Source organism: Exiguobacterium sp. SH5S4, assembly GCF_004337045.1.
GTDB lineage: Bacteria > Bacillota > Bacilli > Exiguobacteriales > Exiguobacteriaceae > Exiguobacterium > Exiguobacterium aurantiacum_A.
This window is the reverse complement of the sequence record NZ_SJUQ01000014.1, coordinates 1-57,671: the sequence shown is the minus strand read 5'-3', so window position 1 is coordinate 57,671 and position 57,671 is coordinate 1. Positions and strand designations below refer to the sequence as shown.

Sequence of the window (57,671 nt, the reverse complement as noted above, 5' to 3'; positions counted from 1 at the left end):
CGTCATCATCAGAAATCGTATAGATCCCGTCGACAAGTTCGCGATCTAAAAATGGAGGCCACTTCTCGACACCGATTCCTTCTGTTTTATGGGGACCTGGTTGCCCGCCATTCAAGATGGACCCTTCAGGCTCGACGACAACGTTGCGGGTGCCGTGATTTTTTAGAACCGCGGCGACCCCAGTGAATGTGCCACCCGAGCCCGCGCCGGCGATGAAGACGTCGATATTCGGTATATCTTGCAATAACTCTCGGGCGAGTGAATCGACGTACGTATCCGGGTTATCCGGATTCGAGAACTGTTCAGGTAAATAGGCGTTATGTTCAAGCGCCAACTCTTTGGCACGCTCGATCGCACCCTTCATCCCGAGCTCGGTTTCCGTGTTAATGACAGTCGCGCCGAGCAGTGACATGAGCGCTTGCTTTTCTTGACTAAACTTTTCAGGCGTAACCGTCATCAAGTTCACCCCGTACCGCTGACAGGCGAGGGCGAGTCCGATACCAGTATTTCCGGCCGTCGGCTCAACGACCGTACCACCTCGTTCGAGTTGGCCGCGTTCAAGCGCTTGTTCGATCAAATGAAGCCCGAGCCGGTCTTTCACACTCCCGCCTGGATTCATCATCTCGAGCTTGCCGTATATTTTAACGCCTTTCGGAACAGGCAACGTCCGTAACTCGAGCAGCGGCGTGTCCCCGATCAGTTCATAGACGTTATTGACGAGCATATTACGCTTCGTCCTTAAAGATGATGTGCCACTCGTCACGTTTCGCGAGCATGTCGGCCGCTAATTTTTTTGCGCCCTCAAAGTCGTGGTGGTTGGCACTTCCGCATTGGATCGGGTTTTGCGCCGGCAACTCTTCCGCAGCGACCGCATCACGCAACGTCGCTTCGACGAGGCTGAGCATCGCTTCGTAGTCTCCATCGTTCAACATCGTCCAGTAAAAACCAGTCTGGCAACCCATCGGCGAGACGTCGACGATTTGCTCCGAGTGACTGCGGCTATTTTCAGCGATCAAGTGTTCGAGCGAGTGGACGGCCCGCATCGGCATGAGTCCCTCGTTCGGTTGGATGAAACGAATGTCGTATTTATAGATCGTATCGGCCGTACCTTTTTTCACACCCGCTAAACGGACGTAAGGCGCTTGTACTTTTGTATGGTCCAAATTAAAACTTTCGACTTTATAACTTTTCATGATTGAGTTCCTCCAGATTGTTTCGTGGCCACGACGAGCCAGACGAATTTATTTTTTTGTGTCAGCGAGACCGTATAGCCGTTCGCTTCGAGCATCGCTTGGATCGTTTGCGTGTACGGATAAAACTCACGGTTCAAGTCTTCGATTAAATCGTCGTAACCGTTCACGCTCGCCCAGTCGAGAATGTCTCGCTTCGCCTTTTGTGAGGCGAACATCGTGTCGAGTAAGACGAATCGCGGTGAATCGAGCTGCTCGACGTAACCTTGAATCGCTGTCCGTTTCTCTTCATCCGTCAGATGGTGAAACGCGTATGACGACACGATCGTATCTATCTGCTCTGTCGTCGGATAGTTTAAAAAGTCACCGTCGATAATATCAATCTCAAGTTTTTCGGCGGCGACAGCCCGCATCTCCGGTGACGGTTCGACCGCAACCAGCTCGTGACGTTCTAAAATCTTCATACTTAAGTTCCCGGTCCCGACTCCGAACTCCATGACCTTCCCTTCGAGATGATCCACGACATCGCTCAACATCTCCTCATAACCTGCGAACACTTCTTTATATTGCTCGTCATGTCCGGCCACGGTCGTGTCGTATTGCGTTGCCCATTCCTTAAAAATGTCCATGAACTGTAATCCCATTGCTCCACCCCATCGCTTTATTCCGACTATGTCGATAAGTTTTATGTGTTTTATCTATTCAGACCATACCAATTTTCCAAAAAAATCTCAAGCGAATTGTTCGAATCATTTTATTCGAGGTCATATCACGCCCCAATTTTGAAACTTGAGTTGAACGCGTGAATTTAGACCTAGCTGTTTTAGTAAAAGATAGGCCGAAAGTAATTGTCAGAATTTTTAAACTTGTTCAAATTCATTACCCTTTATTTCGAAAAAACCAAGGATTATCAGTTCGAATTAGGCTATCATTTTCCACAAATACATATACTTTTCAATTAAATGATTGGAGGATTTTCAAATTGCCAAAACTTAAATTTTATGTAAACGTCTCCCTCGCGACATGCCTGGCGTTAACACCTGGGCTGCTCGGACTCGGAACAGATCCGGTACTTGCCAAACGATCCGTTACGCCGAACGCTGAGATTGCCGACAAGCAAGAAAAATTGCGTGTCGTCGTCGAACTCGTCGGTGCACCTGCCATCGAACAAGCAAAAAAGAAAGGGAAAAAATTCAATGAATTGACGAAGGCCGAGAAAGACAATGCTCACGGGCTCGTCAAAGCCGAACAGAAAAAAGCGAAAGCCGCCATCTCAAAAAAAGGTGTGAAAGCAGAAACGATTGAAGAGTTCACGACCGTCTTCAACGGATTCAGTACGTTGCTCTCGGCTACAGACGTCCAGAAAGTTGAAGCGTTGCCTGAAGTCGCTCACGTCCATGTCGTCAATGAATACGAGCGTCCCGAGGTCAAACCGGATATGGTAACGAGTAACGGCATGGTCCAATCGCAACAAACATGGGGCGACTATGGGTATACCGGCGAAGGAACGATCGTCGCCGTCATCGATACGGGTGTCGATGCAGACCATCGCGACTTCCGCTTAACCGATGATACAAAAGCAGAGCTCACGCAAGGTGAGGTCGAGTCGGCAGTCAGTGAGTTCGGTTTGCCGGGAGCCTACATAAACGAGAAAGTTCCTTATGCTTATAACTATTACGACGAGAACGATGATATTCGCGATGATTCCCCTGGCGCCTCGATGCACGGGATGCACGTATCGGGTACGGTCGCGGCCAACGGGGATGAGGCGACTGGAGGTTTGAAAGGTGTCGCTCCAGAATCGCAAGTACTCGGTCTCAAAGTATTCAGCAACGACCCGAACTACGCCTCGACGTACGGCGATATCTATATTAAAGCGATCGACGATGCCATCAAACTCGGCGCCGACGTCATCAATATGAGTCTCGGATCGACGGCCGGTTTCGTCGATGCCGACTCACCCGAGCAACAAGCGGTACAGCGTGCTGTCGATAACGGTGTCTTCATGTCGATCTCAGCTGGTAACTCGGCGTACTTCGGAAACGGATACGATCTCCCTTATGCGAACAATCCGGATACCGGCGTCGTCGGCGCTCCGAGCGTGAGCTCGGCCTCGACTTCAGTCGCCTCACTCGAGAACGACCAAATCCAATTGGACGCTTTCTCGATTCAATCCGGTGACAAGACAGATAAAATCGGATGGAAGAAACAAGATGGCCCAGCTTTCACGAACGGGGACTATGAACTCGTCCATGTCGGTGACGGACAGCCTGGTCAATACGTCGGGAAAGACGTGAAAGGGAAGATCGTCTTCGCGGTGCGTGACGGCGCCTATTTCTACTCGAACATTCAAAAGACAGCCGAAGCGAACGGGGCTGCCGGTGTCATCGTCCGCGGTGCCGTCGGTCATGGTGATTACGTCAGTATGGCGCTAGCGAACCCACAAATCCCGATGGCGTCACTCAGCATTAAAGACGGAAATGAGCTTCAACAGCGACTCGTTGCCGGTGAACAAATGAACATTAAATTCGCAGGTGACCGCATTAGCGTCGCTAACCGTGCAGCCGGTTCACTGTCTAACTTTACTTCGTGGGGCGTGACGCCAAACCTCGATTTCAAACCTGAAATCTCGGCGCCAGGCGGACAAATCTTCTCGACGTTGAATGACGATCAATACGGATTGATGAGCGGAACGTCGATGGCTGCACCACACGTCGCAGGAGGCGCCGCCCTCGTGCTCGAACGTGTCGATCGCGAGTTCGCTTTAAGCGGTACGGCTCGGGTAACGATGGCGAAGAATTTGTTGATCAACACATCGAAAGCCGTGACTGATATCGGTCCATACAACCAACAGTTGAATCAGAACCTCCCATACACGCCGCGTCGGGGAGGAGCCGGTTTGATGCAATTGCACGCGGCCGTCTCAACGCCAGCCGTCGCCTATGAAAAGACAACAAAAGAAGCAAAAGTTGCCTTAAAAGAACTCAACCGAAGCAAGGCGACGTTCACGCTTGTTGTCGAGAACTTATCCGACAAAGTCGTGTCATACGATGTTTCGTCTTCACTTCAGACCGACCTCGCCATCGAACGGACGGCCGGGACGATTCAAAATGCGATGGAGGCCCAACCACTCCAAAACGCCAGCGTGACGATCAACGGGAAGAAAGCAAATACGGTCAAACTGAAAGCGAAGCAAACAGTCGAACTCAAAATCGCGCTCGATGTCTCGAAAGCGCAGGTTCTCAATCCAAAGACGCTGAGCGGTCTCGTCTCGGCCAAAGACGTATTTGAAAACGGCTATTTCGTCGACGGTTTCGTGCGCTTGACCGATGTGAACGGGGCAGAAGGCAATCCAGGACTCGTCGTACCGTTCGTCGGTTTCGAAGGCGACTGGGGCAAAGCACCGATCTTCGACGCTTCCATCTATGAATCAGGATCGTTCTATCAGACGGCTGGAATGGTCGATCAGACAGGGAATTATTTGGGCATGAACCTAGATGAGTCGTTCACGTCCGACGCAATCGCGTTCTCTCCTGACGGGGACAACGTAAAAGATGTGGCGACACCGGTCTTCTCGCTCCTTCGTAACGCCAAAGACGTCAAATATCGCATCGTCGACGAGTCAGGCGATGTCGTCCGCACGCTCCGGCAAGATGACGAGTTGCGTAAAAACTACTTCGATGGCGGACGCAATACACCTTACTACTTCTCAGCCGACTACAAATGGGACGGACAATTGAACGGTAACCCGGCCCCGGCCGGCAAGTACTTCTATGAGATCGAAGCGAGCATCGATTACATGAAAAAAGAGGCACAGACGCTCCGCTTCCCGGTTAAAGTCGACTATACAGATCCGACGTTCTCGGCGAAGTGGCAAGATGACAGTTTGTCCGTAAAAGCGAACGACGACTTCTCTGGTATCCATTCTGTCGAATACTTCTTGAACGGTAAGTCTGTCGCCAAACTTGCAAACGGGTCGGCCAGTCATGCCTTCACGTCGCCACTTAGTGAGACCGATGAAGTCAGCGTCCGCGTCACCGACCATGCCGGAAATAGCACGACCAAAACAGTCGCCTATTCGACGGATTCAGAAAAACCTGGCGTCTTCTTGGACGCGCCGCTCGCTTTGTCACCTTACGCGACGTCAATCGTCCCCATCAAAGGATCGATTCAAGACGCATCAAACATCAACTCATTCCAAGTCGATGGGATTGATGTCCCGCTCACATGGAATGAAACAACGAAACGGTATGACTTCAGTACGAATCGGACATTTATAGATGGCGTGCACAAACTCCGCTTCGTCGCTGAGGATGCGGCTGGAAACGTCGCCAACTTCCAACGGACGATTTTCGTCGATGCGACACCAGCCGTCATCGAGATCGGGAAACTACCGAAACAAATCGGGAAAAAACAAACTGCGGTCAACGTCAACGTGACTGTCAAAGATAATTTTGATGAAGTGAAGCTCCTCGTGAACGGTGATTTGAAATTCAGCCAGGCACTAAAAGCACCTTACGAGATGCGCGCTTTCTCAAGAACTGAAAAAGTCACGCTTCCTGTGACGTCAGGAGAGAATACGTTCACGTTCGAAGCGGTCGACCTCGCCGGTAACGTGACGACGAAGACGATCACGTTGTTCAAAAAATAATCGGTCATGAAGAAGAGCCCTCGCCTAGATGAGGGCTCTTGTCATGTGGTCATTAAACATAAAATCAGCTCCCGCAGTTTGCGGGAGCTGATTTCGTGTTCAATTCAATTCAAGCGCATACGACAACGCCGCTAACGCATAGAGCGGAGCCGTCTCGGTGCGCAAAATCCGGGGACCGAACGCACACGGGCGCGCGCCTTGATTCGTCCAGGCGTCAATCTCCTGCTCGTCAAATCCGCCTTCAGGACCGACGATCAGCAGGAGACGCTGTCCGCGCTCAAGCGCTTTGAAGACAGCCGCGAGCGCCGCTTGTTCACCTTGCTTCGCCGACTCTTCATAAGCGATGACGACCGCATCGTAATTAGAAAAGTCGTCTAACAGGTCACGCGACGAGACGTACGCGCACGTCGGGACGACGGCCCGGTACGACTGTTCGGCCGCTTCTTGCATGATCTTCTGCAAGCGGTCGACTTTCTTCGGGGCTTTTTTAGCGTCCCATTTCGCGACCGATCGTTTCGACTCGAACAACTTCAAATGATGCAACCCGAGCTCGGTCGCTTTTTGAGCGACGAGCTCGACTTTATCACCTTTCGGCAGTGCGTAGGCGAGCGTCACATCAACGGGCAGTTCAGTCGTCGCCTGCCGCGCTTCGAGTACTTTTGCCGTCCCCGATTTTTTTTCGAGCGCAATCACCTCACAGACGTACTCGACACCTGTACCGTCTAACAACACCATCTGATAACCCGGTCCCGCCCGCAACACCGTCCCGATATGATGGACGACGTCTTGCGGCAATGCGACCGTGTCTGTTTTAAACGCATCACGTTGTAAGAAATAGCGTTGCATGGCTTACCCCTTCTTCGCGATGATGGCGACCCAGTCTTCCATGACTCGCGTCTCTTCGATCGAGAATCCAGCCGCCTTGAGCGCTGCCGTCACTTCATCTCGTTTTTGGCCGATGATGCCCGACGTGATGAAATAGCCGCCTGGTTTGACGCGCACGTAAGCATCGTCAACGAACAGCATGATGACGTCAGCTAAAATGTTGGCGACGATCAAGTCATACTCACCGCTCATCCCTTTCAACAAATCACCCGTCTTGACGTCGACGACGTCCAGAACGCCGTTCGTCTCGACGTTTTGGCGGGCCGATTCGACCGCGACCGCATCCAAATCGAGCGCCTCGACTCGTTCCGCGCCAAGCTTCGCCGCCGCGATGGCAAGTACGCCTGAGCCCGTCCCGACATCGATCAAGCGGTCACCCGGTTGGATATAGTTCTCGATCGCTTGAATGCACAGCATCGTCGTCGGGTGCGTCCCGGTCCCGAACGCCATACCCGGGTCGAGCAAGATCACGTTCTCTTCCGGTTGGGGCACGTATTCTTCCCACAGCGGCACGATCGTGAGATGTTGCGAGATCTTGACCGGTTTATAGTACTGCTTCCACGAGTGGGCCCAGTCCTCCTCATCCATCTCGAGCGCCGTCACGGTACCAGCGCCGACTTCAAAGATATTGCGCAGCCGTTCAATTTCTTTTTTCAGTGTCGAGAGCGTGTCCGGTAGGTCGCCTGAGACAGGAACGTACGCTTTCACGTGAACACCCGACGTTGGATACGTATCGCGGCCGGATTCGTCCCAAATCTCTCCGAAATGATCTTCTGCCATCATCCGGTCGTAGTCTTCGACATCCTCGATGACGACACCTTGTGCCCCCACTTCATGTAGTAAATTTGATACGGCTTCGACTGCCTGCTGTGTCGTGTGGACACAAATTTCAGACCATTTCATCGCTTGTACACGCTCCTTTTACTGGCTAAAAAACTTTTTCATCTTTTGGAAGAGGCCGTGCTGTTCTTCCACGCCCGCTTCTCCGCTGATCTCTTCAAACTCGCGGAGCAATTCTTTTTGACGATCTGTCATGTTCGTCGGTGTCATGATGACGATATTGACGTACTGGTCGCCGTTGCCGCCGCCGCGAACGCTCGGCATCCCTTTTCCACGCAAACGGAATTTCGATCCGGTCTGTGTTCCGGCTGGCACTTTCAAGCTGACCTTGCCGTGCACGGTCGGGACTTCGAGTTCGGCGCCGAGTGCTGCTTGCGCGAACGTGACCGGCATCTCCATCGAGATGTGCTGGTCGACACGCTCGAAGATTTCGTGCGCCCGAACGCGAACGACGATGTAAAGATCGCCGGCCGGACCACCGTTAGCGCCAGGACCACCTTTGCCGGACATGCGGATCTGTTGGCCGTTATCGATACCGGCAGGAATTTTGACTTCGACTTGCTGTGTCTTCTTGACGTGACCAGAGCCATGGCACGTCGTACATTTCTCTTTGATCGTCTTGCCTGTTCCATGACATTGGCTACACGTCCGCTGATTGACCATGCGACCGAGCACCGTGTTCTGTTCGACCGTTTCGACACCGCTACCGCCACAACGGCCGCACGTCTCTGGTTTCGTCCCCGGCTTGGCACCGCTACCCATACACGTGTCACATTCGACTTCGATCTCAAGGTCGATCGTTTCCGTCTTACCGGTCACGCTCTCCATGAAGTCGAGGTCGACGACGTATTGATAATCTTCTCCGCGTCGCGGTGCGTTCGGGTCTTGACGACGTCCGCCGCCGCCGAAGAACATGTCGAAGATGTCGCCGAATCCGCCTTGGAAGTCACCGCCGCCTCCGAATTGGCTCGCTCCTTCAAATCCGAAGCGGTCATATTGAGCCCGTTTCTGCTCATCTGACAGCACTTCATACGCCTCGCCGAGCTCTTTAAATTTATCCGCCGCATCCGGCTCTTGGTTGATGTCTGGATGATATTCCCGTGCCAATTTGCGATAGGCACGTTTGATGTCTTGCGCCGAGGCCGATTTGTCTAGGCCAAGCACTTCATAATAATCTCGTTTCGCCACGTTACTCTCTCCTCTTTACTGTTTCAAGTTCGATTTTACCGATTCTACCTTAACATGGAAAGAGCCAAAGCAGAAACCTGCTTTGGCGCCATCCAATCTATCGGTTGCCTTATTTACGATCGTCGAGATCTTCAAACTCCGCGTCGACGACGTTATCGTCTTTCGCTTCTGTTTGTGTCTCAGCGCCTTCAGCACCTTGCTGTTCAGCCATGTTCGCATATACTTTTTGCGTCAATTCTTGTACGACTTCAGATAGCTCATCTTTCGCCGTACGGATTGCTTCGAGGTCTGTACCTTCAAGTGCTGATTTTGCTTTTTCTTTCGCTGCTTCGGCTTTGTCTTTATCTGTTGCGTCGACTTTATCTCCAAGGTCTTTGATCGCCTTGTCCGTCGCGAAGACGAGTTGGTCCGTTTCGTTACGGAGCTCTGCTTCTTCTTTACGCTGTTTGTCTGCTTCCGCGTTCGCTTCCGCTTCTTTCACCATGCGCTCGATTTCAGCCTCGTCGATACCTGAAGACGACTGGATCGTGATCGACTGCTCTTTGTTCGTACCGAGGTCTTTCGCCGATACGTGAACGATTCCGTTCGCATCGATGTCGAACTTGACTTCGACTTGTGGTACACCGCGTGGTGCCGGCGGGATGTCCGTCAATTGGAAACGACCGAGCGTCTTGTTGTCAGGCGCCATCGGGCGTTCCCCTTGCAAGACGTGGATGTCAACGGCTGGCTGGTTGTCTGCCGCTGTCGAGAACACTTGTGATTTCGATGTCGGAATCGTCGTGTTGCGATCGATCAACTTCGTCATCACGCCACCCATCGTCTCGATACCGAGCGAAAGCGGAGTCACGTCGAGAAGGACGACGTCTTTCACGTCACCGGCAAGGACACCACCTTGGATCGCTGCGCCGAGGGCAACGACTTCGTCCGGGTTAACGCCTTTGAACGGCTCTTTCTTCGTGAAATCGTGAATCGCTTTTTGGACCGCAGGGATACGGGTCGAACCACCGACGAGAATGATCTTGTCGAGGTCAGACGGCGTGAGGCCTGAGTCTTTCAACGCGCGGCGAGTCGGTTCCATCGTGCGCTCGACGAGGTCTGCTGTCAATTCATCGAATTTCGCACGTGTGAGTGTTGTTTCGAGGTGAAGCGGGCCAGCTGCTCCTGCTGTGATGAACGGGAGGCTGATGTGCGCGCTTGTCACGCCTGAAAGGTCTTTCTTCGCTTTCTCGGCCGCATCTTTCAAGCGTTGGAGCGCCATCTTGTCTTGCGCGAGGTCGATACCGTTCTCTTTTTTGAATTCAGATACGAGGTAATCGATGACTTTTTGGTCAAAGTCGTCTCCACCGAGTCGGTTGTCCCCTGCTGTCGCGACGACTTCAAACACGCCGTCTCCAAGCTCGAGAATCGAGACGTCGAACGTACCGCCACCGAGGTCATAGATCAAGATCGTGTGGTCTTCACCTTTGTCGAGGCCGTAAGCGAGCGCCGCTGCCGTCGGCTCGTTGATGATCCGTTTGACATCGAGACCGGCAATTTTCCCGGCGTCTTTCGTCGCTTGACGCTCAGCGTCGTTAAAGTAGGCAGGAACGGTGATGACCGCTTCAGTTACTGACTCACCAAGATAGTCCTCTGCATCTTTTTTAAGTTTTTGCAAAATGATGGCCGAAATTTCTTGTGGCGTGAATTTCTTACCGTCGACTTCGACCGTATGTGACGTTCCCATATGACGCTTGATCGATTGGATCGTGTTCGGGTTCGTGATCGCTTGACGCTTCGCGACTTCACCGACTTGACGCTCTTCCCCTTTGAATGCGACGACAGACGGTGTCGTACGGTTCCCTTCTGCGTTTGAGATGACGACCGCTTCGCCACCTTCCATAACTGCTACACAAGAGTTCGTTGTTCCTAAGTCAATTCCGATAATTTTAGCCATTGTCTATTCCTCCATCTAGTTAAGTAATTTTATTCCGAAACTTTTACCATGCTTGGACGAATGACGCGTCCGTGCAACGTGTACCCTTTTTGAAGCTCCATCGTTACAATCCCAGAATCGAACTCATCGCTCGGTTCTTGCATGACCGCTTGGTGATAATTCGGGTCGAACGGCTGACCGACCGCTTCGATCACTTCAACGCTCTCGGCGTTTAACACGTCGAGCAATTGACGGTGGATCATATCGACGCCCGCTTGAATCTGTTTAGCGTCATCCGATGACGCTTCGACTTGAAGCGCACGCTCAAAGTTATCGATGAGCGGAATCAATTTCTCGATGACGGCTTGCGAAGCGAACTTGACGCGTTTCGCGTTCTCTTCGTTCGTTCGGCGGCGGAAGTTGTCAAAATCAGCACGAATCCGAAGCTCGCTCGCTTTGAGCGCTTCGATTTCTTGTTGCAAATCTGGTCCCTCAGAACTTTCTTCCACTATTTCAGCATTTGAAACCTCGTCAGCGTCCGCAGTCTCTGACTGCAACGCGTCGAAATCTTTCTCTTCGAGCACTTCTTCTTCTTGGTCTGGCCCGTTTTGATTTTCAGTAGTCATATTGAGGCTCCTTTCGTTCACTCTTCTAGTTTCGTTCGCCTTAACGCTTCAATGATTTGTCCCATCATCCGCACCCCGTGCCGATAATCCATCCGGGTCGGACCGATCATCGCGATCGTCCCGAACGTCTTGCCGTCGAGCGTATAGTCCGAGGTGATGACGCTACAATTTTGAAGCGCAAGGATCCCATTCTCGCTCCCAATGCTCACATAAATCTCGCGATTTGGCAACGATTCGAGCCAGTCGGTCAACCGTTCTTGCTCGTCGATCCACTCTAGGAACGGACGTAACGTATCGAGCGTTTGAAACTCGGGTTGGTTGAAGATGTTTTTCTTCCCACCAAGATACAGCGAGGTCGGATGATGTACCCCGACGGTCGCTTGAATGAGTTGCATCATCGACTCATATTGTTGTTGATGAGCGAGGCGAAGGTTTGACACTTCTTCTCCGATACGGAACTTCAGTTGACCGAGCGGAGTTCCTTTTAGACGATCGTTTAAAAATCGGATTGTTTGTTCGACCAGATCCGGCGCCATCGGCGATTCGAACACGACCGTTCGATGTTCGACGTGCCCTTGATCCGTTACGATCAAGACGACACCGCGCCGTTCATCGAGCGGCATCAAATCGATCCGTGCCAGCCGGTTCATCTGACTGCTCGGGCCGAGCGCTACCGTCGTATAATTGGTCAAATCAGAGAGTAGGTCAGCGGCTTGACGAATGAGGACTTCTGACTCTTGGGCGGACGCTCGCAAGCGTTCCCCGAGCCGATATGTTTCCCGCTCGTCGATGAGTTTCGTCTCGACAAGGTGATCGACGTAATAACGATACCCGACTTCAGACGGGATTCGTCCTGCTGAAGTGTGCGGTTTTTCGATCAAGCCCATGTCTTCTAAATCCGCCATGTCGTTTCGGATCGTCGCCGAACTGAACGACAAGTCATCCCGTTTCGAAAGCGTCCGTGAACCGACGGGCTGGGCTGTCTGAATGTAATCATCAATGATCGCTCGTAAAATAAGCAATTGTCTCTCTGTCAGCACAACATCACTCCTCTCTGAAGGATTGGCCTCACTTTTATTAGCACTCATATTTACTGAGTGCTAATCACACTTCAAATATTATCATGTTCTCCTTATTTGTCAATTCAAATGCATCATTTTTTCCATCGATTGAAAGTCATTCGAAATGCATCTTCCGCGCACTTTCGGTATGATACGAATTGAGGTGATCATATGTTTACAACTAAACAATTTAACGTGTTTACGCAAGACGGGCTCGACGCCCGCATGTCAGGTATTCGCGCGGACATTCAACCGCTGTTCCATCGCATCTATGACGAGGTCGGTCCGCAGCTTGAAGCCGACGTCGGCATCCCGCTCTATCTCCACGTCGCCAAGCACGCCCGTCGGACGGTCAATCCGCCGAAAGATACGTGGATGGCGATCTGTCACGATAAACGTGGCTATAAGAAACATCCGCATTTCCAAGTCGGTCTGTTCGACGACCGTGTCTTCGTCTGGCTTGCCTTCATCTATGAGATGCCGAACAAAGATGCAATCGGCAAACGACTCATGACAATCGATTTTAAACATGAATTTCCCGACTTCCATCTTGCCGGCGATCATATGAAAAAAGAGGCGTTCTTGATCGAAGAGACGTCCTCTGCGTCAATCGATGCCATCGTCGAGCGCTTCGCGACCGTCAAAAAAGCCGACTTCTTGATCGGTCGTCAACTTTCGGCCGATGCCTCGATCCTCCAAAACGAAGCGGCGTTCCTCGCCCTCGTCGAGGATACGTTCGGACGGCTCATGCCGATCTACCGCGAGCTCGTTCTCTAACTAAAACAGGCGAATCCGATGTCGGATTCGCCTGTTTTTACGTTGTCACATCATTTAATCGTGCCTCACCGATGAATGCCGCGAACGCCTCGTTGGCGAGCGGGAGTCCCGACTCGGTCAACCGGACGTGCGTGTCCGTCGTTTCAATCAACTGTTTCGCTTTCAGTTCGGTCAAGACGTGCCCGAACACCGACTCCATCGAGACACCGTACTTCGCTTCGAACGTCTCGAACGACACACCGCTGCGCATCCGGAGACCGAGAAACAACTCTTCTTCCATCCGCTCGAACGTCTCGAGTGTCGTCGTACTTCGAACCGGTAAACCTTCCGCCTTGATATAGTGCGGGATCGGCGCGACGTTCGCCCGGCGCTCGCCGTTCAAGTAACTGTGAGCCCCGGCTCCGAAGCCGTAATACTCCTCGTTCCGCCAATACACTTGGTTGTGACGGCTCTCCCGTCCCTCGACACTGTAGTTCGAGATCTCGTACTGCTTGAGCCCACGGCGTTCGAGCGTCTCCATGACTTTCAAGTACATGGCGACTTCGATGTCCTCACCCGGCAGACGCAGCTTGCCCTTGCGGTCTTGGATCGCGAAGACGGTGTGCGGTTCGAGGATCAAGGAATAGGACGAGACGTGTTGGATCGGCAGTTTGAATGCCAAGTCGAGGTCCCGTTCGATCTGTTCGAGCGTCTGCTCCGGTAGTCCGAACATGAGGTCGATCGAGATGTTGTCGAACCGTTTCGCCGCCTCCGTTACCGTCGCGAACACGTCATCCGCCCGATGCGTCCGCCCGATCCGTTCAAGCCCGCCGTCGTCGAACGTCTGGACGCCGAAACTGACGCGGTTGACACCGCCTCGTTTCATCGTATCGAGCTTTTCCGCGCTCACAAAGTTCGGATTCGCCTCGACCGAGTATTCTATATTCTTTGTAGCGAGCGGGAGCAAGTGCCGCTCGACCATGCCCATGAGACGTTTCATCTGCACCTCATCGAGCGCGGTCGGCGTTCCTCCGCCGATAAAGATCGTCTCGATCTCATCTGTCGGATATTGTTCAAGCGATAGGACGATCTCTCGTTCTAACGCATCTAAATAGTCATCAACTGGTTGGTTCTTTAAGAACACCTTGTTGAAATCGCAGTAATAACAAATATGTTCACAAAATGGAATGTGAAGATATACGGCTTTAGCCATGGCGGCCACCCCTTTCTTCTCCTTCCATTTATAACGCTTTTTACGTCTTCACGCCACTGTCTGCATTCAATCGAAACGATGGATGAACAATCCGCTCTTCAGTTTCGGCTCAAACCAGGTCGACTTCGGTGGCATCTGTCCGGATTCATCGGCGACCTGCATCAACTCTCCCATCGCCGTGGCGTGGCATGTCAACACGACGACATCCGGTCGTTCGGCCAACCGTTCTAGTTGTTCGACGGCGTCTGAGCCGCCGACGAAGTCAATCCGTTTATCGGTCCGGACATCGTCCACCCGGAAGTACGGTTCGAGAATATCCCGTTGTAGCGTGGCGACGTCGAGAGCCGTGGTCGACTGCCGTTTCGTCAGCTCATACTGTTTGCCGCGGTAAGACAATCCGAACGAACCGCGCGCTTGCGGAACGACGAGGCCGTCAGTCGACACCACTTCGTATGAGAACGAAATCCCGTCCAATAAAGCCGCGACTTCTTCAGGCGTAACATCGGTCAACAGGCGATGGTACGGCAAGATCGTCAACTCGTCGCTCGGGAAGAGCACACCTAAAAAGTGATCGCGCTCTAGTTTCGATTCACCTTCAGGCAGTTCTAGCGCCGCGACGACAGCCGCCGCTTTGGCCCGATGATGCCCGTCGGCGATATAGATGGACGGGATCGTCGCCCCAATCATAATGACACGCGCCTGGTCTTTCGACGGCACCGCATAGCCTTCGTGCAAGACACCTTGACTGTCCGTGAAGGAAAATAGAGGTCGTTCGTTCGTGGCGGCTTCAAGGATACGCCGTAACGCCTCGTCCGGCTCATGGCTCAGTAAAATCGGTCCGGTGTGCGCTTTCGTCGCCGCCACATGTTCGACGCGTTCCCGCTCTTTCACTTCTCGTGTATGTTCATGGATCTTGATTCGGCCCGCCTCATAATCCGCGACCGAAAACGTCGCTACGAGACCGGTTTGACGCCGCCCTTGATTCGTCAGCCGATACACGTAAAAGCCGTTTGCCTGTTCCGTCAGTTCAGTCGCGTACAACCGTTCCAACTCGGCCCTCGCACGTCGTCCCCACGCTTCGAGCGACAGATCAGCGGCAAACAGTTCCGGCTTATCGACCGAGAGAAATGAGTTCGGACGTCGCTCGACGTCTCCTCGTGCCTGTTCGACGTTCACGACGTCGTACGGGTCAGCCGCCACAGCTTCAGGATAGGTCGGCATATACGGTTTAAACGGTTTAAATATGACCATATTGATCCCTCCTTAAAATTCACGGACGCGCATGACGCCCTCGATGTCGTACAAAGCATGCACGGACAGTTCTTCTTGTTTATGGTTATCGATGTCGATCATCGTATAGGCCACATCGTTCCGGCTACGATTCACCATGTTATCGATGTTGATCCCGTTCTCGGCGAGCCGGCTCGCAATTTGACCGACCATGTTCGGGACGTTCAAGTGCAGCACCGCCAAGCGTCGCTTGCCGACATAAGGAAGTTCAGTGTCCGGGAAGTTAGCGGAATTCCGGATGTTTCCGGTCTCTAAATACAGTTTCAGCGTATCGACGGCTTGAATCGCGCAATTCACTTCGGATTCTCGTGTCGAAGCCCCAAGATGCGGAAAAGCGACGACTTGAGGATGGCCGAGTAACGCCTGTTGCGGGAAGTCTGTAATGTACGTCGCCACTTTATCTTGTAACGCCTCGATCAAATCAGCGTCGTTCACGAGCTCGCCACGGGCGAAGTTCAATAACGTCACTCCTGGCTTCATCCGTTTGAACCAACTAGCGTCGATCAAGTTGCGTGTGTCGTCCGTCAGCGGCATATGAATCGAGAGCAAATCGACGTCTCTAAGCAAGTCGTCCAAGTGCTTGGCTCGTTTTACTTGCTTCGATACGTTCCACGCCCCATCGACCGATAAATGCGGGTCGTACCCGACGACGTCGACACCGAGCTGGAGCAGGTCGTTCGCGAGCGACGCCCCGATCGCACCGAGGCCGACGATGCCGACCTTCTTGCCTCGTAATTCAGAGCCGACGAAACGGCGCTTCTCGTCTTCCATCGCTCGCTCAAGTAACGCTTGGCTTGGGAACGTTTGCTCGTTGACCCAACGCGCGCCTTCAAGGATCGGCCGGACCGATAAAAGCATGCTCGCGAGTACGAGTTCTTTGACCGCGTTCGCGTTCGCCCCTGGTGTATGGAACACGACGACGCCTTGACGCGCCAAGCGCTCAAGCGGGATGTTGTTCACCCCAGCCCCGGCCCGGGCGATCGCGAGCAAGTACGGGGGAATCTCGGCGTCGTGAACGTCATGGCTCCGAATGACCCAGGCATCGGCCTGCTCCACTGCGTTGACGGCGTATTCTCTCGGCTCAAAACGCTCTAGCCCGGCTGATGCGATTTGATTATATGTTTTGATGTGGAACATCGTATCCCTCCTGTTCAAATGCTTGCATCACTTCGACTAGACGAACGACTCCTTCGAGCGGCATCGCGTTGTAAAGACTGGCTCGCAGCCCTCCGACCGAACGGTGGCCACCAAGTTCGATCAATCCACGTTCCTCGGCGAACTGTTGAAACGCTCGATCCGTCTCGTCCCGTCCCGTCGTGAACGGAATATTCGTCAATGAACGGATATCTCCTGTGACGAGCGACCGGAACAACGTTGAGCCGTCTAAATAAGCATACAATCGCGCGCTCTTCTCACGGTTGCGCCGTTCCATCTCGGCGACGCCACCCGTCCGTTCGACCCAGGCGAGAACCCGTTCGGCGACATACATGCTAAACGTCGCCGGTGTGTTCAAAACGGTGTCGGTGTGACGGGCGTAGTTCAAATAACTTGGCAAATCGCGGTCGACAATCAAGTCGCGACGAATGATGACGACGCTTAACCCGGCCGGTCCGATATTTTTTTGGGCGCCTGCGTACAGCAGACCGTAGCGGCTCACGTCGATCGATTCTGCCAAAATATTGGAGGACACGTCCGCGACGAGCGGGATGCCTGTATCCGGAAGCATCGTATAACGTGTCCCTTCGATTGTATTGTTCAACGTCAAATGGAGATAATCGGCGGTCTCGCCATCCCCTTCATAGTCAGGCAGTTCCCGATAGTTCGAACTCGCCGAACTGCCGACGACGGCGACGTCCCCATAGTGGCGGGCATCAGCGATCGCTTTTTTCGACCACGTGCCGCTGTCGAGATAAGCGAAACGCCCTGTCGTACGCAAGTTCATCGGAATCATCGAGAACTGGAGCGTCGCCCCGCCTTGCAGCCAAAGGACGGCGTAATCGTCTGAGATGTCCATCAACCTCCGCAGCCTCGCTTCGAGCGCCTCGGTAATCGCAATGAAGCGCTCCGAGCGGTGGCTCATCTCGACGATCGAGACACCCGTTTTTTGATAAGACAGAAACTCGTCTTGCACTTCTTGTAGTACCGATTTTGGCAAAACGCTCGGCCCTGCCGAAAAATTATAGACGGTCACCGCTACTCCTCCTCTATTTTTCTGTAAGTGGGTACTATTCCGTACCGGACGTCACGAATCCTGCCAAATGAAAAAAATCGCCCTTATCAACGGATAAGGGCGACTACTCATTCTTCGTCCATCGATAAGACGGACATGAACGCTTCTTGCGGCACTTCGACGGATCCAACCATCTTCATGCGCTTTTTACCTTCTTTTTGTTTCTCGAGAAGTTTACGTTTCCGCGAGATGTCGCCGCCGTAACATTTGGCAAGGACGTTTTTACGCAACGCCTTGATCGTCGACCGGGCGACAATTTTCGTACTGACCGCTGCTTGGATCGGCACTTCGAACTGCATCCGTGGGATGAGCGCCTTTAACTTTTCAACGATGACTTTCCCACGTTCGTAGGCAAAGTCGCGGTGAACGATAAAGCTGAGCGCATCGACGAGCTCGTTGTTGAGGAGAATATCCATCTTGACGAGGCGTGACGGACGATACCCGATCAAATCATAGTCCAGTGAGGCATAGCCTTTCGTGCTTGATTTCAATTGATCAAAGAAGTCGTAGACGATTTCACTGAGCGGAATATCGTACGTGATTTTAACACGGGTCGTATCAATATATTCCATATCAATAAAACTGCCGCGTTTCTTCTGACAAAGTTCCATGATCGAGCCGACGTAATCGTTCGGTGTCATGATCGCCGCTTTGACGTATGGCTCTTCGATCAATTCAACTTTTTGTTGCTCAGGCATCTTCGACGGGTTATCGACGTGGATGACGTCTCCTGACGTCGTCGTGACGTGATAGATAACCGACGGTGCCGTCGTGATCAAGTCGATTCCAAACTCGCGCTCGATCCGCTCTTGAATGATTTCCATATGAAGCATACCGAGGAATCCGCTACGGAAACCAAATCCGAGCGCTTGTGACGTCTCGGGCTCGAACTCGAGTGCCGCATCAGACAACTGGAGCCGCTCAAGCGCTTCACGCAAATCATTATACTTGGCCGCATCAATCGGATAAAGACCGCAGTATACCATCGGGTTCATCTTACGGTAACCAGGAAGTTGCTCGGTCGATGGGTTTTTAGCGAGCGTGATCGTATCACCGACACGAACGTCGCCAACCGTTTTAATCGATGCCGAGAGCGTACCAACGTCTCCGACATTCAACTCTTTCACAGATAACGGTTTAGGTGTCGAGACACCGAGATCCGTCACTTCGAACGATTTACCGGTCGACATCATTTGGACTTTATCCCCGACTTTGACCGAACCGTTGACGACTCGTATCGAGGCGACGACGCCACGATACGCATCGTAGTACGAGTCGAAGATCAAAGCCTGAAGCGGTGCTGACGGATCTCCCGTCGGCGGCGGCACAAGCTCTACGATCTGTTCAAGAATTTCTTCAATCCCGATTCCTGCCTTGGCAGAAGCTGGCACCGCATCACTGGCGTCCAGTCCGATCACGTCCTCAATCTCTTGACGGACGCGTTCGACGTCAGCCGACGGTAAGTCGATCTTGTTGATGACCGGGATGATCTCGAGGTCGTTGTCGAGTGCGAGGTAGACGTTTGCGAGCGTCTGCGCCTCGATCCCTTGGGCGGCATCAACGACGAGGACCGCACCTTCACACGCCGCGAGTGAGCGCGAGACTTCATACGTGAAGTCGACGTGTCCAGGCGTGTCGATCAAATGAAGGATGTACTCAACTCCATCTTTTGCGGTATAGTTCAATTTAACAGCGTTCAATTTGATTGTGATGCCACGTTCCCGTTCGAGATCCATCGCGTCAAGCGTCTGTTCTTTCATTTCACGCGCCGTAAGCGCACCAGTTCTCTCGAGAATCCGATCAGCTAGCGTCGACTTACCATGATCGATGTGGGCGATGATGGAAAAGTTGCGAATCTTCTTCTGACGGTTCTCTAATTCTTGTTTATTCATATATGGGTTCACCTATCCTTCTCATGCATACCGTGTCATTATATCAAAATCCTAAGTTAATGTGTACGACCTACTACAACAATACCACATATAGTTTTCAGAATAATCATCAAGTGGTTGCTTTTCGAATAACCGTTTGCTACAATTGTGCTTGTTCTGTTGAATGATTACTTGAAGTAATGAGAACATACACTTTCTTGTTTCAGGAGGTGAAATAACATGGCAAATATCAAATCAGCAATCAAACGTGCAAAAACTTCTGAAAAACGTCGCGTCGCTAACTCGCAAGAGAAAGCAGCAATGCGTACAGCAGTAAAACGTGTCGATACTCTCGTCGTCGAAGGAAACAAAGAAGCAGCTCAAGAAGCTTTCGTCCTCGCTACGAAGAAAATCGACAAAGCTGCAGCAAAAGGTCTCATCCACCAAAACAAAGCAGGTCGTGACAAATCACGTCTCGCAGCTCGTATCGCAGCTCTCTAATTAGAGAACAAACGAAACAGCCGCCTCCGTTCAGGAGCCGGCTGTTTTTTTGTATAGCATGACGTAATGTGTCCCGATGCCTTCGATTTCGAACGGATCCCCGATGATGACGAGGCCGTTGCGTTCGTAAAACCGGACCGCGACCTCGCGGGCGTTACACCACCAAGAAGCGTTCAATTCACGATGGACCGCCTGTAAGAAACGAGATCCGACGCCCGTCCCGGCGACGGCCGGATCGGTGGCCATGCCGCGCAGTTGAAACGAAACTCGTTCGCCAGACAGCTCCCGGTCTTGTCGCATCACCGTCGCAATCGATAAGATACGCCCGTCTTCAGCCCAGGCGTAGTGACGGGTCGACTCGGCGTCATCCCCGTCAAAATAGCACGTCGAAACGGCTAAACCTGGACGCAGTACTTCATGCCGGAGCGGGATCACTTCTTCAAGCAACACTTGTTGCAACATACAACCACCTCACAGTAATGTTAATTGACAGACGAGCGTGTCAAACACGATCTGCTTGTCGCCCCGTCCTGTCTTCATCGCTTCGTCCGCATCGGCGATGAGCGTGAGCGCCTTGGCGAGCTGTGCCTCTGAAAAGTTACGGCTCGCTTGCGTCGCCAGTTTCACCGTATAAGGGTGGGCGCCAATTTTTGAGGCAATTTGCTTCTCGCCGTACCCTTTCTCGGTCAACTGCTTGGCGAGGTACATATTTCGATATTGACGGGCGAGCAACGCCAAGAGACCGATCAGTTCTTGGCCTTGTTTTTCTAAATCACGGACGAGACGCAGCGCCAAATCGGCCCGTCGGCCGACCAAATACTCGGACAGTTGGAACACGTTGTCCTCTAGCGTCCGAGGCACGAGATCGTTGACGATTTCAAGCGGGATGTTGGCTCCGTCGCCAGCATAGAGCTGAAGCTTCTCCAGTTCCCGGACGAGCTTGCCCCAGTCGTCTTGACAAAGGAATAGCAAGCGTTCGACCGTCGTCCGCTCCATCGACTGCCTGCGCCGGTTCAGCTCGTCATTGACGTAGCGCATGAGCTCGCTTTGGCTCGGCTTCTTCGCCTCGAGGACGATGGCTCGCTCTTTCAAGCGCTTGACGACTTTCTTCCGCTCATCGAGTTTTTCCGCTTCAACGATGAAGACGAGCACCGAGTAAGGCGCCGGCTGCAACACGTACTCGGTCAACCGCTCGAGATTTTGCTTTTGTTTTTCTTTGGCGCCGGTTAAAAATTGGGCCTGTTTGACGATGACGGTGCGGTAGTCACTAAAGAACGGTACCGTTTCAGCTTCGTCTAACGCCGTATCGAGTGACGTTTCATGTAAATCGAGCTGCATGACGTCAAATTTGTCGCCGGACGGACTGGCCGCCTTGACGATTTCTCGTTCCCACGTCTCGAGCAAGTACTTCTCTGTCCCGTACAGGACGTATACGTTCGACAACTTCCCGTTGTGCAACCACGGTTCATTCAACACACACACCACTTTCACAATTTATTCTTATCTAAAACATAGATTATCCTTCTTTGATTCGCTATACTTAGAACGGAACCATTTTAAGGAGGGACTCACTATGCATATTAACTCGGTTCGCCCGCAAAGCGAAAACCCGTTTGAGAACGACGTGCAGTGCAAACGTAACGATGCCATCGATTCAGCAATCGGCTTCATCGTCCCGTTCGGCTTTTTCTTCACGATTTTCGCAATCGGTGTTCTCATCAAATTCTTAAGTCTTTAAGTCGTAAAGCGATTGCCCCGGGGGAGCAATCGCTTTTTAGTTTATCATAGTTTTCATGGCCTGACTGCCCTTCTCACGCTCCCCTGACACCCTCCCCGCTCACAGACGACCATCCCGTCCTCATCCGTCCGCAACAACCGCCTTCCCTGAATACGGGCGAGCGTGTCTGGATGAGGATGACCGTATCGATTGTTGGCGCCGACGCTGACGACCACAAACTCTGGATCGATGCGAGCGATCAAGTCAGCACCGGAAGACGTTTCGGCCCCGTGATGGCCTAGTTTGAACACATCGACGTCGACAGTCGGGATCAACCGCTCGTTCGCCTCCGGTAAGTCACCCGTCAATAAATAGGACAAGTCTCCGACTTTCATAAAAACCGACACTGAATTCGCGTTCTCGTCCTCACCCGCATCAACCGGTGTGACGACCCACATCCATGGATAAGGCCGCTCTCCTGCTTCTAACAACCGCACGTTCACGTCATACGGCTCGAGCTCGTCGACTAACGCCCGCCGCTTCGTTTCATCGGCCACTTCCGCCGCGATCCATACTTCCTCGACCGGAATCAGATCAAGCACGCCCGTCAGCCCACCGATATGGTCATGGTCGGCATGCGTCAGCAAAATGAAATCAAGTCGGGTCTCACCTCGTTTCCATATGTAAGGGACGACGACATCGGCACCCGGGTCGAACGTCGACCGTTTCTGCTCATCCGGATGTTGAAACACGCCGCCGACATCGATGACACCGGTGATGCCGGCTTGCTCGACGACGATGGCGTCCCCTTGCCCGACGTCTAAAAACGTCACCCGCGGCTCCTCCGACCATTCTAACCAGACGTGCAGCGCAAGCAGCGAAACTGAAGCAATGACCCATCCGACCGCTCGTCTCTTATCTAATAGAATCAATCCAATCCCAAGCAAAACGAACAAATAGACCGCATGCCAAAATGTGATGTCGTGCAACGGGACCCACGGACGATACGTATGATGCATCTGAAACATCCCGTTCAACCCGTCGAGAATCGGATAGAGCGTCGGTTCGAACGACGGCATCACATAAGTGACGAGCGCGAGCGGAAGAATCGCCCAGGAAATCAACAATCCGGCAATCACGTTGTACACCGGAGCAAAGATTGAGATGACCGGCTGGATTTGCCATAAAAAAATCAAGCCGAACCATTGGGCGTAAAGCGCTACGCTGAACAGATTCGTCCATATCGACCGTGTTAAAAGCAAAAACAAGGTCATACCGACGGTCAACTGAAATCCGAGATTCCATAGCAAGTACGGTTGAACGGCTAACAAGGCTGCCGCACACCAACTGAGCAGACGAACCGGGTCCCGAATCGTCTGACCGCATAGCGACAAGATGAGCACGACGTCAGCGACAAGCACGGCTCGTGCCACCGGCGGCGAAAAACCGGTCAGCCAACCGAATGCGGTCACGCAGACGATCACGAGGCCAAGTTTCGTCTCCCGATGAAGCGGCAACGGACGAAACATCCACCTGAGCATAAACACGAGCAAGGCGATGTGGGACCCGGAAATGACGAGTAAATGAAGCAGACCCGTCACACGATAGGAGAACGATGTCTCCTCGTCGAGCAATCGGCTCTCACCAAACAGTAACGCTTCCATATAAAGCGCCACGTCCGGACGGTGCGTCGCTTCGATCCGTTCGAGCTGACGTTCTTTCCAGCGCAGCATGCGCCCATTTAATCCGTCACTCGGTCGACACCGCTCGACATGGACATCCTTCCCTTTAAAAGACAATCCAGCCCCGTGCGCCCATTTCGCCTCGTCAAAACCTCCTGTATTTCGAAGCGGTGAAAAAGGGACTGGTTCGAACGTGACGAGACACGTCTCACCCGGCCGCCCGAGCTCGACTTCGCGCCCGATCAAGACCCCAGACATCCCGTTCGATTCACCATAGAGTCGAACCGAGTGACCGTTGTCGCGTCGGCTCTCGATGGCGAAGACTGAGTCCCCGGCTTCATGTACCTCTTGTACCGACGGAGTAGAACTTTGTAACAGGACTAGGAAAACGAGTGAGATCGCACCGACATGTGTGTAGACCGCTTGCCGACGCCACGTCAGGAACAAGGCTAGCCCGAACAAGAGCACGACACCAAAAGCCCCGGACTTCCAAGCAATGAATAGACCAATCGGGATCAATGGATAGATCGGCATATCACGGGACCAACAAATAGCCTTCCATGCTCTCGAGCGTTTTCTCACCGAACCCTTTGACGTTCCCGAGCTCGTCGTACGATTTAAATGGACCGTTTTCTTTCAAATAGTTCAAAATAGCGTCCGCTTTGGCCGGACCGATCCCGGGGACGGTCATCAACTCTTCTTTCGTCGCACTGTTGACGTGAATGCCGTTCGTCGTATCGGTTTCCGGGACTGCAACGGCCTCTCCTTGTTTCGGTACCGTGATTTTCGTGCCGTCTACGAGCAATTGGGCTAAATTCAGCTGTTCAGGGTCAGCTTCGTCCGTCAACACGGCGAGAGACAAGACGTCCCCGACTCTAGCCCCTTGCGGCATCGTATACGTGTCGGGCGCTTCGACCGCTCCCGTGACGTAGACGACAACTTCTGTCACCGGGCCCGCCTCTGCTTCCTCCACCGTCGTAAACTCCTCGACCATCGTCGTTTCCGGCTCTTTCGAATAAAACATATAGCCGACACCGACGAACAAGATGACGAGCAACGCGACGACATACCGTTTCCACTTCTCCATATCGTTCCCCCCACATAAACGAATGTCTCTTCATTAGTATGCGAGAAATAGCCGGCTCACGCTCAAGTCCTAGTTGCTAGATGCGGTCGCAATGCTTGACCGTTCACCCACGGATCGATGACGTATCGGAACGCAAAAAAGAGACAAGCCGAAACTTGTCTCATTGCTTTTCAACTTGTCTCATTGCTCTTCAAAATGTTGAACTTGGCTCGCCAGTGAGGCGGCTTGTCCTTCTAGCTCTTGCATCAAGGCAAAGATTTGATCAAAGCTTGCCTGTTGCTCTTTCATCGAGGCGGCGACTTCTTCGTTACCGGCTGCTAATTCTTCGGTCACACCACTCACTTCTTCGACGCGTTTCAACACGTTCGTGACTTCACGGCTCGAAGCGACCATTTCTTGTTCGATCGTGCCCACGAACGAGGCCACGTGATCGGTCCGATCATGGATGCGTGTGAACGCTTGCTTCGTCAGTCCGAACGCTTGAAGTTGCGCCGTTTGCTCGTGGCTCGACTCTTCGACCATGTCTGTCAAATTGCCGACCTCGTCCCGAATCGTTTGGACGACCCCGAAGATCGAGCGCGTCGCCACATTACTCTCCTCAGCCAATTTCTTCACTTCACTCGCGACGACAGCAAAACCTCGCCCGGCCTCACCGGCTCGTGCGGCTTCGATCGCGGCGTTCAAGGCAAGTAAATTCGTTTGGGCGGCAACGTCTTCGACAAGTTTTGCCATCTTCTCGATTTCTTCTGTTTTTCTCGCGAACTGGTCCATCCGTTCGACGAGCGATTGATTCCGCTCGCTCGAGCGCCGTAGAATATGTTCTTGATCCGTCAACGTCTCGATTCCGGCCGCCACTTCGCGCGTCATCTCGGTCGTCTCTTCGGTCGTTTGTTTCGTCTGGTTCAAGCTCGTCTCGAACGATGTCGCCATGATCCCGACCGACTCGAGCGTCTCTTGAAGTTCAGTCGCGATCGATTGGGCCCCGTTCGCCATCTCATCGACCGCGTTCGTGATGTTTGACGTCGTACTCGCGACTGCTTCATTTTCAGCGGCGGCCGTCTCTGTCATCTCATTCACTTTGACCGACGTGACCCGGATCGAGCCAATCACGGTTTGAAGCGACGCCGTCATATCTCGCATGGCGCGTTCTAGTCGGCCGATCTCATCGCGTCGCGTTGAATCCGGCAACGTGATCAAATGCCCGGCCGCGATTGCCTCGGCTGCTTTCACGTTCCGTTCGAGCGGAAGTGTGATCGAGCGGGCGAAGAAGAAGTTGTACAGGCTTAACACCGTGACGACGAACACCGTCAACAAGATTGAGACGAGGAACAGGCGCTTCGTCTCGTCGGCCGCTTCTTTTTGCAACGCCTCGTAAAACGTTCCGTTTTTTAACAACAACGTGTTCACGTCGTTCAAGACCCCTTCTAGTTTCGCCGCTTGAATCCGGGCAGCAATGCCGCCTGCTTGAGCCGTTTCAATATTTGCTCCAATGCGCTCATATTTGGCTGTGGCTCGGTCAAGGTGAGTTGAAAACTCATCGATCAAATAGGTTTGATTCATCTCTTGGAACGTCTCCGTGTTCGTGGCACGAATCCGCTCGAGCTGCGTCAGTGTCGATTGACTCATCTGTTCACCGAGCGACGTCCAAAGGGATTGTTCTTGCAAAAGTGACGTCTCGAGTTGAGATAACTCGATCATCTGGGTTCCGTATTGCTCATTGTACGTCTGCAACCGGTTCAACGTCGTCAATACATAACTCATCATCAAAACGATGAGTAAGACCGTGAATACGGTCGAGAAGATAAAGCGTTTGCGTAAAGTCATTGTAACGTCCCCTCCAGCAACCGTTTCTGAACCGCTTCAAACTGCTCTGTCTCTTCATCGGTCCATTGCACACGGCGCAGCGCTGCTAGCCCGATACCGCCCTCTTCGATTCCGAGTTCGATATGGTCGTTGATCGCTTCTGATTGAAGACTGTCCGCGATCTTGACGATGGCCAAGTCGACTTGCTTTAACATCGACGTGACGACCGCATCGGGTGCGATCATCGATTGATCGCTGTCGACTCCGATCGCCTTGATCCCGTTTCGTTCAGCCGTCTCGAGTACACCGACACCGGTCAGACCAGCCGCAGCGTAAAGCACGTCGGCCCCTGCGGCAATCTGTTTTTCCGCCAATTTCCGTCCAATCTCAGGCGAGGCGAAATCGTTCGCGTAGTCGACGATCATTTCGACGTCCTCGTTCACGCTTTTCGCCCCTAACTCGAACCCGGTTCCAAATTTCTGGATCAACTCGTTGTCGACTCCTCCGATGAATCCGATTTTATCGGACTCGGTTTCAAGTCCCGCGACCGCACCGGCCAACGCGCTGCCTTCTGTCTCTTCGAACGTGACCGAGATGACGTTTGGTAACGTCGATACCGCGTCGACTAAGGCAAATTGTTGATCTGGGTGCTTTGAAGCCACCGTTTCTAGATCGGTTTGACTCGCGAAACCGAGACCGACGACCACATCGTGTCCATCTTCGACCAATTGCTCAAATCCTGCTTTGTATGTTTCGGTCTCATCCAATTCTCGATAATCGACGAACCAATCTCCCGTCTCTCGTAACTGCCCCATGCCACGCATCGCAGCGTCACTGAACGATTGGTCCCCGAGACCAACGTCAGACAGGACGACACCCATCGATTGGCGAGGTTCGACCGTCTGTTCGGGCTGATCGATGACAGACTGACACCCGGATAGCCAAACGATACAAGTCGTCAATGCGCCGATTATAATTGTTTTGTTCATAACATGTACTTCCTCTCTCTAATGGTCTGACATCTCATGTATCGTCTGATTTACACCGGGTTTGAAGTCAAACCTTTTAAAACTTAGGGCAATAATTTGAACGACGTCACGACAAACAAGGCTGCAGACGATTGCCTGCAGCCTTGTTGATTCAACTTATTCTTCTGACGCCGCGACGGTCGTTTCCGTCAACTTCCGTTCAGCAGTCGGTGAGGTCGGCACGTTGCCTTTTCCGGCAAAATTATCAAGCAAGTCTTTCATATCGATGCCAGACGACGCTTTGAGCGTCTGCTGCAGTGAAGCCATCAAATCAGTCGCGTAACCCGTGACTTTCCCGGCTCCCCCGTCTTTACCGCTCCCCGTATCGACGACCGTGATTTGGTCGATGTTACCGAGCGGTGCCGCAATTTGCTTCGCGTAGTCAGGAAGCATCTTGACGACCATGTCGAGAATGGCGGCTTGACCGTACTGTTCGAACGCCTCGGCAATCTTTTGTTTCGCTTCGGCTTCGGCGAGACCAGTAAGACGAATAATATCGGCCTCTGCTTCCCCTTTCGCCCGTTCAGCATCGGCTTCGGCGACACCAGCGAGACGGACGCGTTCAGCATCGGCTTTCGCCTCAGCCTCGATGCGGTACTTCCCGGCATCTGCTGCGGCGATTTGACGCGCTTTATCAGCTTCCGCAGCCTGTTCGATCGCATAGCGGTCGGCGTCGGCTTTTTTCTTCACTTCTGAATCATATTGCTTTTCACGACGCATGATTTCTTTCTCTTCGAGCTCGATTTGCTTTTGACGCTCGATGATCTGAACTTGCATCTGTTGCTCTGTGACTTCTTGTTTGGCCTTGGCTTCTTCAAGCTCGTACGATTGGTCAGCCCGTGCTTTAGCGACATCTTGCTCGCGGCGGTAGTCGGCGATGCGGAGTTGGTTCTCTTTTTCCGCTTCCGCGATTTCAGAGTTTCGTTCAAGCTCCGCTTTCCTCGCGTCCTTCATCGCTTCCGCTTGTTTGATGCGCGTTTCTTTATCCGCTTCGGCCGTGGCGATGTCGGCGTCACGTTTTACTTGGGCGATCCGTGGCTTCCCGAGCGACTCGAGGTATCCGTTCTTATCCCGCACGTCTTTAATCGTGAACGAGACGATGACGAGGCCCATCTTCGCTAAATCTTGCGAGGCGACACGTTGCACTTCTTGCGAGAACTTGTCGCGGTTTTTATAAATCTCTTCGACCGTCATCGAACCAAGGATCGAACGAAGGTGACCTTCGAGCACTTCTTTCGCCTCGTTCTCACGCTCGATTTTCGGTTTGCCGAGGAATTGTTCGGCCGCTGTCGCGATCTCACTGATCGAGCCACCGATTTTAATAATGGCCGTCCCGTCAGCCATGACCGGGACTCCTTGCTCGGTATACACTTCAGGCGTCGTTACTTCGAGCTTGCTCGAGAGCAAGCTGAGCGGTTCCGCTTGTTGGAATACTGGCAAGACGAACGCCCCGCCGCCGCGAATGATTTTGACGCGGTTACCGGAAGCGTCACTGTGGACGTTCTTTTTACCTAAGTAGCTCCCGGTGACGATGAGCGCCTCATCCGGTCCGACTGTACGATATTTCAAGACAAACACGAAGATCAAGGCGAGCAAAATCACCCCGACGATAATACTGACTAAAATGGTTGTGTCCATACATTATTGCTCCTTTCGAATAGTGGGTTCGTCATATTCCATGACGACCGCGATATTTCGTTGTACTTCGATGATGACGACTCGACGATCACTAGGAATCGCTTTCCCGTCAATACTTTGTGCCGTCTTCAAAATCGAACCGACGACCGACTCGACGAGCACTTCACCGTAACCGCCTTCAGGGACGGGGACGGTCAATCGCCCGACCAATCCGACGAGCGACTCATCAGTCATACCAATCGACTCTTCCGCATTTGACAGCGGTAGGAGGACGAACAAGTATAGTAACGTCGTGAGCGCGAATGAGCCGGCGAGCGCCACCGCGAGACCGATCATCGGCGACACATGGGCGAGCGCGTTCAAGATTAACCCGATACCTGCCCCGAGCGCCAGGAAAGAGAGGATGACGGCCGGATTGAACCAGCCTTCGAAGAAATCGAACGCGTCCGAGAACAGCATGTATAAAAATGTGCCGAGACCGGCAATGATGAGTACCCACCAGTACAGTTGTTCTAACGATTCCATTACCATCCCTCCTCGGTGCGGCGCTGTTGTTCATATGCGAGCACACGTCGCAAATGTTCGACTTCAAGCGCGAGCGCCTGTTCAATCGTATCCCATTCCGATAACGGCCGGGTCGGATACTGTACCGCCTTCCGCACGCGACCAAGCGTTCGTTCAAGGTTTAAACGATCATACCGGTCAACCTCTTCGAGCCGTTCCTGACGCAGTAGTTTTAAATAGTGATCGACTTCGCCCTGTAACGTAATAATCTGCTCTGTCGCCGCCTCCGACGACTCTTGCATCAGCAGGCGACGCACCCTGACTTGATGGGCAACCAGTTTGGCAATCCTGGCCTCGAGCTCGAGAATATGTTTATAGAGGAACTCTGCCTCATCTTGGTCCGTGTCATCGCGCCACCACATCTCCGTCTCACCTCACTTCTTTTCTACTCACTCATTCATACGTATCAATTGAATCATTGGTTTCAAAATGCGCGAAAAAAATGTAAGATAAATTTGCGAACGTTAAGAAAGGAAGTGCTCACTTTGGGCAATCAAGTCATCAAATTATCAACCGCGGCTCAAGAACAATTAATCCAGAGCTATCGCGCTCACGCGGTCAATCCGCCACCACACGCTCGCTTCAGTGCCAAGACGCCCCACTGTGTGGTCACCGTGTACAATTCGGGAAAAGTCATGTTTCAAGGTCGGGCTGCGGATGAAGAGGCGGCCAAATGGGGAGATTCCATCAAAAAGGAAACGTCCGTTCCAAAACATACGTTACCGGCCGGTTTTTCCGATTGGTCCGTCATCGGGAGCGATGAAGTCGGGAAAGGTGATTATTTCGGTCCGCTCGTCGTTGTTGCCGCCTACGTCCCGAAGGAAAAGATTGCCCTCGTCAAAGAACTCGGTGTCAAAGATTCTAAATTACTTACCGATAAAGATATTTTACGCATCGCTAAAGACTTGCACGTCACGATTCCCTACCAAAAAGCGACACTGCACAACCCGACGTACAATAAAATGCAACGGACGATGACGCAAGGGAAGATGACCGCAATCGCCCATAACGCGGCGTTATCGGCGCTCTTGAAAAAGTTAGACGAGACGCCAGAAGCGATTCTAATCGACCAGTTCGCCGAAAAAGCCGTCTACTACAAACATTTGAGTTCTGAGACCGATATCGTCAAAGACGATGTCTACTTCTCGACGAAAGCGGAAGGTCTCCACGTCGCCGTCGCCGCCGCCTCGATCCTCGCCCGCGCTTTTTTCTTGAAAGAGATGGACAAATTGAGCGCGACACTCGGTGTCACGTTACCGAAAGGGGCCGGAGCGAAAGTCGATCAAGTGGCCGCGACCTTGATCCTTCGCTACGGTCAAGAACGTTTGAACGATATCGCTAAAGTTCACTTCGCGAACACGAAAAAAGCGATGCGTTTGTGCGAGCAGAAACGATAGTTCTCACTTCAAAGATATGTTATATTTATTTTATGGTTCAATGAACTTAAAAACTTTTGGGGGATAGCGTTCATGTTGCATTATAAAACGTACACATTAAGCGACGACCATCCTTGGGTCATCTTCATACATGGCGCAGGCGGGAGTCTATCTCACTGGTATCGTCAAATTCGTCCATTTCGAAAGAAATATAACGTCTTGCTGCTCGACCTCCGCGGTCATGGCGGCTCATATAACGAAGAACAATCTTTGAATCAACCACTCAACGCCTACACACTCGATGTCGTCGTCGAAGACGTCGTCGAAGTGATGAACCATTTAAATATTGAAAAAGGCCATATGGTCGGGCTATCGCTCGGGACGATCGTCATCCAAGCGATGTTCGAGCATCACCCCGACCGCATCGCCTCTGTCGTCTTAGGTGGTGCGATCGTCAAGTTCAACGTCCGCTCGACATTGCTCATCCGGCTCGGCAGCCTCATGCAAAGCTTCGTGCCTTACATGTGGCTGTATCAACTATTCGCTTGGATCTTGTTGCCGAAGAAACGGCATAAAAAATCGCGGATGATGTTCGTGCGCGACGCGGCGAATTTGTGCCAACGCGAGTTCATCCGTTGGTTCAAGATGACGGAAAACATGAATCCGTTGCTGCGTCACTTCACTTCAATCCAAACATCCGTCCCCATCCTCTACATTATGGGCGACGAGGATTACATGTTCCTTGAGGCCGTCGAACGAACGGCGAAGCATCAACCGACGGCACACGTCCAAGTCGTCCACGATTCGGGGCATGTCGTCAACGTCGATCAACCCGATACGTTCAATTCCATTTCAATGGACTTCATCGATCAACAAGTCGGTTTACTGGCAGCCAGTACGTCTTAAGTCTATACCTTTCAACAGAGACTCACTTCCTTAACCGGAAGCGGGTCTCTGTTTTTGTCTGTGGAAAAAATATTTTCCGGAAAGTTTTCAGAAAATATTGATTATTGAAAAATATCGTGTTACTCTTAGACAAATCTTGAACAGAGGAGCTGGCGACGATGCGTACACCATTACATAACGGCCTACTGATTATTATTCGACTGAGGGACTGAAAAATCGACTCGCTGACCGAGACGAATTTTTGGGCCCTTGTTTCGATGGTTTCGGACGAGGCGCTCATGGTATGACCGACGCGCCTATCCAATCAGGATAGGTTTTTTTATTGGATCGATACACAGAGGAGATGATGGAAGTGAAACAGTACGCAATGGATCGGATGATTAAAATATCAGCAGGGATGGCTAGCGCCGTCTTGGTCACACTCGGGGTCGGACTCTTGATTGAAACGATCGGTAAGATGGCCGGAATCGAGACGCTCGTCTTGATCGGACAAGTCGCGAAGTCACTACTCGCCCCGGCGCTCGGTGCCGGAGTCGCCTATCAGCTCGGCGGCAACACCCTCATCTTATTCAGTTCGATGATTGCGGCGACCGTCGGGGGTGCGGCTCTTCAAGCGACGGAGAGCGGGCTTGTCCTCGTCCCCGGTCAACCGATCAGTGCCTTGATTGCCGCAGCGGCGGCCGTCTGGTTAGGCAAACGCGTCCTCGGTAAGACGAAGTTCGATATGATGGTCGTCCCGGTCACGGCCGTGCTCGGCGGAGGCATCGTCGGTGTCGGTGCCGCTGCCGTCACGACACCGCTCATCAACTCGATCAGCGCGAGCATCACTTCGTCGGTCAACACATCACCGATCGCAACGTCACTCGTCATCGCTCTCGTCTTCAGTGTCATGCTCATGTCACCTGCCTCATCAGCCGCGCTTGCGATCGCGCTTCAGCTCGACCCGGTCGCGAGTGCCGCCGCCTTGATCGGCTGTACCGCTCAATTCGTCGGCTTCACGCTCATGGCTTATCGCCAAACCGACCCAGGTGGCTTAGTCGCATCGTTTTTCGTCACACCGAAAGTCCAGTTCCCGAACGTCGTCAAAAATCCACGGGTCGTCATGCCACCGTTCATCGCCGCGATGATCAGCGCTCCGATCGCGACGCTTTGGTTCTCACTCGAGGTACCATATGAGATTGCCGGGCTCGGCTTGAACTCAATGATCGCCCCGCTCAATATCCTTGCCGCACAGGGCATGGAAGCGTTTCTCATCTTCGTCGGCACCGGCGTCATCCTACCGGCTGTCATCACATTCCTTCTTTATAAAGTGACTTGCCTCGTCGGTTGGACGAAGTTCGGTGACTTGGCGCTTGAAGTTCAATGAATTCTAAAAACAGCGATTCCCACAATAAAGGGAATCGCTGTTGTCTGTTAAGCGCGTACTTCTGCGCCATATTCGATTTTGACTGCTTCGATGATTGCATCATACGACGCTGTCACTTCCTCATCAAGAAGTGTACGCGTCGGATCTTGATATTTGAGCGAGAAGGCAATCGACTTCTCCGTTTCACCGACGTTATCGCCCGTGTAGACGTCGAACAGAGCGAGCTCGATCAAGAGCGGACCAGCCGCCTGTCTGATCGTCGCCTCGACTTGACCGGCCGGAATGTCACGCTTCAACACGAGCGCAAGATCTCGCGAAATCGATGGGGAACGTGGTACGTCTTGATAGACGAGCATCGCTTCAGACTTCAATGCGCCAAGGTCGAGCTCGAAGACGTACACTTCTTTCAAGCCGTATGCGTCTTTCGACACGGCCGGATGGACTTGTCCGACGTATCCGACGACGTTCCCTGCGATGAGAACGTTCGCCGTGCGGCCAGGGTGCATGTCTGAAATGACGGCCGCTTCATATGTCACGTCGATGCGTTGCGAGCGCATGAGTGTATCGACGATGCCTTTCGCGACGAAGTAGTCGACCGGGACGCGTGTTCCTTGCGAGCGGTGATCGTACCAAAGTCCTGTCACTACGCCCGCGACGCGTTCCGTTTCGCGTGGTAACGTCTCTCCGTGCTCTACGTACACACGTCCTGTCTCAAATAGACGGACGTTCGCTTGTTGACGCGCCGTGTTATAACGGGCCGCTTCAAGCAATCCCGGAACGAGTGACGTCCGTAGCACCGAACGCTCCTCGCTCATCGGCATGGCGAGTCGGACAGTCGTCGCTCCCTCGCCGTCGAACCGTGACGCATGAAGCTCGCTCGTGAGCGAGTAAGTGATCGCTTGTGACAAGCCCGTTCCTTGAAGGACGCGGCGCACTTGACGACGAAGTACGTTGTCTTTTGGCAGGTAGCCTTTCGACTGCGATGCTGGGAGCGTCGACGGAAGGCTGTCGTATCCGTATAGTCGCGCCACTTCTTCCGTAATATCAGCCGGCACTTCTAGGTCCGGTCGCCGCGACGGGACGTGAACCGTCAACGCTTCGTCTCCTGTCACGTCTAACCCGAGCCGCTTTAGAATCTGTTTGATCGTCGTCTGGTCGAGATCCATCCCGAGTCGATGGTTAATATAATCGATTGACACGTCAATCGTGCGGGCGTCGGACGCTTTGCTTCCAGCGATGACGGGTTCACTGATTGTCCCGCCGCTCACGTTGACGATCAGCGCAGCGGCACGGTCAAGCGCGAGGAGTAAACGTTCCGGATCGACTCCTTTTTCGAAACGGGCGCTTGAATCGGAACGAAGACCAAGCGTTCGGCTCGTCTTCCGGACCGAGGCCGGCGTGAAATAAGCCGACTCCAGGATGATGCTCGTCGTCGTCGCGTCGACTTCGGTATTCGCTCCGCCCATCACTCCAGCGATCGCGACCGGATGTTGTCCATCGGTAATGACCATCATCGATGAGTCGAGTGTGCGCGTCGCATCGTCAAGTGTGACGATTTCTTCTCCGTCCTGGGCTTGGCGAACCAAAATGGTACGGCCGAGCTTAGACGTGTCAAACGCATGGAGCGGTTGACCGAGTTCGAGCATGACGTAGTTCGTCACATCGACCACGTTATTGATCGGGCGCACACCTTCCGCGATCAAGACGTTTTTTAACCACTGTGGCGACTCGCCAATCGTTACCCCGTCGACGCGTCGCGTCGCGTAGTATGTGCAGTTGTCTGTCTCGAGTCGAACAGACACGTCGTTCGGTGTATCCGTTTCGACATCGGCTGCTGGCAACGTATACGGGCGTTCTAAAATCGCCGCGACTTCATGAATGATGCCGTATAGGCTAAGGCAGTCCGAACGGTTCGGCGTCAATCCGAGTTCAATCACTTCGTCATCGAGATCGAGCAAGCTGATGACGTCCGCTCCGACTTCAACTTCTTCCCGGAACGTATGGATGCCGTCCTGTTCGTCTTCGCGAATCTGTTTTTTCTCGAAACCGAGTTCTTCGAGCGAACAGATCATGCCTTGCGACTCGACGCCACGAAGTTTTGCTTTTTTGATTTTAAGGCCAGGTAGTCTTGCGCCGACTTTTGCGACGATGACATGTTGTCCGGCCGCGACGTTCGGTGCACCACAGACGATTTGGACAGGGCTGTCGTCACCGACGTCGACCGTCGTCACGCTCAACTTGTCCGCCTCTGGATGTTTCGCGCATGAGAGGACGTGTCCGACGACAAGACCTTTCAATCCTTCAGAGCGGTCTGTCACACTCTCGACTTCAATCCCGTTTTTCGTGATCAAATCGCCTAACGCTTGCCCGCTCAAGTCTGAGACGTCGATATATTGGTTCAACCATTTTTTCGATAATAACATGTATGATCCTCCTTAGAATTGCTCGATGAAACGTAAGTCGTTTGTATAGAAGTGACGAATATCATCGACACCGTGTTTGAGCATCGCCATCCGTTCGACACCGATCCCGAAAGCAAAGCCAGACATTTTCGTCGCGTCGTAGCCCGCCATCTCGAGGACGCGCGGATGGACCATCCCGCCTCCAAGAATTTCAATCCACCCTGTCCCTTTACAGACGTTACAGCCTTTGCCGCCACACTTGAAGCATGAGATATCGACTTCAACGGACGGCTCTGTGAACGGGAAGAAACTTGGACGAAGCCGGATTTCTCGTGTCTCACCGAACAGTTGCTTGACGAACACTTCAAGCGTGCCTTTCAAGTCGGCCATCGAGATATGCTCATCGACGACAAGTCCCTCGATTTGCATGAACTGGTGTGAATGGGTCGCATCATCTTCGTCGCGACGGTACACTTTGCCCGGACAAATGATGCGAATCGGTTTCCCGTCCGCATCGAGCATCGTCCGTGCTTGCACCGGCGACGTATGCGTCCGCAGCAGCGTCTCGTCCGTGATGTAGAACGAGTCCTGCATGTCACGTGCCGGATGATCTTTCGGCAAGTTCAGCATTTCAAAGTTGTACAGATCGGTTTCGACTTCCGGGCCTTCGGCAATCGTATACCCGAGACCGACGAACAAGTCTTCCATCTCGTCGACGATTTGTTGCAGCAAGTGGCTATGTCCCGGAAGTGCCGTTCGACCAGGGAGCGTGACGTCGATCGTCTCGGCTGCGAGTTTCGCTTCGAGCTCGACCGCCTTCACGTCCTCGATCCGTGCCTCTAACACCTCTTGAATCGTCGTTCGCACCGTGTTGGCGAGTTCACCGACGACCGGGCGCTCTTCGGCGGACAACTTGCCCATCCCGCGCAATACTTCGGTCATCGGGCCTTTTTTACCTAAATACTTAATCCGGACGTCATTCAACGTTTTTTGTGATGACGCCGTTTCAATTTCTTGAAGTGCCTCACGTTGTAATTGTTCTAACTGTTCTTTCATCAATGTTTCCTCCTCTACAAAAAAAGTCCCTTCAGTCGATGACTGAAGGGACGAATAAACGCGGTACCACCCTACTTGGCCGATCAGGCCCACTTGAGAGCATCGGTATCGGGATGCCAGTTCGGTGTTGTCTCCAACACGACTCCAGAGTGAATTCAGCGCCGACCTCGGCATCGGCTCTCAATCTAGGCCGATGCTCCCTGTGCTCGTTCGGGGGTTCGCGTACTATGCTCTTTCAACGTCTTACCTATATTGTTCGATGTTTCTAAATTATCACGATTCTCAAGCGGTGACAAGGTTATTGTAGCGCGATGCGATACATGAGAATGCCGGCGGCGACTGCCGCGTTCAATGACTCGGCTTCTCCGATTACAGGAATGTGGACACGTGTGTCACAAAGGGCGAGCACGTCGTCATGGACGCCTTGTGCTTCATTCCCGATGACAAGCGCGATTTGATCGTTGAACGCGACTTGGTCGTATGACTTCGCATTCGAGAGTGCCGTCCCATAGACGTGAAACCCTAAACTTTTCAGTTCCGGCAACGTGTCGAGCAAGTCGACCGATTGAATGTTCACATGGAACAACGATCCTTGCGTCGCCCGTACGACTTTGGCATTGAACGGGTCGACCGTACCTTTGCCGAGAAACACGGTATCAAATCCGGCTGCGTCTGCTGTCCGAATCATCGTCCCGAGGTTACCCGGATCTTGAATGCGGTCAAGGACGAGCACATGCTTCATCTTGCGTTCGACCGGCGTCATCTTGACGACAGCGAACACCCCTTGCGTCTTCTCTGTTTCTGATAACAGATCGGCGACATGGTCGGACAGTTCGAGCACCAGCATCTCATCTAGACGCCATGAACTTTTCGGACGATAGGATTCGCCCATAATCAATTGGACGAGTCGTCCGGCCCGGATCGCTTCGTCGACCAAGTGTTCACCTTCAACTAAAAATTGCCCAGACTCTTGTCTGCCTTTTTTCGTCATCAAGCGCTTCAAACGCTTAATCGTCTCGCTTTTCGTAGACGTGATTTTCGTCATATTATCCCTCTTTCAACCATTGAACCGTTTCGTTATCCAACCGCTTGGTGAGCGCCACGACTAAATCGATGGCCGCTTCATAATCGGCTTTATGGATGATTGACACGTTCGTATGCAAATAACGGACTGGAACCGTGAGCGCGACAGCCGGCATCCCGACTCCTGATAAATGGAACCGTCCGGCGTCGGTGCCGCCGCCCGGTGTCAAATCTAACTGATACTTAATGTCTTCTGCTTTCGCGACTTCGACGATCAAGTCGATGAGGCGCGGGTTCGTGACAGTCGTCGCATCAAAGAAGATGACTTGAACGCCTTCACCAAGTTTTGACAAACCTTCTGCCGGTGTCATACCTGGCGTATCACCTGGGATACCCGTATCCACGGCAATCGCGACGTCCGGTTTAATCAAGTTTGCCGCTGTGACGGCTCCACGCAATCCGACTTCCTCTTGAACCGTGGCCCCCGAGAAGACGGTTCCGGGCGCATCATTTTTCAGACGTTTGGCCGCTTCAATCGCGATCGCACATCCGATTCGGTTATCCCATGCCTTCGCCATCAAGAAGTCTTCATTTTTCATGACCGTGAACTCGCAATGCGGCACGACCGTGTCACCTGGACGGATTCCCCACTCGGCGACTTGTTCTTTTGACGTCGCTCCGATATCTAAGAACATGTCTTTGATCTCGACCGGTTTTTTACGAGCTTCGGCTGGAAGGACATGCGGTGGCTTCGCACCGATCACGCCTGGGATTTTCTCTCCAGAGCGTGTGACGACGTCCATGCGTTGAGCGAGCAATACTTGGTTCCACCAGCCACCGAGTGCTTGGAAGCGCAGGAAACCACTATCTTCGATGCGTGTGACCATAAAGCCGACTTCGTCCATATGACCGGCAATCATGACACGCGGTCCCTCACCGTTCCCTGTCACACGGCCGAACAGACTACCGAGACCATCCTGTTCGAACGCCTCGACGTGGGGCTCGAGATACTCGCGCATGAGTGAACGGACTTCCCCTTCGTTTCCCGGAACGCCAGTCGCATCCGTCAGTCGTTTTAGCATATGTAAAGTTTCATTCATCTCGTATCGCTCCCTTTCGACTCCATTAGTAGCCTTGATTTTGTCGCTCATGGTTGACTTCATTCTTCGATACATACGCCGTCAGAATCAATTTCTCGTTGAAACCTAGCGTATAGCCTAGTTCGAGATATGCCGCCATCAGCGTCTCGTACATCGCTTCTGTCTTCGACAAACCAAAATTCGTCACTTTTCGAAAGATATCTAAAAAAGCATCAGTCGCGTCAAGATACGAGCTTCCTGCCGGGAACGACTCCCGTTCGTATCCGAGGGCGAGTCCGAGTGACAGTAAGAAATGGATACCGTCAACGTACTCTTCTAAGATCACGTCTTGAGGCGACGGGCCTTTCGTTGACCAAAATTTAAAACTTCGGGTCTCATTGGCGAGTTCACCGAGTTCGACGAGTAAAGCGAGTAGCCGTTCATCGAATTGGTTGCCGGATAGTTGATGTTCTTGTTTGATCCGCTCATCTAATTCACGTTGCCGATCAAATAATGTTGTCCAGTTCACCGGTTGCTCCTCCTATTCTCCACTTAAAGCAGTACTAAAATCATTAAAGACCAGCCCACTGCTAAAATCAATACTTGTATTTGCATGCTTTTTGGGGCATGAACCGTCTTTTGGCGTGTCAAATGAAGTCCAAACAACGCTCCAATGGCTCCTCCGGCATAGGCGTATAGCACGTTGAACTTCCCTTCACCGTGCGTATACTGCTTCGCCTGAAAATACGTATAGACGTTTAAAGCGATGAGCGCCAACGCGACGATGGCCAAGATAGATTGATCCATAGCGTGTCCTCCTTATCTTCATCTTAAGAAATTTACGAGAAAAAAGAAAGCGCCGAGATAGAGTCTCGGCGCTTTCGATTGAACGATTACGCGTTCAATTTTGATTTAGCTGTGTTAGCGAGTGAAGCGAACGCTTGTGCATCCGATACTGCAAGCTCAGCAAGCATCTTACGGTTGATGTCGATCCCTGCAAGCTTGAGTCCGTGCATCATACGGCTGTATGAAAGACCGTTGATACGTGCTGCCGCGTTGATACGTGTGATCCAAATACGACGGAAATCACGTTTCTTTTGACGACGGTCACGGTATGCGTACATGAGTGACTTCATGACCTGTTGTTTTGCTACTTTAAATAGAATATGTTTCGAGCCATAATAACCTTTGGCAAGTTTGATTTGCTTTTTACGACGTTGACGAGTCGTATAACCGCCTTTTACGCGTGGCATATAGTTTCCCTCCTAAATTCCTTCTGTATTACTTCGCAATCATGTTGCGAATACGTTTGTAGTCTCCAGCTGATACGATAGCACCTTTACGGAGCTTACGTTTCGCTTTCGTCGATTTGTTACCGAACAAGTGACTTGTGAAAGCGTGTGAACGTTTGAGTTTACCTGATCCTGTACGTTTAAAACGTTTAGAAGCACCGCGGTGCGATTTCATTTTCGGCATGAGTATTTCCTCCCCACTATGACTCGATGATTAATCTTCTTTCTTCGGAGCCAGCACTAAGAACATGCTGCGTCCTTCCATCTTCGGCTTTTGTTCAACTATTGCCAAGTCGGCACATTCCGCCGCCAATTTTTCCATAACACGTCTGCCGATTTCCGAGTGTGTGATGGCACGTCCGCGGAAACGGATCGACGCCTTCACTTTGTTTCCATTTTCAAGGAACTTGCGAGCGTTACGCAATTTGGTTTGGAAATCGTTGTCCTCGATTGTAGGACTGAGACGTACTTCTTTCAATTGGATGACTTTTTGGTTTTTACGCGCTTCTTTCTCTTTTTTCTGGAGTTCGAAACGGTATTTACCGTAGTCCATAATTTTAGCGACCGGTGGGTTTGCTTTGTCAGCGACCAAGACGAGGTCAAGTTCAGCTTCTTCCGCCAAGCGTAATGCTTCACTACGCGATTGTACACCGAGTTGTGCACCGTCCGCTCCAATAAGACGAAGTTCACGGGCACGAATGTTTTCGTTGATAAAGAGCTCTTTGCTAATGGTTAGCACCTCCATCGTGCGATTGCACGAGTTTTAGATTTTTAAATAAGACAACATAGTAATAGTAACAAAAAAAGCGTCGGCAGTTTCCCGCCCACACATCATTGCGTACTCAGAACGGCAAGACACCGAAACTGAATTACGTACATGATGGACCTGACCGAACCGATTCGGACGAGGTGAGAAGCGGGCGCTTCTGCTTTGTTGTATTTACTCACTAAGTCATCTTAACACTAGCAGAAAAAGATGTCAAGAATTCGCGCATGAATAATTGATAGCTCGCACTTTTATGATAATAACAGTCATTCCGTCGTTTCGCAATACCTTTTCAAAGGGAATAAAATAAAAAAGGAGGCGATGAGGATGAACTGGAGAAAAGACGTGAAACAAGATCACGATTATCATGATCAAATCAAACATATCGTCCAAGAAACGATGCGTCACCATGAAGTGAACGACGCCAAACTTGAAGCTGTATTGACCGATCTGCTTGAAGAGATGAACCGCATCACGTTGAAGATCGTCGATGACCATGAGTCTGCTCGGGACTATATCCATAAACGTTGGTATTAAAAAGCAGAGCCTTCGCTCTCAGCTTGTTGACTAACATGATTGATATCGCTCGTCCTTCCGGCGCCCACGCTTTCCGCAGGCAATCCCGGAGCCGCATCGCGACTCACGTCGCTGCTGGGTCTCCGTCGGATTGCTTTCCTGCGGGAGTCGGGGCGTCGTCGGACGAGCAACGCAAACGGTCGCCATCTGGCGGCCGTTTACATAGCATTTCTTCAATTTTATGTCGGGCAGAGCGCCTCGAAGTCTTCGCACATAAAAAAAGACGAACCAGATTGCTTTTAGCGACCTGGTTCGTCAACAGCCTGAGAGCCTTCGCTCTGCTTTTTCGTTTAGTTCGTCAACGACTTGAAGAAATTACTGAGCGACTCAAACAGCCGCGCAAAGAAACCTTGCACTTCTTTCGTCTCTAGAAACGCCTGCACGTCTTGGCCCGTTCCTTTTAACCCATCACTGATCGCTGTCCAATCCAAGTTGGCTTGCTGCATGTTCTCGAACAACGTCGTCAGCTGGTTCAATTGCGTATCTGACAATTGAACGTTGTTTTGATTCAACACTTGAATGACGATATCACGAATTTCAATATTCGTCTCGGGCATTTGATTCGCGATTTCCGCTTTGATCTCATTCATCAGCCCGGCCACATCTTCTTGACCGACCGTCTTCCCGATTTCTGACGTGACCGCAAGTTCTTCTTGCGCGAGATTTTTACGTTCCTCGGTCAGTTGAATCCCGGTCTCGTCAGCCGTCTGGTCGTACGCCTTCATAATACCTGTCAACGCAGACGTCCCGGTCACACGGATCGGGGACGTGATGTAAATATCAGCGTCAGTGACCCCGGCCGTGACGAGCGCGTTCGCATACATATCTTCCGTCACCCACGTGACGTTCTCGGTTTGAATATCAAGACCTGTCCCCTCAGTCAGCTTGATGCGGGCCGATGAGTACATGCCGCCGCCACGTTGTGCCTGGGGTACGGCGTCACCTAAATACTTCTCTTCGTCAGCTGCAGTCGTGATAATCGGTTCGATTCCTGCCGGCGCTTCGACACGCTCGAGCACCCAGTCTCGCTGCTCTGCTGATAATGTCTCCCCGAGGGTGACGATTGTATCGTCGACGATCGCTTCGGCGTTTACTTTAGGAATCATGCTAGTCGAGACGACCGTCCCGATCGTCAGCGCGATAATTGGTTTCATATAATTCAAACTGAATCACTCCTTTCTTCTACCATACGTGTTCTTTCATACATTGCGCATCCGTCTCTGGACCGAAAAGAAGACCACCCTTCCGTTGAAGGATGGCCTGCCTTTACCGTGAACGATTCGCGATTTCTTCAGTGAGGGACGTCAAGAACTCATCAAGCGTTGCCGACACTTGTTCTTGTTGACCGTAGCGACGGATGTTGACCGAACGCTCATCACGTTCTTTATCACCGAGTACGAGCGTCATCGGAATCTTCTTCATCTGTGCTTCACGGATCTTATAGCCTAACTTCTCATCCCGAAGGTCTGTCTCGACACGGACACCACGTGATAACAGTTTTGCTTTCACTTCGGCCACATAAGCATCATGGACGTGAGACACCGGGATCAATTTGACTTGGACTGGCGCGAGCCATGTCGGGAAGGCACCTTTGTACTCTTCGATCAAGTAGGCGACGAACCGTTCCATCGTCGACACGACACCGCGGTGGAGGACGATTGGACGATGATCTTTGCCGTCAGGACCTGTATACGTCAAATCGAAACGCTCTGGAAGCAAGAAGTCGAGTTGGACTGTCGACAGCGTCTCTTCTTTCCCGAGCGCTGTCCGGACTTGGACATCGAGTTTCGGTCCGTAAAACGCCGCTTCGCCATCCGCTTCGAAGTATGGAAGGCCGAGTTCGTCCATCGTTTCTTTCAATTGACGCTGTGCCGATTCCCAGATCGCATCGTTGTCGAAGTATTTCTCTTTATCGGCCGGGTCGCGATAAGACAGGCGGAACCGATAATCTTTAATCCCGAAGTCGGCATACACTTCTTGGATCAAGTGAACGATATCTTTAAACTCTTGCTTCATCTGCTCCGGTGTCACGAACGTGTGTCCATCGTTCAATACCATGTAACGGACACGTTGTAGACCTGTCAAAGCACCTGACATCTCATAGCGGTGCATGCCGCCAAGTTCGGCGATACGGAGCGGCAACTCACGGTATGAGCGCGGCTCATGCTTATAGATCGTCATATGGTGCGGACAGTTCATCGGGCGCAAGACGAGCTCTTCGTTATCCATCTCCATTTTCGGGAACATGTCGTCTTGATAGTGATCCCAGTGACCTGACGTCTTGTACAAATCGACCGAACCGAGCACCGGCGTATAGACATGCTGATAGCCGAGTTCGAGCTCTTTGTCGACGATGTAACGCTCGACCGTGCGACGAATCGAGGCACCTTTCGGGAGCCACATCGGCAAGCCTTGGCCGACTTCTTGCGAGACGAAGAACAAATCAAGTTCTTTCCCGAGTTTACGATGGTCGCGTTCTTTCGCTTCTTCAAGCAGACGCAAATGCTCGGCGAGCTGTTCTTTCGTCGCCCACGCCGTACCGTAAATCCGTTGCAACATCTTGTTGTCAGAATCTCCGCGCCAGTAAGCACCGGCGACGCTCATCAATTTAAAGACTTTCAATTTCGACGTCGACGGGACGTGCGGTCCCCGGCAAAGGTCAAAAAAGTCACCTTGATGGTAAATTGTAAGTGTCTCACTTGCCGGGATATCTTCGATCAACTCGACTTTGAGCGGGTCGCCGAGCTGTTTGTAACGCTCGAGCGCTTCGTCGCGCGTGACGACTTCACGTGTGATGTCGAGGTTTTCGTCGACGATCCGTTTCATCATCTTCTCGATTTCCGGCAAATCTTCTTCATTGATACGACGGTCCATCTCGATATCGTAATAGAACCCGTTCTCAATCGTCGGTCCGATGCCGAAATGAATCGTCCCCTCTTCGCCGTACAACCGCTTGATCGCTTGAGCCATCAAGTGAGCAGATGAATGGCGCATCAAGTCGAGGCCTGCCTCCGAGTCCGGCATGACGAGCTCGATTTGACCGTCGCGCTCGATCGGACGACGATAATCGATCAGTTCGCCATCGATTTTTGCGGCGATGGCTTTCTTACGAAGTCCCGGGCTAATCGAACCGGCTACTTCTTCTGCTGTGATACCAGCTTCAAACGCTTTGACTGCCCCATCTGGAAATGTCAATTGAATCATGTGTCTACTTCCCCTCTCTATTTGAAAAAAATAAAAAAAGCCCATCCCTATGAAAGGGACGAGCTTTGATTCTCGTGGTACCACCCTCGTTCCCAAGCTGTAAGCTTGGCTCGAACACACGATAACGAGTGTGAATCGCCGCACGATTGACCCGTGCGGTGCTCCGAGGGAGTAAGTCGATCGGCGTGTTTAGGAAGCTCTCACCATTCTTCCTTCGCTTTGAAACCCGTGACGATGTCTCGTATCCTCTTCTATGCATCAGTTATATGGTTATTAGTATAGTCAACTCGTTCGAGAAATACAATCCTTTACCGGCGACGATTTTCGCCTTTCAGTTCGATCTGTGTCGTTGTCGTCGAGATCCGTTGCATGAGCCGCTGCGCTTTCATCTTGTTTTGCGGCGATCCGTCAATCGAGAAGTGCGTCTCGAGCTCTTCGCTACTGAAGTTTGAGCTGTAGAGCGTCGGCAGACGATGCATCATGCGGTACTGCAAAATGATCCCGAACAGTTCGTCTCGTACCCACGGGCTGATCGCCTCGGCGCCGATATCATCAATCAACAAAATCGGCACGTGCTGGAACGAGGTCAAAAATGAATCGAACGAATCGGTACGAATTTTACGTTTCGCTTCCGAGACGAATCCTGGAGCGTGGACTAAAATCGTCTCGATGTCGGCGACTTTGAGTTCGTTGGCGATCGCGGCGAGCAAGTACGTCTTCCCGACCCCGAAACTGCCGTACAAGTAAAGACCGTTCACTTTTTGACGCGTCTTCATCCCCGAGACGAATCGCATCGCCTCACGGAGTGCGATCTTTCGGGCATCGTCCGAATAATCAAACGATTGAAAGCTCGCTTCCCGCACTTCTTCCGGTAAAAATAAGCTCTTGAACTTTCGATCCATCTCTTTTTGACGTCTCGCCTGGCGGTGAGCGACCGTCTCTTCATAGCGGATCGCAATTTGACCGAGATCGACATAAAGGACCGGCTGATGCCCGGGGATGACGGCTTGTTCATCGACAAGTTTCTTCCCGTCCATCTGCTCGGCATATTCGCTCAGTTTCGTAAATCCGACTTCAATCGCCGTCTCGTCGAGTTCTGGATGCGCCTTTAAAAATGTAATGACACCAGGGTGCTCGAGAGTTCGTCTGCGAATCGACTCGTACGCTTCCCGCACTTCTTTACGATTCATCATCTGGGCGAGCGTCTGATTGATCCGTTCCATGTCGCTCATCCTTTCTCTTTCAGTTCATTCAACAATTTGACGAGTTCCGCGTCATCTGGCACTGATGATTCGAGCGCCTCTTTTCGCTTCTGATCGTAAGACCGTTGCTCTTTCGCATCGTCTTCGAGCCATTTCGGTAATTCGGTCTTGTCTTTCCGACGCGAGCCGACCGTCGTACGCTGGACGTTTTCACGTTTTTGTTGCTTCTTCTCGATCAACGCGTCTTGCGTCGCTTCACGTTCTAACGCGTCACCCGCGTGCAAATAGCCCGCCGTCTTCCAACTCGTGGCGATGCGCATCACGTAATTCTCGCTGAGCCGCGTCTGTTTCTTCACTTCGATACAATAATAGAACAGCGCGTTGATCACACCTGGTGCGAGACCGAGTGTATCGACCATCTCGATGATGAGCTGTTCGTCACTTTTCGAGAGTTGTGGCGTCTTCCGAAGCGTCGATACGTACTGGTGCGGGTGCGCTTCCTCCATGACCGTTGTGTCATGCAAATCGCCGACCTCCGCCTGCTCCGTCTCGTCCGACTTCACTTTTCGATGTCGCGTCTGTTTTTTCTTCAATTGTAATACCATCTGCCGGCAACCATCACGCTTCTCTTGTTCGCTGAGCGGTAAGTATGCTTCGTGAACGAAATACTCTTTTAGCATCTCGGCCATCGTCTCTTCATCAATTTGCGACACGTACGCGAGTTTTGTGATCGTCTCGTCTAACTTCTTCGTGAAGAAGCCGATTGGGAAGTTTGCCAGTTTTTTGACGATATCCATATCGAACGTATAGTTGATCTCAATCTTGGCGCGGTCCGGCTTCTCATAATTTTTTTGCGTGAACGCCATATGGTTGACCCCTTTGACGTCGAACACTTCGTTAAAGTCTTTCGTCACTTCGACGATGCCTGCCGGTAACGGATCGATGGTGAACCGTCCTTGCAACTGCTTGAATCGGACCTCTCCTACTTTATAGAAGAGAAAACTCGATAACAGCCCATCGTTTAGGAACGTGTGGGGCGCAAGCGGGACTCTCAGTTGATAGACGTATTGGGTGAGTCGCGCGTCTTTCGTCTTGTACGTCCGAACGAGGCCGATTGCCTCGAGCCGGAATAGACTGTCCGACAGTTCGTTAATCGAATAATCGAGCATTTCACACAAGGCGCTATGTGACATGTAGTTCGACTTCATTTTGCCCGGCTTCAATTCACTCCAAAGCGTTTGATACAAGGCGAGCGCCTTCACGCCGATGACGGGTTGATATAAATGATAAAGTGACTGATAAGACTCGCGATCAATGAGCCCAGTGCTCATGATCAATAGCTCATCAGTCCCGTAAAGAATCCGTTCTTTTTCCATAACGTTTCTCCCCTGAAAAAAGACGACCAGAAGGCCGCCCCTTTAGTTGGTCGATTTTTCTTGCTTCATTAATTCCTCTAACTCTTTAAAGAACACAGAGATGTCTTTAAACTGTCGATAGACTGATGCGAAGCGGACGTACGCCACTTCGTCGACGCGGGCCAGTTCGTTCATGACGAGTTCGCCGACTTGTTCACTCGGGATCTCGGACTGGCCGAGCGCCCGTAACTGTTGTTCGACTTTCGTGACCACACCTTCGAGTTGCTCGAGTGTGACCGGTCGTTTCTCACAGGCGCGAATGATCCCGCGCAGAACTTTCTCTCGACTGAACTCTTCGCGGTTCCCGTCTTTTTTGACGATGATGAGCGGCGTTTGTTCAACCGTTTCAAACGTCGTGAAGCGATAGCCGCACTTTTCACATTCGCGACGGCGTCGAATCGAATAATAATCTTGGACTGGTCGGGAGTCGAGCACCCTCGTTCCGTTATGATCACATTTAGGACAACGCATGCTCAGCCCTCCTTATCGTTCGACAGATTGATTCCCGATGGCACGGAGTGGGAACTTATTTTGTAAAGCATCATAATACGAAGCGACAACTTGTTTCAGGTCAGGACCGAGCATTTGTTCACGATTCATCGTGAAATCGACGGCGGTCCGCCCTCCGTCCACTTGAACGACTGTGGCCAACGCGTCCCAACCGTCACCGTAAAAGGCGAGCTCGCCTCGCTCGGCGTCGATTCGGCGCACCGTCTGCCCTTCCGTTTTAATTCGTTCATCTAACCATGTCAGGACTGCGTTCGGCGACGTCGCGAAATAGCGCGTGCGCAACGCCTCATTTTTATGCGTATCATCCGTTTGGATATGTGTTTGAAACTTGTCTAGTAATCCCATTGTCCACCTCGGCACCTAATTTATATACGTTAAGCATATCAAAATTAACGACTTAACAAAACAATTAAAAGGGCTGGCCGAAAATCGGCCAGCCTCAAAAGGTCAATCGGATTATTTGCTGATCTCCACTTGTGCTTCTGGAACACGAATCGGTCCCATACCGCGATCAAGTTTGACGTCTTCGCGAACTTTCGCTTCTAAGCCTTCAGCAATGTATTGTGAAGCTGTCGCTGGATCGATCCGGTCCCCACATGTGAACACATCGACTGATGCGTAACCATGCTCTGGGAAACTGTGAATCGTTAAATGTGATTCTGAAATGATAACGACCCCACTCACACCATGCGGCGCGAATTTGTGGAAAGCGACTTCGCGGACTTCAGCGCCCGAGCGAAGTGCTGCATCGACGAACAAGCGCTCGATGTAGTCGATATCGTTCAATTTGTCGGGATTGCACTCCCAAAGTTCTGTAATAATGTGACGTCCCATAGTATCCATATTAGTGGATCCCCCTTTACATCAATGGTCTCAAAGTAGTTGATGATCACTCACTTTGTGCCTGAATCGCCCACAACCACGGGGGCAAGTTAGTCCTAAGAGGTCCTAACCCTTTAAGTTGCGTTTGTCAGACCAATTGAAGTTCACGAGATTGAGTGTATCTCGTTTAGGACGTCGATACAAGCTATTTGTTTGAATTCGTCAAAATATTTTTGACGAAATATATTTTTCTCAAGCGTGCGTTTCTTGTTGGCCGATTTGAAGGTAGCTCGCCACCATATCCAAAAGATCGACGACGCGGCACGAATAGCCCCATTCGTTGTCATACCAAGCGAGCACTTTGACGTGGTTGCCGCCGAGCACCATCGTCGAATCCGCATCGATAATCGAGGAGCGCTCGTCTCCATTAAAGTCGATTGAGACGAGCGGTTCGTTCGAGACACCGAGAATTCCGGTCATTTCTCCGTAAGCGGCCCGTTCGAACGTTTCGTTCACTTCGGCGGCCGTGACATCACGACGCAGCTCGACGACGAGATCGACGAGCGAGACGTTCGGCGTCGGGACGCGGAGCGCCATCCCGTTCAACTTGCCTCGCAGCTCGGGAAGCACAAGGCCAATCGCCTTGGCTGCCCCGGTCGACGTCGGTATAATCGAGCCACCACAAGCCCGGGCCCGGCGTAAATCTTTATGTGGATTGTCGATATTGTTCTGGTCGTTCGTGTAGGCGTGTACGGTCGTGACAAGTCCTGTCTCGATGCCGAACGTCGAATCGAGCACTTTGACGACAGGTCCGAGGCAGTTCGTCGTACAAGAGGCGTTTGAGATGATATGGTCTTGCTCCGGCATATACTCGCGATCATTGACCCCCATCACAATCGTCCGTAAGTCGCCTTTTCCCGGCGCCGTCAAAATGACTTTCTGCGCCCCGGCCGTCAAATGCTTGCGCGCCCCGACGTCCGAATTGAATTTCCCCGTCGCCTCAACGACGATCTCGACATCTAGTTCTTTCCATGGTAATCGTTCCGGATCACGCTCTGCGATTAACCGAATCTGTTTCCCGTCGACAACGAGCATATCCCCATGCGCCCGAACAGTGAGCTCAAACGGCCCATGGACCGTATCGTGCTTGATTAAGTGAGCAAGCGTCTCCGCCGGATAACTCGCATTGATCGCCACGACGTCGTGACGCCCTTCAATCATCAATTTACGAAACACCATTCTCCCGATTCGTCCAAACCCGTTGATTGCAACTTTCGTCCCCATTCCAGTTCCCCCTTTTTTCTGCGTTACGACACCATTATAACGGAAAAATGGAAGCGTTTTCACTATGTATCGTCACATTTTTATCACTTTTTTACAGTTTCGTTTTTGAAAAAGAGGGAAATTTGGTGTAGAGCTTTGGAAAGGAGCTACGTTATATGTTTGATTGGACAGACTTAGACCAATTTGTCATCTCGTTTTTTATCATCTTACCGATTGTGACAATTATCCATCAATTCGGTCATTTCTTTTTTGCGAAATTATTCGGGGGATCACTAGATATGGAGATCGGGACCGGGAAGAAACTATTCAAGGTCGGGCGCATGCAGTTTAACCGCGTCTACTTCTATGACGCCTGGTGCCAATTCTCAGACTTGAAATACAGTAATCGCTTGACGAGGAGTATCGTCTACGCGGGCGGATCGATCTTCAATCTATCGAGTATCTTGATTGTGAACGGGTTTATCCTGACACGGGAGATTGAACCGACCCTCTACACGTATCAGTTCGCCTATTTCTCGTTTTACTATGTGTTCTTCTCGCTCTATCCGATCTATTACTCGAACGGACATCCAAGCGACGGGCGCGCCATTTTCGACACATGGAAAAAAGGGGGACCGGACTCAGACCCGCTCAACTGAACAAAAAAAGAAGGCGTCAGTCGCCTTCTTTTTTCATGTCTTGAAATTGTTCGACGAGACGCGTCACTTGGGGCAACAAGTCCCCGAGCGCCCCGTTGTTGTTGATTAAAAAGTCAGCGTGATGCTTCTTTTCTTCAATCGGCATTTGCGAGTGGATCCTTGCGAGCGCTTCTTCTTTCGTCAAGCCGTTACGCTCCATGAGACGCATCAACTGCATCTCTTCCCGGCAATAGACGACGACCGTATAATCGACGAGGTCACGCATCGTCCCTTCGAACAAGAGCGGGATGTCAAAGATGACGACAGCTTCCCCTGCTGCCGCAAAGATCTGCATCTGCTCCTGCATCTCTTCCCGGATCGCCGGATGCATGAGCTGATTCAACAATTTCCGCTTCGCTTCATCATGGAAGATCTCTCGCCCGAGCGCCGGCCGGTTCAACTGCTCACCTTCAAAACAGCGCGGAAACGCTTCTCGGACAGCAGAGTAAGCTTTACCTTCAGGGTCGACGACGGTACGGGCAATCTTGTCGGCATCGATAATCGGGATCCCTTGTTGTCGGAATAGGCGGGACACCGTCGACTTCCCTGTCGCGATGCCGCCTGTCAAACCAATTTTCAACATTGTGTCCACCTCTTACTGTTGGCAGTGCGGACAGTAATGCGTCCCTCGTCCGCCTAGTTTCATCTTTTCAATCGGCCGGCCGCAATTGTTACACGGTTCACCGGTCTGTCCGTAGACGTAGAGCGTCTCTTGAAACGTTCCGGCCGCCCCGTCCGGATTCGTATAGCTGCGGATCGTACTTCCGCCCCGCTCGATCGCTTCTAATAACACGGCGACCGCTTCTTGACGGACGGTCTCAACTTCAGTGAGTGAAAGCGAGGCTGCTGGCCGGGTCGGATGAATCCGTGCCCGGAACAACGTCTCGTCGACATAAATATTGCCGAGACCGACAAAAATCGATTGATCGAGCAACGCCGTCTTGATTGCTCTCACGTTCATGCGTTTCAGACGGGCGTGCAACGTTTCGGCCGTCACTTCAGGGTCGAACGGCTCGAGCGCGAGCAGCGACAGCGGCGGCGTCACGAACAACTCGTCGTTCGTCCGAAGTTCCATCGTGCCGAACTTCCTGACGTCGTTATAGTGCAGGCTCGTACCGTCGGTGAACGTGAAGACGACGTGCGTATGCTTGACCGGATCGACGACTTCGCTGTGCGGAAAGAATTTCCCTTCCATCCGTAAATGGGAGACGAGGTAGCCGTTCGTCAATTTAAATAAAATGAACTTGCCGCGCCGCTCGACGTCGACCATCGTCTCGCCGATCAACTGTTGTACCCACACGTCGGCCTCATGTCCGCGAATGATTTTCGCGTCGTGTACATTGACGTCTTGAATCGTTTTTCCGGAGACGAACGGTCGCAGTCGGCGACAGACCGTCTCTACTTCTGGTAATTCTGGCATATCGATTTCCTTCCTTTACTTTATTTCGTGTCGAACCACGTCTCACCGAACGAGCCGTCCGCCCGAAGCGGGACGTCGAGTGTGATCGTATGTTCCATCGCCTGCTTCACAAGTTTTTCAAGCGCGGACGTCTCAGCAAGCGGTCCTTCAAAGATGAGTTCATCGTGAACTTGAAGCAATAGTTTCGATTGCAGGCCCGATGCTCGAAGGGCCGTATCGACGTCGATCATCGCTTTTTTAATGATGTCCGCCGCCGTCCCTTGAATCGGCGTGTTGATAGCCGTCCGTTCGGCAAAGCCGCGCAAGTTGAAGTTGCGGGAATGGATGTCCGGGATGTTACGGCGACGTTTGAGCATCGTCTCGACGTACCCATGTTCCCGCGCCCGCTCGATGGCGGCATCCATGAAGCGCTTCACGCCAGGGAACTGCTCGAAGTACGTGTCGATGAACGTCTGCGCTTCTTTCCGGCTGATCCCGAGGTTTTGCGACAATCCATAATCACTGATGCCATAGATGATCCCGAAGTTGACCGCCTTCGCTTGACGCCGCATGAGCGACGTCACTTCTTCTTTGGCGACACGGAACACGTTCGCCGCCGTCGACGTATGAATATCTTCGTCATTCAAAAATGCCTCGAGCATCTTCGCGTCTTGCGACATATGCGCCATGATCCGGAGCTCGATCTGCGAGTAGTCGACCGCATACAGCACCCAGCCCGGCTGACTTGCCGTAAACGCCTTACGGATTCGGCGTCCTTCCTCGAGTCGAATCGGGATGTTTTGCAAGTTCGGATTGACCGATGACAGTCGCCCTGTCTGTGTGAGCGTCTGCGTATAGCGTGTATGAATCTTCCCGTCCGCTTTGATGACTTTTTGCAAGCCCTCGACGTACGTCGACTGCAGTTTTCCGAGCTCACGGTAATGCATGATATGTTCGACGATCGGATGGAGCGGCGCTAGCTTCTCTAACACGTCGGCCGCCGTCGAGTATCCGGTTTTCGTCTTCTTCACGGGTGGGAGTGCCAACTTTTCAAACAAGATGACGCCAAGCTGTTTCGGCGAATTGATATTGAATGTTTCGCCGGCCAACCCGTGAATTTCTGTCTCGAGCTGATCGAGCCGGTCCCTGAGATCGGTTTCCATCGCTTGAAGCGTCGCCACGTCGACGTGAATCCCGGCCCACTCCATTTCCGCGAGCACCGAGGCAAGCGGACGTTCTAAATCTTGATAAAGTGACGTCTGCTCATTTTGATCGATCTCCGGAATGACTTTCGCGAACAACGTGAAGATGGCCATCGCCTTCTCGCCGAGATGCTGGTCGAGCACCGCTTGTTCCGGCACGTGCAGTTTCGCCCCTTTCCCGTAGACGGCCTCGTCTTCAGGCAACGCGTAATCGAAGTGCGCGGCGATCGAATCGAGCGTCGTTCCGCCCGACAAGTTGAGCAAATAACCGGCGACGAGCAAGTCTTCGTAGCCGCGAAGTGTCAATTCGTTCCGTTTCAATTGAATGATCGTCTGTTTGGCATCCAAACAGATCGTTTTCCGGGTCTCGTCCGCTAGCCACACCTTCACGTCCGGTACGTCTAACAACGACATATCCCCGACGGTCACACCGACTTTCGACGCGATTGCCACACCGATGATGTCGTCTTCGAAATAGTCGTCTCGCAGCTGTTCGAGAAACAGGACGGCTTCTGTCAAATCTTGCTGTTCGATGCCGACGTGCGTCACGTCTCGCGCTTCTGCCGCCTCTTCCGTCGTCGCATCGGTGTTCAGCTTACTGACCAGTGATTTGAACTGAAGGCTCATGAACAACGGTTTGACTTTTGCTGCGTCATACGGGTGGAACCGTAAGTCGTCCACACCGACGTCGATCGGGACGTCCGTATGGATCGTCGCGAGTTGTTTTGACATCCGGGCTTCCTGCTCGTTCGCCTCGACTTTTTCTTTTTGCTTCCCTTTTAACTCATGTGTATGTTCATACAGCCCTTCGACCGAGCCGTAATTTGACAGCAACTTGAGCGCCGTCTTCTCGCCGACACCCGGAATTCCCGGTATGTTATCGGATTTATCGCCCATCAGCCCTTTGAGATCGATCATTTGGCGAGGTGCCAAGCCCTCGTAACGTTCGTGGAACGCCGCCTCGTCCATCGTCTCGACGTCAGTGATGCCACGTTTTGTTAAGTAGACGGTGACCCGCTGATCAATCAGTTGAAGTAAATCTTTATCACCCGTGACGACCGTGACTTGTTCGAACGCCTCGTTTTTCGACAGCGTCCCGATTATGTCATCAGCCTCATATTGATCGAGTTCGAGCACTTTGATCCCGAACGCCTCACACAGTTCACGAACGATCGGGAACTGTTCGCGGAGCTCACCTGGTGTTTTCTGCCGCCCGCCTTTATAGTCCGCATATGTATCGTGGCGGAACGTCTTCTTCGACGCATCAAACGCGACCGCGAAATGCGTCGGTTGCTCGTCTTCCATCAACTTTAAAAGCATCATCGTGAATCCATACACCGCGTTCGTGTTTCGTCCCGATGCATCCGTCATCGGAGGCAACGCGAAAAACGCACGATACGTCAGTGAGTTTCCATCGAGAAGCAGTAATTTATTCATCGTCCAACCTCCATTCTCTTCTGTATCCATCATATCATACGGGCACATGCGTTCGAAAAAAAAGACCCTTTTCTAGTTACTAGAAAAGGGTCAATCTTCTCGACCGAGTGGAGATGAGCACCGGCCGGGATACGAGATGATGAAGAGGTCTCATCAATAGAGTAGCATCTGTTTGTAAAGGTCGTGTGAACGCGACATAAATTCCTTGTTAAGCGAGCGGGAATTCGATTGTGAACGTCGTCCCTTCATCTTCGACGCTGTCGACATGGATCGTCGCATGATGAAGATCGACGATGTGCTTGACGATGGCGAGGCCAAGGCCGGTCCCTCCAGAATTCCGGCTCCGGGCCTTGTCGACCCGGTAAAACCGTTCGAATATGCGGCTCACTTCTTTTGGAGCGATACCGATCCCGTCGTCTTTGACGCTCAAGCGCGCTGTCGTCTCCCGCTTCTCGACCGTAATCTCGACCCGGCTACCTTCAGGCGAATAGTTGATCGCGTTCGCAACGAGGTTCAAGATGACTTGCTTGATCCGGTTCAAGTCCGCTTGCAGGACGACGCTACCTTCGTGACGCGCTTCAAGATGGATTGATTTTTGCTCCGCCTTCTGGCTTAAGACGAGACACACTTCTTCGACGAGCTGATTGAGTTGGACAGGTGTGAACTCCAAATGGAAATTTTCCTGTTCGAGCCGCGACAGTTCGAGTAAGTCCTCGACGAGCATTTGCATGCGTGTCGCTTCTTTTTGGATGATATCCAAAAATTGATCGCGCAACTCGGGCACTTCTTTCGCCCCGTCGAGTAACGTCTCACTGAAGCCTCTGATCGAAGTGAGCGGCGTCTTCAATTCATGGCTCACGTTCGCGACGAAATCTTTCCGCATTTTCTCAAGCCGTTTCAGTTCGGAGATGTCGTTAAACAATAGCGTCGTCCCGCGCAGCATGCCGGTATCGCTAAAGATCGGGGCAGCTGACACCATATACGTCTTTTGGTTGAACCCGATTCGAATTGATAGCTGGCGACGGTGCGGCTCTTCTGTCAAATAGACGTCCTCGATCAACGTCTCGACGTCCGGACTCGGTAAAATGCCATGGTAAAACTGGCCGATCATCAAATCGTCGTATTGGAACATATCCCGGTACGACCGGTTGACGAGCGTGACGATACCGCGTTCATCGACGAGCAACAGACCGGCTCCCATATACTCGATCAGTGACTCGAGCCTTGCCCGCTGCACCGACTCCCCGAGCGAGATCGTCTCTAAGTTACGGGCGAGGACGTTGATCGACCCGGCCAGACTTCCCGTCTCTTCATCGTTGCGCAGTTCATACACACGGGCCCGGTAATTCCCGTCGGCGAGTTCGCGTAACACGATCGTCGCCTCATCGATTGGCCGGATGAACTGGTTCGTCAAATTGTGGAGGACGAATAGAATCAGGAAAAATGAGAAGAACAATGCGAGCGCGACCGTCAGCCAAATCCGGTTGTAGACACCTTCCAAATCAGAAATATAGCGGATGAAGCTAAGGTAGACCGTTTCACCAGTCGATAGTTCAATCGGTTTCGTGAACTGGATCAAATCGTCGCGTGTCGCGTTGCCGAACGCACCGTTAACCGGAATCGTGTCGGCGTCAATCCGGTATTCGAACGTTCCGACGCGGAACGGCGTGCCGGCGATCACTTCCATCCGGCGGTTCAACAGCAAGATGTCGAAACTGCTCTCATCGTCGATTTGTCGAACGTAGTCACGAATCTGCTCAAGTTCACCCCCGTCCAAATACAAGGCGGCGAGTTGAGCGTCTTCTTTCAACCGGTCGCGCTCCGAGTCCAAATAGAAATCTTTGAACAGTTGACCGAGCACGATCCCGAGTGTCAGCAACACGCCCGTCACGAGCAGGATGAGTGTCGGCAAGAAACGCGAGCGATACGTCTTCATTCGGGCATCGGTTCTTCCATCTTATAACCGAGACCTCGGATCGTCTTGATGTACGTCGGTTTCTTCGTTACTGGCTCAATTTTCTCACGCAAATGACTAATATGGACGTCGACGATGCGCGTATCACCGACAAAATCATAGTTCCAAATGGCTGACAGCAGTTGATCACGCGTCAACACACGGCCTTTGTTTTTGGCGAGATAAGCCAGCAGTTCAAACTCTTTCGGCGTCAATTCGAGACGTTCGCCTTTTTTGAAAACCTCATAGTTCGAAGCGATGATTTTGACGTCTCCGATCTCGATGACGTCGGCGTCGACCGTCGTCGTTTCCTGTGGACCTGACCGGCGCAAAATCGCTTTGACCCGGGCCACGACTTCGCGCGGGCTGAACGGTTTCGTTAAATAGTCGTCAGCACCAAGTTCGAGACCGAGCACTTTATCGAACTCGTCGTCTTTCGCCGTCAACATTAAGATCGGCGTGTTCACTTTTTGTTGGCGCAGCCGTTTACATACTTCAAGTCCGTCCATCTCCGGCAACATCAAGTCGAGGATGATCAACACCGCGTCTTGTTTCTCGGCTAATTCAAGCCCCGCTTTTCCATCATGGGCCGTCTCGACCTCAAATCCGGCTTGTTCTAAATTAAATTTTAATAACGTCGCAATCGATACTTCGTCATCGACAACAATTACTTTATCGGCCACACTAGTTCCTCCTCGAATCTATCGGTTCAGTCGTTTACACTACCTATTTTACAAATCAATCCCACTCGCGACCAACTTCAAAGCAATTCTTTACAAAAACAAAACAAATCCACTGTCTATCTCCAGTTTAGCACGCTTGAAAGAAAAACGAATCCAACAAAAAAAGTCTAGCCTGCGACGTGAACTGAACCCTGAATGATAGACACTTGATAAAAAGTGCTCATTCAGGGTTTTTTGTGTGCGGTCGAATCGATATAATGAACCTATTCATTCAGACGGGGGAACGCATCCATGAGTAAAATCATCT

At 52.0% G+C, this 57,671-nt stretch carries 54 protein-coding genes (1 of these 54 running past the window's edge); 9 read left to right on the top strand and 45 right to left on the bottom strand.

From position 1 onward, the window contains the following. The 3 genes in view from EVJ32_RS09210 to EVJ32_RS09200 are tightly spaced (at most 1 nt apart) and all read right to left on the bottom strand, a layout consistent with a single transcriptional unit that may run on beyond the window. A protein-coding gene (locus EVJ32_RS09210; RefSeq protein WP_131457989.1) for a PLP-dependent cysteine synthase family protein crosses the window boundary here: on the bottom strand, positions 1-724 show its 5' portion. The gene continues 215 nt to the left of window position 1, outside the view; only the first 724 of its 939 coding nucleotides appear in the window; it begins with the start codon at positions 722-724; its stop codon lies off the left edge, out of view. A 1-nt stretch (position 725) separates the two neighbouring features. After that, on the bottom strand, positions 726-1,193 hold the full coding sequence (locus tag EVJ32_RS09205) for an S-ribosylhomocysteine lyase (RefSeq protein ID WP_016508081.1): 468 nt from the start codon (positions 1,191-1,193) through the stop codon (positions 726-728). Continuing rightward, on the bottom strand, positions 1,190-1,834 hold the full coding sequence (locus EVJ32_RS09200) for a class I SAM-dependent methyltransferase (RefSeq protein WP_131457988.1): 645 nt from the start codon (positions 1,832-1,834) through the stop codon (positions 1,190-1,192). Before EVJ32_RS09200 ends, EVJ32_RS09205 begins: the two co-directional genes overlap by 4 nt. Before the next feature lie 338 nt (positions 1,835-2,172). Here EVJ32_RS09200 and EVJ32_RS09195 point away from each other — a divergent pair, with 338 nt between their 5' ends. Further along, the gene (locus tag EVJ32_RS09195) at positions 2,173-5,841 is read left to right on the top strand and encodes a S8 family serine peptidase (RefSeq protein ID WP_131457987.1); all 3,669 of its coding nucleotides are present in this window, start codon (positions 2,173-2,175) and stop codon (positions 5,839-5,841) included. Positions 5,842-5,940: 99 nt separating this feature from the next. On the opposite strand, the gene EVJ32_RS09190 is transcribed toward EVJ32_RS09195, so the two are convergent. The 6 genes from EVJ32_RS09190 to hrcA form a co-directional block, all read right to left on the bottom strand. Next, positions 5,941-6,687: a 16S rRNA (uracil(1498)-N(3))-methyltransferase gene (locus EVJ32_RS09190; protein ID WP_131457986.1), complete on the bottom strand. Its 747-nt coding sequence runs from the start codon at positions 6,685-6,687 to the stop codon at positions 5,941-5,943. Between the two features lie 3 nt (positions 6,688-6,690). Beyond that, positions 6,691-7,629 carry a 50S ribosomal protein L11 methyltransferase gene (prmA, locus tag EVJ32_RS09185; protein ID WP_070326982.1) on the bottom strand — a complete coding sequence of 313 codons (939 nt, stop codon included), beginning with the start codon at positions 7,627-7,629 and terminating at the stop codon, positions 6,691-6,693. 18 nt (positions 7,630-7,647) lie between these two features. After that, positions 7,648-8,754, bottom strand: coding sequence for a molecular chaperone DnaJ (gene dnaJ, locus EVJ32_RS09180; RefSeq protein ID WP_131439963.1), 1,107 nt, complete (start codon positions 8,752-8,754; stop codon positions 7,648-7,650). 109 nt (positions 8,755-8,863) lie between these two features. Next, positions 8,864-10,687 carry a molecular chaperone DnaK gene (dnaK, locus tag EVJ32_RS09175; protein WP_071397788.1) on the bottom strand — a complete coding sequence of 608 codons (1,824 nt, stop codon included), beginning with the start codon at positions 10,685-10,687 and terminating at the stop codon, positions 8,864-8,866. 29 nt (positions 10,688-10,716) lie between these two features. Next, on the bottom strand, positions 10,717-11,292 hold the full coding sequence (gene grpE, locus EVJ32_RS09170; protein ID WP_131457985.1) for a nucleotide exchange factor GrpE: 576 nt from the start codon (positions 11,290-11,292) through the stop codon (positions 10,717-10,719). 17 nt (positions 11,293-11,309) lie between these two features. Next, the gene (hrcA, locus tag EVJ32_RS09165; RefSeq protein WP_131457984.1) at positions 11,310-12,332 is read right to left on the bottom strand and encodes a heat-inducible transcriptional repressor HrcA; all 1,023 of its coding nucleotides are present in this window, start codon (positions 12,330-12,332) and stop codon (positions 11,310-11,312) included. 192 nt (positions 12,333-12,524) lie between these two features. Here hrcA and EVJ32_RS09160 point away from each other — a divergent pair, with 192 nt between their 5' ends. Then, on the top strand, positions 12,525-13,130 hold the full coding sequence (locus EVJ32_RS09160) for a DUF1054 domain-containing protein (protein ID WP_131457983.1): 606 nt from the start codon (positions 12,525-12,527) through the stop codon (positions 13,128-13,130). 37 nt (positions 13,131-13,167) lie between these two features. On the opposite strand, the gene hemW is transcribed toward EVJ32_RS09160, so the two are convergent. The 5 genes from hemW to lepA form a co-directional block, all read right to left on the bottom strand. Beyond that, entirely contained in the window at positions 13,168-14,322 is a 1,155-nt protein-coding gene (hemW, locus tag EVJ32_RS09155) for a radical SAM family heme chaperone HemW (RefSeq protein WP_131457982.1), read from the bottom strand. A gap of 66 nt (positions 14,323-14,388) precedes the next feature. Continuing rightward, positions 14,389-15,573 carry a DUF1015 domain-containing protein gene (locus EVJ32_RS09150; RefSeq protein ID WP_131457981.1) on the bottom strand — a complete coding sequence of 395 codons (1,185 nt, stop codon included), beginning with the start codon at positions 15,571-15,573 and terminating at the stop codon, positions 14,389-14,391. 12 nt (positions 15,574-15,585) lie between these two features. Then, entirely contained in the window at positions 15,586-16,749 is a 1,164-nt protein-coding gene (locus EVJ32_RS09145) for a phosphoglycerate dehydrogenase (protein WP_070326974.1), read from the bottom strand. Continuing rightward, complete coding sequence (serC, locus tag EVJ32_RS09140) at positions 16,727-17,803, bottom strand: 3-phosphoserine/phosphohydroxythreonine transaminase (protein WP_131457980.1); 1,077 nt, start codon at positions 17,801-17,803, stop codon at positions 16,727-16,729. The genes EVJ32_RS09145 and serC overlap by 23 nt, the downstream gene beginning before the upstream one ends. A 107-nt stretch (positions 17,804-17,910) precedes the next feature. Continuing rightward, positions 17,911-19,734, bottom strand: a complete 1,824-nt coding sequence (gene lepA, locus EVJ32_RS09135; protein ID WP_070326972.1) for a translation elongation factor 4 — start codon at positions 19,732-19,734, stop codon at positions 17,911-17,913. A gap of 219 nt (positions 19,735-19,953) precedes the next feature. Here lepA and rpsT point away from each other — a divergent pair, with 219 nt between their 5' ends. Beyond that, the gene (gene rpsT, locus EVJ32_RS09130) at positions 19,954-20,214 is read left to right on the top strand and encodes a 30S ribosomal protein S20 (RefSeq protein ID WP_034778152.1); all 261 of its coding nucleotides are present in this window, start codon (positions 19,954-19,956) and stop codon (positions 20,212-20,214) included. Positions 20,215-20,244: 30 nt separating this feature from the next. On the opposite strand, the gene EVJ32_RS09125 is transcribed toward rpsT, so the two are convergent. Both EVJ32_RS09125 and holA read right to left on the bottom strand, forming a co-directional pair. Next, positions 20,245-20,676, bottom strand: a complete 432-nt coding sequence (locus EVJ32_RS09125) for a GNAT family N-acetyltransferase (RefSeq protein WP_131457979.1) — start codon at positions 20,674-20,676, stop codon at positions 20,245-20,247. A gap of 9 nt (positions 20,677-20,685) precedes the next feature. After that, positions 20,686-21,690, bottom strand: coding sequence for a DNA polymerase III subunit delta (holA, locus tag EVJ32_RS09120; RefSeq protein ID WP_083273932.1), 1,005 nt, complete (start codon positions 21,688-21,690; stop codon positions 20,686-20,688). Between the two features lie 97 nt (positions 21,691-21,787). On the opposite strand from holA, the gene EVJ32_RS09115 reads away from it, so the two are divergent. After that, positions 21,788-21,952, top strand: a complete 165-nt coding sequence (locus tag EVJ32_RS09115) for a YqzM family protein (RefSeq protein ID WP_016508105.1) — start codon at positions 21,788-21,790, stop codon at positions 21,950-21,952. A gap of 53 nt (positions 21,953-22,005) precedes the next feature. Here EVJ32_RS09115 and EVJ32_RS09110 read toward each other — a convergent pair whose 3' ends face one another. The 7 genes from EVJ32_RS09110 to EVJ32_RS09080 form a co-directional block, all read right to left on the bottom strand. Beyond that, positions 22,006-24,147 carry a DNA internalization-related competence protein ComEC/Rec2 gene (locus EVJ32_RS09110; RefSeq protein ID WP_131457978.1) on the bottom strand — a complete coding sequence of 714 codons (2,142 nt, stop codon included), beginning with the start codon at positions 24,145-24,147 and terminating at the stop codon, positions 22,006-22,008. Between the two features lies 1 nt (position 24,148). Then, positions 24,149-24,700 (bottom strand): helix-hairpin-helix domain-containing protein, encoded by a 552-nt coding sequence (locus EVJ32_RS09105; RefSeq protein WP_070326967.1) that lies wholly within the window; start codon positions 24,698-24,700, stop codon positions 24,149-24,151. Positions 24,701-24,880: 180 nt separating this feature from the next. Continuing rightward, entirely contained in the window at positions 24,881-26,524 is a 1,644-nt protein-coding gene (locus tag EVJ32_RS09100; protein WP_070326966.1) for a methyl-accepting chemotaxis protein, read from the bottom strand. After that, positions 26,521-27,492 carry a BMP family lipoprotein gene (locus EVJ32_RS09095; RefSeq protein WP_131457977.1) on the bottom strand — a complete coding sequence of 324 codons (972 nt, stop codon included), beginning with the start codon at positions 27,490-27,492 and terminating at the stop codon, positions 26,521-26,523. The genes EVJ32_RS09100 and EVJ32_RS09095 overlap by 4 nt, the downstream gene beginning before the upstream one ends. Before the next feature lie 156 nt (positions 27,493-27,648). Continuing rightward, positions 27,649-29,169, bottom strand: a complete 1,521-nt coding sequence (locus EVJ32_RS09090; protein WP_070326964.1) for a flotillin lipid rafts scaffold protein FloT — start codon at positions 29,167-29,169, stop codon at positions 27,649-27,651. A 3-nt stretch (positions 29,170-29,172) separates the two neighbouring features. Further along, on the bottom strand, positions 29,173-29,694 hold the full coding sequence (locus EVJ32_RS09085) for an NfeD family membrane protein (RefSeq protein WP_131457976.1): 522 nt from the start codon (positions 29,692-29,694) through the stop codon (positions 29,173-29,175). Continuing rightward, positions 29,694-30,095 (bottom strand): hypothetical protein, encoded by a 402-nt coding sequence (locus tag EVJ32_RS09080; protein WP_070326962.1) that lies wholly within the window; start codon positions 30,093-30,095, stop codon positions 29,694-29,696. The genes EVJ32_RS09085 and EVJ32_RS09080 overlap by 1 nt, the downstream gene beginning before the upstream one ends. Positions 30,096-30,218: 123 nt before the next feature. Here EVJ32_RS09080 and rnhC point away from each other — a divergent pair, with 123 nt between their 5' ends. The 3 genes from rnhC to EVJ32_RS09065 all read left to right on the top strand — a co-directional run bounded on the left by rnhC (position 30,219) and on the right by EVJ32_RS09065 (position 33,381). Further along, a complete protein-coding gene (rnhC, locus tag EVJ32_RS09075; RefSeq protein WP_131457975.1) occupies positions 30,219-31,130 on the top strand; it encodes a ribonuclease HIII in 912 nt (303 codons plus the stop codon). A 72-nt stretch (positions 31,131-31,202) separates the two neighbouring features. Then, a complete protein-coding gene (locus EVJ32_RS09070; RefSeq protein ID WP_071397801.1) occupies positions 31,203-32,015 on the top strand; it encodes an alpha/beta fold hydrolase in 813 nt (270 codons plus the stop codon). Between the two features lie 343 nt (positions 32,016-32,358). Further along, on the top strand, positions 32,359-33,381 hold the full coding sequence (locus tag EVJ32_RS09065) for a PTS sugar transporter subunit IIC (RefSeq protein ID WP_131458000.1): 1,023 nt from the start codon (positions 32,359-32,361) through the stop codon (positions 33,379-33,381). 47 nt (positions 33,382-33,428) lie between these two features. On the opposite strand, the gene pheT is transcribed toward EVJ32_RS09065, so the two are convergent. The 9 genes from pheT to infC form a co-directional block, all read right to left on the bottom strand. Further along, positions 33,429-35,804 carry a phenylalanine--tRNA ligase subunit beta gene (gene pheT, locus EVJ32_RS09060; protein ID WP_131457974.1) on the bottom strand — a complete coding sequence of 792 codons (2,376 nt, stop codon included), beginning with the start codon at positions 35,802-35,804 and terminating at the stop codon, positions 33,429-33,431. A gap of 12 nt (positions 35,805-35,816) precedes the next feature. Beyond that, positions 35,817-36,839, bottom strand: a complete 1,023-nt coding sequence (pheS, locus tag EVJ32_RS09055) for a phenylalanine--tRNA ligase subunit alpha (RefSeq protein ID WP_131457973.1) — start codon at positions 36,837-36,839, stop codon at positions 35,817-35,819. Positions 36,840-37,137: 298 nt separating this feature from the next. Continuing rightward, complete coding sequence (locus EVJ32_RS09050) at positions 37,138-37,884, bottom strand: TrmH family RNA methyltransferase (RefSeq protein WP_131457972.1); 747 nt, start codon at positions 37,882-37,884, stop codon at positions 37,138-37,140. Position 37,885: 1 nt separating this feature from the next. Beyond that, positions 37,886-38,962 (bottom strand): M42 family metallopeptidase, encoded by a 1,077-nt coding sequence (locus EVJ32_RS09045; RefSeq protein WP_131457971.1) that lies wholly within the window; start codon positions 38,960-38,962, stop codon positions 37,886-37,888. A gap of 25 nt (positions 38,963-38,987) precedes the next feature. After that, the gene (locus EVJ32_RS09040) at positions 38,988-39,470 is read right to left on the bottom strand and encodes a dUTP diphosphatase (protein WP_131457970.1); all 483 of its coding nucleotides are present in this window, start codon (positions 39,468-39,470) and stop codon (positions 38,988-38,990) included. Between the two features lie 23 nt (positions 39,471-39,493). Further along, a complete protein-coding gene (locus EVJ32_RS09035; RefSeq protein WP_070326953.1) occupies positions 39,494-39,748 on the bottom strand; it encodes a hypothetical protein in 255 nt (84 codons plus the stop codon). An 86-nt stretch (positions 39,749-39,834) separates the two neighbouring features. Next, complete coding sequence (gene rplT, locus EVJ32_RS09030) at positions 39,835-40,194, bottom strand: 50S ribosomal protein L20 (protein WP_016508086.1); 360 nt, start codon at positions 40,192-40,194, stop codon at positions 39,835-39,837. A gap of 28 nt (positions 40,195-40,222) precedes the next feature. Continuing rightward, positions 40,223-40,417, bottom strand: a complete 195-nt coding sequence (gene rpmI, locus EVJ32_RS09025; RefSeq protein WP_016508031.1) for a 50S ribosomal protein L35 — start codon at positions 40,415-40,417, stop codon at positions 40,223-40,225. A 30-nt stretch (positions 40,418-40,447) separates the two neighbouring features. Next, positions 40,448-40,978 carry a translation initiation factor IF-3 gene (infC, locus tag EVJ32_RS09020; RefSeq protein WP_131457969.1) on the bottom strand — a complete coding sequence of 177 codons (531 nt, stop codon included), beginning with the start codon at positions 40,976-40,978 and terminating at the stop codon, positions 40,448-40,450. A gap of 348 nt (positions 40,979-41,326) precedes the next feature. Between infC and EVJ32_RS09015 the strand changes: the two genes are divergently transcribed. Continuing rightward, positions 41,327-41,536 (top strand): hypothetical protein, encoded by a 210-nt coding sequence (locus tag EVJ32_RS09015; RefSeq protein WP_131457968.1) that lies wholly within the window; start codon positions 41,327-41,329, stop codon positions 41,534-41,536. Between the two features lie 329 nt (positions 41,537-41,865). Here the strand turns inward: EVJ32_RS09015 and EVJ32_RS09010 are convergent, their stop codons facing one another. The 8 genes from EVJ32_RS09010 to EVJ32_RS08975 all read right to left on the bottom strand — a co-directional run bounded on the left by EVJ32_RS09010 (position 41,866) and on the right by EVJ32_RS08975 (position 50,012). Next, positions 41,866-42,729 (bottom strand): DUF1002 domain-containing protein, encoded by an 864-nt coding sequence (locus EVJ32_RS09010; protein WP_131457999.1) that lies wholly within the window; start codon positions 42,727-42,729, stop codon positions 41,866-41,868. Positions 42,730-42,841: 112 nt separating this feature from the next. Then, positions 42,842-44,779, bottom strand: a complete 1,938-nt coding sequence (gene thrS, locus EVJ32_RS09005; protein WP_131457967.1) for a threonine--tRNA ligase — start codon at positions 44,777-44,779, stop codon at positions 42,842-42,844. A gap of 308 nt (positions 44,780-45,087) precedes the next feature. Beyond that, a complete protein-coding gene (gene dnaI, locus EVJ32_RS09000) occupies positions 45,088-46,002 on the bottom strand; it encodes a primosomal protein DnaI (RefSeq protein ID WP_070326949.1) in 915 nt (304 codons plus the stop codon). Between the two features lie 5 nt (positions 46,003-46,007). After that, on the bottom strand, positions 46,008-47,357 hold the full coding sequence (locus EVJ32_RS08995; protein ID WP_131457966.1) for a DnaD domain protein: 1,350 nt from the start codon (positions 47,355-47,357) through the stop codon (positions 46,008-46,010). Between the two features lie 42 nt (positions 47,358-47,399). Further along, positions 47,400-47,867, bottom strand: a complete 468-nt coding sequence (gene nrdR, locus EVJ32_RS08990; RefSeq protein WP_131457965.1) for a transcriptional regulator NrdR — start codon at positions 47,865-47,867, stop codon at positions 47,400-47,402. 12 nt (positions 47,868-47,879) lie between these two features. Beyond that, positions 47,880-48,251: a hypothetical protein gene (locus tag EVJ32_RS08985; protein ID WP_131457964.1), complete on the bottom strand. Its 372-nt coding sequence runs from the start codon at positions 48,249-48,251 to the stop codon at positions 47,880-47,882. Positions 48,252-48,362: 111 nt separating this feature from the next. Then, complete coding sequence (speD, locus tag EVJ32_RS08980) at positions 48,363-48,749, bottom strand: adenosylmethionine decarboxylase (RefSeq protein ID WP_131457963.1); 387 nt, start codon at positions 48,747-48,749, stop codon at positions 48,363-48,365. Between the two features lie 231 nt (positions 48,750-48,980). Next, positions 48,981-50,012 carry a glyceraldehyde-3-phosphate dehydrogenase gene (locus EVJ32_RS08975; protein WP_131457962.1) on the bottom strand — a complete coding sequence of 344 codons (1,032 nt, stop codon included), beginning with the start codon at positions 50,010-50,012 and terminating at the stop codon, positions 48,981-48,983. A gap of 155 nt (positions 50,013-50,167) precedes the next feature. On the opposite strand from EVJ32_RS08975, the gene EVJ32_RS08970 reads away from it, so the two are divergent. Further along, positions 50,168-50,650, top strand: a complete 483-nt coding sequence (locus tag EVJ32_RS08970) for a site-2 protease family protein (RefSeq protein ID WP_131457961.1) — start codon at positions 50,168-50,170, stop codon at positions 50,648-50,650. A 16-nt stretch (positions 50,651-50,666) separates the two neighbouring features. Here the strand turns inward: EVJ32_RS08970 and coaE are convergent, their stop codons facing one another. The 5 genes from coaE to EVJ32_RS08945 all read right to left on the bottom strand — a co-directional run bounded on the left by coaE (position 50,667) and on the right by EVJ32_RS08945 (position 57,364). Then, positions 50,667-51,272: a dephospho-CoA kinase gene (gene coaE, locus EVJ32_RS08965; protein ID WP_131457960.1), complete on the bottom strand. Its 606-nt coding sequence runs from the start codon at positions 51,270-51,272 to the stop codon at positions 50,667-50,669. A gap of 12 nt (positions 51,273-51,284) precedes the next feature. After that, positions 51,285-52,109, bottom strand: coding sequence for a DNA-formamidopyrimidine glycosylase (mutM, locus tag EVJ32_RS08960; protein WP_131457959.1), 825 nt, complete (start codon positions 52,107-52,109; stop codon positions 51,285-51,287). A 20-nt stretch (positions 52,110-52,129) separates the two neighbouring features. Next, on the bottom strand, positions 52,130-54,727 hold the full coding sequence (gene polA / locus EVJ32_RS08955; protein ID WP_131457958.1) for a DNA polymerase I: 2,598 nt from the start codon (positions 54,725-54,727) through the stop codon (positions 52,130-52,132). A 208-nt stretch (positions 54,728-54,935) separates the two neighbouring features. Further along, positions 54,936-56,663, bottom strand: coding sequence for a two-component system histidine kinase PnpS (gene pnpS, locus EVJ32_RS08950; protein ID WP_131457957.1), 1,728 nt, complete (start codon positions 56,661-56,663; stop codon positions 54,936-54,938). Further along, on the bottom strand, positions 56,660-57,364 hold the full coding sequence (locus tag EVJ32_RS08945) for a response regulator transcription factor (RefSeq protein ID WP_070326940.1): 705 nt from the start codon (positions 57,362-57,364) through the stop codon (positions 56,660-56,662). The genes pnpS and EVJ32_RS08945 overlap by 4 nt, the downstream gene beginning before the upstream one ends. Positions 57,365-57,671 lie beyond the last annotated feature (307 nt).

Excerpts from the sequence above, each read along its gene's own strand:
- EVJ32_RS09205 (WP_016508081.1), bottom strand. The coding sequence starts at position 1,193 with ATGAAAAGTTATAAAGTCGAAAGTTTTAATTTGGACCATACAAAAGTA.
- EVJ32_RS09200 (WP_131457988.1), bottom strand. The coding sequence starts at position 1,834 with ATGGGATTACAGTTCATGGACATTTTTAAGGAATGGGCAACGCAATAC.
- EVJ32_RS09190 (WP_131457986.1), bottom strand. The coding sequence starts at position 6,687 with ATGCAACGCTATTTCTTACAACGTGATGCGTTTAAAACAGACACGGTC.
- prmA (WP_070326982.1), bottom strand. The coding sequence starts at position 7,629 with ATGAAATGGTCTGAAATTTGTGTCCACACGACACAGCAGGCAGTCGAA.
- dnaK (WP_071397788.1), bottom strand. The coding sequence starts at position 10,687 with ATGGCTAAAATTATCGGAATTGACTTAGGAACAACGAACTCTTGTGTA.
- grpE (WP_131457985.1), bottom strand. The coding sequence starts at position 11,292 with ATGACTACTGAAAATCAAAACGGGCCAGACCAAGAAGAAGAAGTGCTC.
- EVJ32_RS09160 (WP_131457983.1), top strand. The coding sequence starts at position 12,525 with ATGTTTACAACTAAACAATTTAACGTGTTTACGCAAGACGGGCTCGAC.
- hemW (WP_131457982.1), bottom strand. The coding sequence starts at position 14,322 with ATGGCTAAAGCCGTATATCTTCACATTCCATTTTGTGAACATATTTGT.
- EVJ32_RS09150 (WP_131457981.1), bottom strand. The coding sequence starts at position 15,573 with ATGGTCATATTTAAACCGTTTAAACCGTATATGCCGACCTATCCTGAA.
- EVJ32_RS09145 (WP_070326974.1), bottom strand. The coding sequence starts at position 16,749 with ATGTTCCACATCAAAACATATAATCAAATCGCATCAGCCGGGCTAGAG.
- lepA (WP_070326972.1), bottom strand. The coding sequence starts at position 19,734 with ATGAATAAACAAGAATTAGAGAACCGTCAGAAGAAGATTCGCAACTTT.
- rpsT (WP_034778152.1), top strand. The coding sequence starts at position 19,954 with ATGGCAAATATCAAATCAGCAATCAAACGTGCAAAAACTTCTGAAAAA.
- EVJ32_RS09125 (WP_131457979.1), bottom strand. The coding sequence starts at position 20,676 with ATGTTGCAACAAGTGTTGCTTGAAGAAGTGATCCCGCTCCGGCATGAA.
- EVJ32_RS09115 (WP_016508105.1), top strand. The coding sequence starts at position 21,788 with ATGCATATTAACTCGGTTCGCCCGCAAAGCGAAAACCCGTTTGAGAAC.
- EVJ32_RS09110 (WP_131457978.1), bottom strand. The coding sequence starts at position 24,147 with ATGCCGATCTATCCATTGATCCCGATTGGTCTATTCATTGCTTGGAAG.
- EVJ32_RS09105 (WP_070326967.1), bottom strand. The coding sequence starts at position 24,700 with ATGGAGAAGTGGAAACGGTATGTCGTCGCGTTGCTCGTCATCTTGTTC.
- EVJ32_RS09100 (WP_070326966.1), bottom strand. The coding sequence starts at position 26,524 with ATGACTTTACGCAAACGCTTTATCTTCTCGACCGTATTCACGGTCTTA.
- EVJ32_RS09095 (WP_131457977.1), bottom strand. The coding sequence starts at position 27,492 with ATGAACAAAACAATTATAATCGGCGCATTGACGACTTGTATCGTTTGG.
- EVJ32_RS09090 (WP_070326964.1), bottom strand. The coding sequence starts at position 29,169 with ATGGACACAACCATTTTAGTCAGTATTATCGTCGGGGTGATTTTGCTC.
- EVJ32_RS09085 (WP_131457976.1), bottom strand. The coding sequence starts at position 29,694 with ATGGAATCGTTAGAACAACTGTACTGGTGGGTACTCATCATTGCCGGT.
- EVJ32_RS09080 (WP_070326962.1), bottom strand. The coding sequence starts at position 30,095 with ATGTGGTGGCGCGATGACACGGACCAAGATGAGGCAGAGTTCCTCTAT.
- EVJ32_RS09070 (WP_071397801.1), top strand. The coding sequence starts at position 31,203 with ATGTTGCATTATAAAACGTACACATTAAGCGACGACCATCCTTGGGTC.
- EVJ32_RS09065 (WP_131458000.1), top strand. The coding sequence starts at position 32,359 with ATGATGGAAGTGAAACAGTACGCAATGGATCGGATGATTAAAATATCA.
- pheT (WP_131457974.1), bottom strand. The coding sequence starts at position 35,804 with ATGTTATTATCGAAAAAATGGTTGAACCAATATATCGACGTCTCAGAC.
- pheS (WP_131457973.1), bottom strand. The coding sequence starts at position 36,839 with ATGAAAGAACAGTTAGAACAATTACAACGTGAGGCACTTCAAGAAATT.
- EVJ32_RS09050 (WP_131457972.1), bottom strand. The coding sequence starts at position 37,884 with ATGACGAAAATCACGTCTACGAAAAGCGAGACGATTAAGCGTTTGAAG.
- EVJ32_RS09045 (WP_131457971.1), bottom strand. The coding sequence starts at position 38,962 with ATGAATGAAACTTTACATATGCTAAAACGACTGACGGATGCGACTGGC.
- EVJ32_RS09035 (WP_070326953.1), bottom strand. The coding sequence starts at position 39,748 with ATGGATCAATCTATCTTGGCCATCGTCGCGTTGGCGCTCATCGCTTTA.
- rplT (WP_016508086.1), bottom strand. The coding sequence starts at position 40,194 with ATGCCACGCGTAAAAGGCGGTTATACGACTCGTCAACGTCGTAAAAAG.
- rpmI (WP_016508031.1), bottom strand. The coding sequence starts at position 40,417 with ATGCCGAAAATGAAATCGCACCGCGGTGCTTCTAAACGTTTTAAACGT.
- infC (WP_131457969.1), bottom strand. The coding sequence starts at position 40,978 with ATGGAGGTGCTAACCATTAGCAAAGAGCTCTTTATCAACGAAAACATT.
- EVJ32_RS09015 (WP_131457968.1), top strand. The coding sequence starts at position 41,327 with ATGAACTGGAGAAAAGACGTGAAACAAGATCACGATTATCATGATCAA.
- EVJ32_RS09010 (WP_131457999.1), bottom strand. The coding sequence starts at position 42,729 with ATGAAACCAATTATCGCGCTGACGATCGGGACGGTCGTCTCGACTAGC.
- thrS (WP_131457967.1), bottom strand. The coding sequence starts at position 44,779 with ATGATTCAATTGACATTTCCAGATGGGGCAGTCAAAGCGTTTGAAGCT.
- dnaI (WP_070326949.1), bottom strand. The coding sequence starts at position 46,002 with ATGGAACGGATCAATCAGACGCTCGCCCAGATGATGAATCGTAAAGAA.
- EVJ32_RS08995 (WP_131457966.1), bottom strand. The coding sequence starts at position 47,357 with ATGGAAAAAGAACGGATTCTTTACGGGACTGATGAGCTATTGATCATG.
- nrdR (WP_131457965.1), bottom strand. The coding sequence starts at position 47,867 with ATGCGTTGTCCTAAATGTGATCATAACGGAACGAGGGTGCTCGACTCC.
- EVJ32_RS08985 (WP_131457964.1), bottom strand. The coding sequence starts at position 48,251 with ATGGGATTACTAGACAAGTTTCAAACACATATCCAAACGGATGATACG.
- speD (WP_131457963.1), bottom strand. The coding sequence starts at position 48,749 with ATGGATACTATGGGACGTCACATTATTACAGAACTTTGGGAGTGCAAT.
- EVJ32_RS08975 (WP_131457962.1), bottom strand. The coding sequence starts at position 50,012 with ATGGGGACGAAAGTTGCAATCAACGGGTTTGGACGAATCGGGAGAATG.
- EVJ32_RS08970 (WP_131457961.1), top strand. The coding sequence starts at position 50,168 with ATGTTTGATTGGACAGACTTAGACCAATTTGTCATCTCGTTTTTTATC.
- coaE (WP_131457960.1), bottom strand. The coding sequence starts at position 51,272 with ATGTTGAAAATTGGTTTGACAGGCGGCATCGCGACAGGGAAGTCGACG.
- mutM (WP_131457959.1), bottom strand. The coding sequence starts at position 52,109 with ATGCCAGAATTACCAGAAGTAGAGACGGTCTGTCGCCGACTGCGACCG.
- polA (WP_131457958.1), bottom strand. The coding sequence starts at position 54,727 with ATGAATAAATTACTGCTTCTCGATGGAAACTCACTGACGTATCGTGCG.
- pnpS (WP_131457957.1), bottom strand. The coding sequence starts at position 56,663 with ATGAAGACGTATCGCTCGCGTTTCTTGCCGACACTCATCCTGCTCGTG.